The organism is Synechococcus sp. HK05, from assembly GCF_019104765.1.
In the GTDB taxonomy this organism is placed as follows: Bacteria; Cyanobacteriota; Cyanobacteriia; order PCC-6307; family Cyanobiaceae; genus Vulcanococcus.
The window spans coordinates 165,655-222,258 of the sequence record NZ_JAHRXJ010000011.1 but is presented as its reverse complement, the minus strand read 5'-3'; the positions used below and the strand labels follow the sequence as shown (position 1 = coordinate 222,258).

Genomic DNA, 56,604 nt, shown 5'->3' with positions numbered 1-56,604 from the left:
CAGATCTTGGTGAAGGATGGGGAGCAAGTGAAAGCCGGGCAACCATTGCTGGAGCTGGATACAGAGGCGAATAAGGCGAAGCAGATCAGCTTGATTTCGAGTATTCAACTTAAGCAAGCTCAATTGGAGTCGAAGCTTGATGAAACAAAACGCTCTGAGCAGCTCAATGCTAAAACTGCCACCATTTTAAGAGAACGACTACGCCTTGATCAAGAAGTGCTATCTCGCTATGAAAAGCTTGAGAAAGAGGGTGCAGCAGCTGAATTGCAGTACCTCCAGCAGAAAAATAAAGTCACTGAAACTCGCGGACAGCTCGAGCAAACCATTCTCGATGGAGAGAGGCAGCGTGCGATCCAACTACAAGGTTTGAAACAGCTTTCAGCTGAACTCGAGTCTCTCAAGTCTCAACTGGCTGAAGCCAATCAGTCTTTGCGCTACCAAGTGATCAAGGCGCCGGTGGATGGCGTTGTTTTCGATCTCAAACCTAAATCCACAGGCTTTGCGGCTCAAAGTACCGAGATCGTGATGCGTATTGTTCCCTACGATAAATTAGAGGCTCGCGTAGAAATCCCAACAGAAGACATCGGTTTTGTCCGTGTTGGTATGCCAGCGGATGTGAGTATTGATTCTTTCCCGGCTACCGATTTTGGCGTTCTCGAAGGCACTGTGATCAAGATCGGCTCGGATGCACTTCCTCCGGATCCATCAAAACAGCGTGAGATCTATCGCTATCCGGCAAGCATCCGACTAGCCAATCAACAACTCAAGCTGAAAAGTGGCCGTACTCTCCCCTTGCAGGTTGGCATGTCGTTGGTTGCGAGCATCAAGCTCCGCGATGTGACTTATCTCCAGTTGTTGTTGGGTGGCTTCCGCGATAAGGCGGATGCACTGCGCCGCATCTAGAGCATGTGGTCCGCCATTTGTCAGCAAGCTGGCACAATCGGCACAAGCAGGATGCTTGATGTGCCGATCCCTTAATTGGTTCTCGCTCTTAAATCCAGGTCTGGCAACGCTTCTCAGGGACGATCACAAGTCTGTGCCACGCAACATGCCGTCCCCTGTAGGCCCATGCTATGTTGACTATGCTACGCATCTTCGCGTAGATTCAACCTGCGTTCCAGCAACCCCAACCAACACTGTGGCTTTTACCACTCAAGAAGGCACCGGCGGTGCACCCTGGACCTTTCAAGGCACCCCGGAAGCCGACAGCATTGCCGTAATTACCGGTAATACTCAAAACACCGTCGCTTTCGACTTCATTGCTGAAGGATTTGAAGGCGATGACACCATCAATTTCAACGGCACCCGCTCCGTCACAATTAAGGGTGGCCAAGGTGCTGACGTCATCACCAACAACGTTGCGGTGTCGGCTGGTCTGACCAACATCGCCACCACCTCTTTCATCAACGGCAACGATGGCGATGACCGTATTGGTAACACCGATATCGGCCTTGCTGCCACTCTGAGCACCATTTCGGGTGGTCAAGGTTCTGACGATCTTTACATTGGAAGCCTTCAGAGCTCCAAGATCAACGGCAACCTGGGCGCTGATTTCATCCTTGCCGGTAACCTGCAGGATGAACGCGCTGACGCGAACCCCACAATTGTAAGCAACTTCAACGCTGCTTCCATCTTTGGTGGTCAGGGCGATGACGCTATCCGCTTCCAATTGCGTCCTCAGAACCAAGCGTTCTCTAATTCGATCGTTAACGGTCAACTTGGAAACGACTTCATCCAAATCCAGGCTGGTCAGTTCAACGTCCTGACAGCTGCCGCCCAATCGGCCGACCGTTTTAATCCTTCAGTCGGTATTGTCTCGGATCCCACAACTACCGGATCCAGCTTCAACGGTGGAGACGGCAACGACATCATCGATGCAAGCGGTGCTCTCCTCGACATCAGTCGCGGTGGCAGCATCAGCATCAACAACGACAACATCACTAACGGCTCTGGCTCCGACCTCGAAATCTTTGGTGGCGACGGCCAAGACTCGATCTTCGGTGGTGGCGGCGAAGACTTCATCGATGGTGGCGAAGGCAACAACTGGCTTGCTGGTTATGCTGGCCGCGATGAAATTGTTGCTGGTGCTGGCGATGATCTGTTGATCGGTGCTTATTTCGATGCCGATCTGTCCGTCGGTTTCGTTGGTGACGCCGTTGGTGACGTTCTCACCGGTGGCACCGGCAGCAACCGTTTCTTCATCCCTGGTTCTGATGCCGTTGTAGCCCGCCAGGGCTTCTTAGGTGGTGGCAACACACTGGGTTCTACCGGCGTAATCACCCTGACTCTCGCCCCCACTACAGGTCCCACCGCTGCTGCCACCGCTGCTAATGCCGTAATCACTAATGGTGATTTCATTACGGTTTCCTTCGGTGCAGACGTCATTACCGACTGGAATGCCGGCTCTGGTAACAACGTTCTCGACACTGGTTTCGGTAACGATCTTCAGGCTCCAACCATTGGAGCCGTGAACATGAGCCTTGGTGAAAACTACAATCAGACTGGCAACTTTGCCGTCCGTGGTTTCTACTCCGAGGTCAACGCTACTGAGCTTGGTCAGTTCGTCGTCAACCAGAACGGTACTGACATCGCAGTGTGGACTAACTACGATGGTGGCCAGTTCATCTCTGGTGCTGCTACTGCTGCCAGCATCAATAGCAGTGTGAACAACTTCACGATTCTCCGTGGCGTTAGTAACTCCGTTACTCTCACGGCTAACGAATTCGTGGCTGTCTGATTTAGCGGTTCTTACCAATGTAAGCCCCTCCAATCCGGAGGGGCTTTTTTTATGTCCTATTAACATGTCGCTTGTTCTTTGCTTTCTAGGAATTCCTAAGAAAAGCTAACCCGATCCGCTCGTACCGCTCCAAATATGTTCTGTAGTCAAATACATGAAAACCAATGCTCTTCTGCTCAGTATCTGTTTACGATGTTATTCATTTCATAGCGCTGGCAGCCTGAAATCTCTCGGTTGCCACCCTAGTTTTGATGCTTATAACAATTGATGAGCCTAAAAGCCTTAGTCTATCTTTACAGTGAAGGTCATTATCCTAACTGGGTTGTACTAAGTAAGCTTAGCCAGCTCATCTAATTACATCTCACTTGTTGGAATGATTGTTTTGTTTGACTGGTTCCTAGCTCAGTCGCCTCAATAGTATCCTAAGAGATGTACTGGACAAGGAATCTCAGTTCTTGGCTGATCAGCGGCCATGAGACATGTCGTTGGTTGAAGAGTCTTCCACTGCAAATCACGGCTTCGGCCGGATAGGCCTGATTTGCAAGAAGCCCGCGATCCCACGATTGTACTTAATGTAACGATCATGACCTTTACCGACCCTCATGCGTCGGCAGCTTGATCATCGACATGCCCGATCAGTCACGACCACTCTTATTAAGGGCCGATCATTAATGCACTCTGTCATGAAGATAATACACCTAAGCAACTATCTAAATGGCTTGAAATAGACTCGTATAATGTTGTAACCGGTCATCCTGTCTATAGGGCTTGAAAGTGCTAGCAATAGCGCAATCAGCAAGACTTGTTTTTGTCCCCTTTCCTCATAGCTGTCTTGCCTATTTCTGACAGTCCATCAGCAACAGCTTCAATTGCTTCTGACCAATCTCCAGTACGGTTTTGCCGGTAGAGCTTTATTGACGGATACCAAATGGTACAATTGCCTTCTAATCCCCAGCAGAAATTGGGACTGCGAGGCACTAGTAGATGTGTTTCTTTGCCTAGTGCACCTGCTAAATGAGCGGTCATATTCGAGATAGAGACTACTGCATCACAAGCGTTGATCAGTGCAGCAGTTCCGTCAATATCATTGTATAAATCTAAACCCTCAACGGTTTCAATGTTGATACCATGTGCATTCCGCAATGAACTAATCTCTTCGTGATGGTTGCCGTATTGGAGGCAGATAAGCTTGGCGTCGATCTGATGAAGCGCAGTTGCTAGCTTCTGTAGAGCAATCGACTTGCTTTTATTCTTATATCCTCTGCCTTCAGAATTCCAGCTCAAGCCGATAAGCTTGTGGTTGCATCCGCCTCGAAGATCTTCTGCTAATTCGACTGAACGAGTACTATCTGCCTGGAGATATCCATGACTATTATCAGGAAAGTCGGAAACCTCATGCCTAAATAGTCTCGCTAAATCAGCAATAGCGATGTGAGAATCGCAAGATGTCTCTTGTTCTAGAGTCTTGAGGCAGTCAATTGTGATGTTTCCTGAAAACGACCGCCGGAAGAGTGGCACCAGTCGCTGATCTACTCTCACTTCAAGTTTCTCGCACATTGACTGAGCTTCTTGAATTAATGAAGCGTAGAGAATCTGATCCCCGACGCCTTGCTCGCCGATCACCAACACTTTCTCCCGTCTGCTGCCATCCCAAACTGGTAAATCACGACATTGTGGTTTGTGAGTTCTGTATGCATATCCATTCCAGCCTAGTGAGAACTCGCCTTTTGCCAGCAAGATACAAGCGAGACCTGTGTGGGCTTCTTGATCGAATGGAGCGAGAGCTAATGCTTGACGATGATGCTTGATTGCTAGTTCATGATCGCCACGAGCCTCGTAAATTACCGCAAGATTGGCTAGAAAACCTGGATTATTGGGCTGCAAGGCAACAGCCTTGATATTGGTAGCTAAGGCTTCATCAAGCCTGCCTAGATTAAACAGAGCCAGGCTAAAATTTGCATATGATTCTGCATGGTTCGGATTGAGGAGCGTTGATCGCTGGCAGCATTGTGCAGCTTCTTCGTGGCGCTCTGCTGCGTTTAACATGCAACCTAGATTTGAGAGAATCAAAACATCATCTGGCTTCAGTTCTAGCGCCCTTCTTAGTAGCCTGATCGCTTCTTCTGGTTTATTTAGTGTATGCAAAATGTCTGCAGCGTTGATTAACGCTTTTGGATTTTCTGGGTTTTGCTCAGATTCTCTTTGGTAGGCTTGCAATGCATCGTTCAACTCGCCCTTGCTTCTGTGGGCGTCACCTTTTACTTGATAAGCCCCCTTTTGAGAGGGATTAACTGCTACAGCCTTTGATGCAAGCGTGATAGCGGTATCCCACTGGCCCATGGACAGCGCACACTTCGCTGCTTCCAGCCAAGACTGGCGTAGATAGGGGTCGAGTTCAACGGCCTTCAGAAAAAGTTCGAGCCCTCTTTTGTGATCTCCACTGAGCTGTGCGACGCCTGCTAGATTATAGATGGCAGGTGCGTAATCAGGCTGAAGTCTCAAGGCTCTCTGGTATGCACCAGCGGCTTGCTCGTAATTACCTTTGTTGAGTAAGCAGTTGCCAATATCTTTTAAGATCTCAGGATCACTCTGGTTGAGCTGATGCGCCCTTGTCAGGCACTGTTGCGCTTGTTCAATCTGGCCGACGGCCAATAGTGACTTGCCCGCCCACTTGAAGGCTAGATCGTCGTTGGGGTTGCTGTTGAGGATCTCTTCGCAGCATGCGATGCATCCCTGATAGTTGCCAGCGGCATATAGGCTGCTGAGGTGCTGAATATTCTGCACTCCACCGTCGCTCAGGTCTAAAGTATTATAGGTTGCTGCCGTCCTCGCTATAGGGCGCTCTCACTGTTCCTTGTTATGTAGTTCCAAAGCTTTCCTCTAGATGCGTACCATAGGCTTGGTCAACCCACTGATTTGAATCTCTGAACTGTTTGGCTAGCGCTCTAAATGTGGCTGGCTTCACCTCTTTTTCGGGCTTGCCGCTGATCCAGTGAAGTCTGCTCATCTGCACCAGCGCTCTTCTTGCGGGCTCAACGACAGGTCTGGGTAGCATTTTTGGAAGCCAGTGATTGGCCTGTCTCAACAGCAAGATGCTTCGCTGCCCAAGCCTTTCGTTTCTTCTGACTGTCCTGCTCGCTTTGAGGTATTCTCCTGCGAACGGTAATGCGTGTAGCTCGAAGTCGCTCACAACATCGCCTTGGTGTAGAAAAGGGCGTGCGTAGGTACGAACGATCATTGATTTGTGTCCCCAAACGCCTTCCCATCGCTCGAGCAGCTCTTGATGGTTAAACGCTGATGGTGTTTCTAGAGGATCCTGGACGGTGTGACCCGCGATCACTTGCATCGATTCCCAGCTCATCGATAGGCCAACCTGTTCGCGCAAATACACCACAACCCGTACCGTTTCAAACCCGATGCGCTCCAAGGCTTGTCGCAGGCGCAGGACGGCATTGTGAGTCAGTAGGCGCTGGGAGAGTTGCTCGGAGCTGAACACCACCCAGCTTGATGCTGGAACCATCGCTAGTTCAGCGGCCAGTGATCGCTCCACCCATTGCTTCGCTTCGTTGAGCGAGCCACAGGCCTGAAGCCCGGCAGTGCGGTGCCGCATGACGTCCCATTCCCGTTGGCCGGCTTCTGTATCGCCGTCAACCCCTAGCAAGGTGAGATGCCGGTGGTTGTGGGTTGGTCCAAGGGTTCTGGGTACCACTATCCCAGCATCGGCTAAGGCCTCTCTGTTGGCCGCCAGGCTGTATTGGATCGAGGTGGTACCGGTTTTGCAGATGCCGATGTGCAGGATGCACCGCCGTGCGGTCATAAGGCTTACTGGACCAGGTTTGAATTATCCCGTGTTGTGGCCAAATCGGTTCGCCACCTTGAACTAACCTAGTGGCCAGGCCACCTGTGATGAGCCTTGATCGTTGGTGACACGTTCCTATGGCTCCACCTGCCGAAAACAGGTGGCACCTCGATGCTCGGTTTATTTCGCAAGTTGGCGTTGCCCGGCGTCGCGGTTGATCCTTATGAACCGCTCATGCATGATTCTGTTGAGCAGCGTGAACGCAGAAGCCAGTGGAGGGCAGGGCATCGCCGCCGTTTCATCACTGCCCGCCGGCTCGACCAGTGGTTGATTAGCGACTGGGAGCACAAACGTCGCCGCATGGATTGCCCGCAGTTGGACTTTGAACCGGTTCGCTCTGGCCTTTTTTACTCCTTCCGGCTCGGCGGCACCTGGGTGGCAGCCGATTGGTGGCTGCACTACTTCCAGGTTGACGAGCAGGTCACGGCCTTGCGCCTTGAGTTTCTGCAGCAGGATCTCAACCAGCACTTACTGCCGGTTCTACCCTCAGGTACGCCGGCCTTTGGTGATCTACCGGAGGCCAATCGCAAGTCTCCGGTTGCTTCTGCCGAATCCGTTTTGACCGAGCTCGATTTGGAGCGGATCGCTGCGGTGAACCCCCGTTGGACTGCTTGGCAGCATCAGCTCTACGGCGTATGACATCGGCCCCGTTGCTGTTGATTGTGGGCATGCATCGCAGTGGGACATCCCTGCTTGGGTCCCTGCTTTCAGCCTGTGGCATCGCCATGCCCGGACCACTCCTTGTTGGCGATGCGCACAACCCAGAGGGTTATTTCGAACGCGCGGATGTAACGGCGCTTCAGGAGCAACTGTTGATCGATTTCGATCGATGGTGGCCCTCGCCCCGCGGCATGCGGCCTCTTCCCGACGCTTGGTTGGATTCTCCGCGAGGACGCCAAGCGCTGCGCCAGTTGACGGGTTTGCTGGAGGCAGAGTGTCACAACACGCCATGGGTCATCAAAGATCCCCGGAGCAGTGTGCTGTTGCCGCTTTGGCGAGCTGCTTGTGAGCAGTTGGCCATGCCACTGCAGGTGGTGTTGGCTGTGCGGGATCCACGAGAGGTGATCGTGTCGCTGGTGCAACGCGACCACCAAGCCACAGGGATGGATGGATGGCGAGGCCAACGGCTGTGGTGGCACCACAACCGCAGCGTTGTTCTCGACAGTGCCGGCCTACCCCTGCAGGTGGTGCATTACAGCCACTGGTTTGATCCAAAGAGGGGTTTTCAGCAACTGCATGCTCTGGTGCCCCACTGTGAGGAGACCGAGCTCCGCAGCATCCTTTCCTCTGTTGTGAAGTCCGAGCATCGCCGTAGCCATCGGCAGGCACGGTCGACCCCGGTGTCTGCTCAGGTGCGGCGCTTGGAGCGTCGGTTACGGGCTCTGGCGATGCATCCCCATCAGCGTGATGGTGTGCAGCAGTGGCTAATGCGTCAGCCTGATCCACCAGCGCTGGCTCCACACAGCCGCCGCCGCGGGCAGATCAAGCGTGCCGTAAACCGTTGGCTGGGTCAGCCCATACCCAATCGAGCGGCCACGCATCCCTGGGGCGATCTGGCTGAGATGGTGTGCGGGAGCCAGGGGCCGGCGGCTGATCACCAGTTGTTGTTGTGGATCCAGTACGGTTTCTCTGAGGCGGATTGGCGGCGTATTGCGGCTTTGCCGGGCTCACAACCTCTTGCTGAGGCATGGCAAGCCACAGCGGCGACCGTTGTGATCCACGTGCGAGGTGGAAATCTCCACCACTGGGCTGCCCATGCTTGGGCACAGCATTGTCCGATAGAGGGGGGGTGTTTTCTGGAGCTGGAGCCCTTCGGCGCGGCACTGCACGGCTCTTTGGCCCTCAACTTCGCTGATGTGCACCCTGGAGCTTGCGGTGCGCGCGAGTTGTTGCAGTTGGCTGCGTTGGAGCGGGTGTGGGATCCCGATCCAGCCCGCGTCCAATTGCTACGTCAATTCGGGGTGCGGGCCTCGTGTTTGCAGTTAGAGCAGGCCACCAACGGCTATTTGCAACCCCATGAAGGCACTTGGGCTGATTGTGCAACTCAGCTCGGGCTGGCTGCTCCCGCTCAGCTTGCCAGCCTCGGCAGCACGCTTTGTTTGGGATCTGCTGGGCCAGCTTTGGATTGTCAGCTGCAATCCCCCCTGCTTGGTGTGCCTGGATTTGCTGGCCTGCGTGTTGAATCTCCCGATCAGGGCCGACTCCTGGCCGTTTGGTTACAGGGTTGTTTGGATGCAGGCTTGGAGTTGGTGCGCTTTTGTTCCAGCGCGGAGGTTCACGAGCGGAATGATTGGCGAGCTTTTGTGCAATCGAACAGGCCCGGGTGTGCACCAATCCTGTGTTTTTCCTTTCCAGTGGGGGATGCTGAGCTCCGGGCGGAATTGGAGTGGTACCGCCAGGGATGCCCTTCCCCCGCTAGCCCGGTCACGCCGACGCCAGATGTGCGGGCTGTACTTCAACATGACACATCAGTGCCTTGTCAATGGGCTGTGTGTATCAGTCTCCATAATTATGGTTCACGCATCTGTAATGCGCTCGAAAGTGTTTTAGCTCAACAAGCATGTGCCTCGATCGAGCTCATCGTTGTGGATGACGCATCTACTGATGATGGGGTTGATGTGGCGCTCGATTGGATGCAACGTCACCAGCATTCATTTGCGCGCTGCCTGTTGCTGCAGCATCTCGACCATGGAGGCCTTGCGGCAGCGCGGAACACCTCGTTTTCAGCTGCCACGAGCTCCTGGTGTTTTGTGTTGGATGCTGACAACACACTCGAGCCGCTCGCGCTGGCCCACTGCGGCGCCTTGGCGACCAATGCCCATGAGCAGTGTGGTGTTGTTCACTCCTTGATTCGTGTTGTGGCTGAGCAGGGATCGGATGACCAACGCTCACTGGTGAGCTATCTGCCTTGGCAAAAAGAGCTGTTTCGCCGTGGCAATTACATTGATGCCATGGCCCTAGTGCGTCGTGATGCTTGGCGCGCTGTTGGTGGCTATGTGCATAGCGTGGAAGGTTGGGAAGATTTCGATTTCTGGTGCTTGCTCGTTGAGGCTGGGTGGCACGGTGTTCTTTGCCCTGAGGTCCTCGCTACCTACACCAGCCACATTCGCTCGATGACGCAACGCATCACGGTTAAGGGGCTCTATCGAGCTAGCCGCTTTCTCCAGTCGCGTCACCCCTGGCTCAACTTGCCTAGGGCCCATGATCAGGCCATCTGGCCCACATCGATGCAGCGATGAAACCGCAGAATGCCACTCAGTTCATGCCTGCACGATCTGGAGAACCTCGCGTTGGGTTCCTGATTGCCGGAGTTCAGAAGGGTGGCACCACAGCCCTGGCGGATTATCTGCGCCAGCATCCCGGCTTGTTCATCCCAGCGGCCAAGGAGCTCCACTTCTTCGATAACGAAACGCTTAATTGGCAGCAGCCTCAGCAGCTCCTGCCCCTCTATCACGCGCATTTCCGTGAGGCACCAGCCGGCAGCCTCTGCGGAGAGGCCACGCCGATTTATAGCTATTGGTGGCCGGCGATGGCGCGCATCTGGACCTACAACCCTGCGATGCGGTTGATCCTTTGCCTGCGCAACCCCGTGGAGCGGGCCTATTCCCACTGGGCGATGGAAACAGCCCGGCATTGGGACAGCTTGTCGTTTGCCGAGGCCTTGGCATCTGAGCCCGAGCGTTGCCGCGCTGCCCTGCCCGAGCAGCACCGGGTGTTCTCCTACGCCAGCCGTGGTTTTTACAGCGAACAGCTGCGGCGGCTCTGGAGCTTTTTTCCCAAGCAGCAAACCCTGATCGTCTGCCAGGAGCAGCTTTTGGCCGATCCGGCCACCATCCTCGGCGCGGTGCATCGCTTTTTAGGCGTTGAGCCTCTTCCCCCGGCCCAGCCCCTACGCGCCAACAGCGGCCGCTACGGCAAGGCTATGGAGGCGCGGCTACGCGATCAGCTTCAGCAGCTGTTCCATGCCGAGATCACCCAGCTGGAGCAGATGTTGGGGTGGGATCTGAGCCATTGGCGATCTCCGTCTGCACCGGTTGAGACAATGACCCCTCAAACGTGAGCGTTGTTCCCTTTGCCCACCTCCCGACTGGCGTTGTTCCATCCTCCTGGCCACCTGCGCCAGCCGGATAACCCCTTTGGCAAGGATGTGGCCAATGCCGGTTTGTTCAGGGCTCTGGCGAGCTTTGGCGGATATGAGCGGCTTTCGATCCTCAACCAGGTTGGATTAACGCCTGATGCCTTGTCGCAGGCCTGGTTCCCAGATGTCGACAACCATCCAGCTCTGGACTCCGCACCTCTGCACGACACGCAATGGCCAGCCCAGGCAGGTGTGTTGCTGCGCGGTCAGCCCTATCTCGCCGAGCTGGCCTGGTTGCGGTGTCAGGCCGCGCTGCAGCGTGACTACAGCCTTGTGGGGCTGATCCACACGCTCGCTCCACCAGCTGTGCGTGAGTTGATCGGTTCGGCCGCTCTGGCGCCGATTGAGCCATGGGATGCCTTGATTTGCACATCACCCGCAGTGCAGCGGGCGATGCACCAGCTCTTCGACCAATACGAGCACTATCTGGCGGATCGCTTGGGTGCTTCTCGGTTTTGCCGGCCTCAGCTACCCCTGATCCCTCTGGCCGTGGATGTGGACGGCATCCACGCGAGCGCTTCGAATCGGGCCTTGGGGCAGGCGTTCCGCGCCAGCCATGGCATTTCTGAGGATGCCCTGGTGGTGCTGTGGGTGGGGCGTCTGTCGTTTTACGAGAAGGCCTTTCCGCAGCCGATGTTTCTGGCTTTGAACCAGGCTGCCCAGGCGGTGGAACAACTGGTTCATTTTGTGATGGCCGGTTGGTTCCCTGGTGGAGAACAGGATCAGCGCCTGTATGAACAGGCCGCTGCGGCCTACGCCCCTGCGGTGCAGCTCCATCTGCTCAACGGAAACGACCCGGCCGTGGTGCAGGCGTGTTGGTCAGCGGCGGATGTGTTTTTCTCCTTGGTCGACAACATTCAGGAAACCTTCGGCCTCACCCCGGTGGAAGCGATGGCCGCTGGTTTGCCCATCGTGGCTAGTGAGTGGGATGGCTATGCCTACACCATTCGCCATGAAAAGGATGGCTTCCTGGTGCCCACCCTGGGTGGTGCTGCTCCAGGCCTGGATGCCTTGTTGGCCAACCTGCATGCGTTGGGTATGGAGACGTACCAAACTTATGTTGGTGCCACGGCTCAACACACCGCAGTTGATGTACCCCAGGCAGCAGCTGCCCTCACCAGGCTTTTGGCGTCCGCCGATTTGCGCCGTTCCATGGGCGCTTCAGCCCGAGAACGAGCTCGGAGTGCGTTTTCTTGGCCTGTGGTTGTCGAGCACTACAACCAGTTGTTTGACCACTTGGCTGCCGTGCGGCGTGATGCCAGCACGCCCGGCTCGTGCTTGAGCCCTCAATCTCATCCCGTTCGCGGCCTTCCGTTTCGCGATTTCGAGGGTTTTGCCACGCAAGTGCTCTCGCCCCAGCATCATGTGGTGGTGGCTGATGGTATTGATCTTCAGCAGGCAGCTGAGCGCCTCTCCACGGTTGTGTTGGATCGCCAATTCCCGGGGTTGCGTGCGCAGCCACGAGAGGTGGAGCGGCTGGTTAGCGAGCTGGTTCGTCAACCTCGTCAGTCTGTCGCTGAGTTGCAGGCTCACTTCCCGTCTGAGCGATCCGAACACATTGCGCTCACCTTGGTGTGGCTTGCCAAGCTCGGAATCGTGGCTTGCGGCCCGCCACCTCCCGCCAGCCACTGATCGGTGTCTCCTCTCCTGCAGGCGTCAGAGCTACGTCGGTTGCTGCTGGCCTGGTGGCAAGAGAAAGGTCGCCACGCCATCCCTTGGAAACTAAAGCCAGACGGGTCGTTGCCCGCCCCGGGTGAGCCGCTGGATCCCTACGCGATCTGGGTCGCCGAGGTGATGCTCCAGCAAACCCAGCTGCAGGTGGTGCTCCCCTATTGGCACCGCTGGATGGCGGCGTTTCCCTCTGTGGAAGCGTTGGCCGCTGCTGAAGAGCACGACGTGCTGTTGCTCTGGCAGGGTCTGGGGTACTACTCCCGCGCTCGTCGGCTCCTCGCTGGTGCCCGTCAGATGCAGGAGCAGGCTTCCCCTTGGCCCAAGGATCTCGAAAGTTGGACGGCTCTGCCCGGTATCGGCCGCAGCACCGCCGGGAGCATCCTGTCGTCGGCCTTCAATCGGCCCTACGCCATCCTCGACGGAAATGTGAAGCGGGTGTTGGCGCGGCTGATGGCCTGCGAGCGGCCTCCCTCCCGCGACCTGAATCGGTTTTGGGCCCTCAGTGAAGCGCTGCTCGATCCGTCGCGGCCTCGAGATTTCAATCAGGCGCTGATGGATTTGGGGGCCACGGTGTGCACCCCCCGCAACCCCCGCTGCGACCAGTGCCCTTGGCAGGTTCAGTGCGCTGCCTACGCTGCCGGCGACCCTGCCGCCTTCCCTGTGACCGACGCCCCTCGCGAGCTGCCCTTCCAGGTGATCGGCGTGGGGGTAGTGCGCAATGCGGCTGGCCAGGTGCTGATTGATCAGCGCCTGAACGAAGGCCTGCTTGGCGGCTTGTGGGAATTCCCGGGGGGCAAACAGGAGCCTGGCGAGCCGATCGAGAGCACCATCGTCCGCGAACTCCAGGAGGAGCTGGCGATCGAAGCGGAGGTGGGTGCCGAGCTGATCACCTTGGAGCATGCCTACAGCCATAAGCGCCTGCGCTTTGTGGTGCATCTGTGCCGCTGGATCAGCGGTGAACCCCAGCCCCTCGCCAGCCAGCAGGTGCGTTGGGTGGAGCCCACCGAGCTCGGCGATTACCCCTTTCCTGCAGCGAATGCGCGGATCATTGCCGCCTTGCTCGAGCGTTTGCAAGGTGAAGACAGTGCCGCTGCGGCTTAGGGCCGCCTGAGCCATGGCTGCTGGGTCTGCGCCGCAGGTGATCTGTCTGGGGGAGGCCCTCGTGGATCGCCTCGGTCCCCTCGGGGGTGATCCCGCCACCGCGGCGCCCGAGCAGTGCGACGACCGCCTGGGCGGCGCCCCCGCCAACGTGGCCTGCGCCTTGGCGCGGCTCGGCACCGCCGCCGCTTTTGTGGGGCGACTCGGCTCAGACGCGATCGGTGCGGCCTTCCAGCAGTTGATGGCCGAGCGGGGTGTGAACCTCAGCGGCCTGCAGCGCGATTCCAGCCACCCCAGTCGGATTGTGTTGGTGCCCCGTGATGCCAGCGGCGACCGCAGCTTCGGTGGCTTCGCGGGCGATCAGGGCGATGGTTTTGCTGATCAGGCTCTTGAGGCCAGTGGGGTGAACGCGGCGTTGCCCCCCTTGCTGGTGGGTGCTCGCTGGCTGCAGATCGGCACCATTCCCCTGGCATCAGACTCGTCTGCGGCGGCCTTGATGGTGGCGGCGCAGTTGGCCGCTGCTGCCGATGTGGCGATCGCTCTGGATGTGAACTGGCGGCCCACCTTCTGGGACGCCAGTGCTCCGGTGGATGCTGGGCCCACGCCCGCGGCTGTGGCGGCCATCCAACCGCTGCTGGAGCAGGCCGGTTTGATCAAGCTGGCTGCTGAAGAGGCCCAGTGGCTCTTTGGCAGCCGTGATCCAGCCGTGATCCGCGCTGGCCTGCCCCAACACCCAGCGGTGGTGGTCACCGATGGCGGTGCCCAGGTGGCCTGGTGCTTTGGCTCCAGCAGTGGCGTGATGCCTGCCTATCCGGTGGCGGTGGTGGACAGCACCGGTGCAGGCGATGCCTTCCTGGCCGGCTTGCTCCACCAGCTCTGCCTCCAGCCCCAACTGCTCGAAGGCGGCAGCGCCGAGGCGGTGCGCTTTGCCAGCGCCTGCGGCGCCCTGGTGTGCGGGGGTGCTGGGGCGATTGATCCGCAGCCCACCCAGCAGCAGGTGGAGGCGTTCCTGGCCGGGCAGCTCTGAGCGCTCGGTCCCTCCCGTCTCCGGGTTTGCCGACTCTTCAGCGCAGCCGCGCCCGCCGGCCGGCTTCGGGATCATTCGGATCCACAAGCTCCAAGCCAATCCGCCAGGCACCCTCCGGCACGAAGCTGAGCCGCTCGGCCCACTCCACGGCCATCAGAGCGTTCAGGGCTAGAGCCTCCTCTTCTTCCTGGGCGAACAGTTCATCAGCGGCGGCCGGCTGCTCGAGGCGGTAGAGGTCGAGGTGCACGAGCGCTCCGGTGCGCCCTGCGTAGTGCTGGGCGAGGGCGAAGGTGGGGCTGGTGATCGGTTCCTCGATGCCCAGACCGGCGGCCAGGCCTTGGGTGAGGCAGGTTTTGCCGGCGCCGAGATCACCCTGCAGCAGAAGGATCGGCCGCTCGCCCGTGGGTAGGGCGAGCCACTGCTGGGCCAGTTGGCGACCGAGATCTTGGGTGGCGGCGGCATCCGCCAACAACACGCTGCGCGATTCCATCCCGGTAGATTGCCCCTCAGCGAGCCCGAAGCCTCGGCGTCTCTGCAGATATTTCTAGTTTCCAAACCTTCAAATTCATGGTGGCTACCCCCACGGCGCCTGCGCTGCAGAGCACCAGCACCTATGTGATCGCCGACCTTGGCCTGGCTGATTTCGGCCGTAAGGAAATCGAGATTGCCGAAACTGAGATGCCGGGTCTGGTGGCCCTGCGCAGCAAGTACGGCGCTGAGCAGCCTCTCAAGGGCGCCCGCATTGCGGGTTCCCTGCACATGACGATTCAGACCGCCGTTCTGATCGAAACCCTGGTGGCCCTCGGCGCCGAGGTGCGCTGGGCCAGCTGCAACATCTTCTCCACCCAGGATCACGCTGCCGCCGCAATCGCCGCCGCTGGCATCCCTGTGTTCGCCTACAAGGGCGAAACCCTCGATGAGTACTGGGCCTTCACCCACCGCATCCTCGAGTGGGGCGATGGCGGTACCCCCAACATGATCCTCGACGACGGCGGCGATGCCACCGGTCTGGTGATGCTGGGCACCAAGGCTGAGAGCGACCTCTCGGTGCTCGACAACCCCTCCAACGAAGAGGAGACCGCCCTCTTCAACAGCATCCGCCAGAAGCTGGCTGCCCAGCCCGGCTTCTACTCCAGCATCAAGGCCCAGATCCAGGGCGTGACGGAAGAAACCACCACGGGTGTGGCGCGTCTGTATCAGCTGCAAAAGAGCGGTGAGCTGCCCTTCCCGGCAATCAACGTCAACGACTCGGTGACGAAGAGCAAGTTCGACAACCTCTACGGCTGCCGCGAATCGCTGGTGGACAGCATCAAGCGCGCCACTGACGTGATGGTGGCCGGCAAGGTGGCCTTGGTGCTCGGCTACGGCGATGTGGGCAAGGGTTCCGCCCAGTCGCTGCGTGGTCTAGGCGCCACCGTGATGATTGCCGAGATCGATCCGATCTGCGCCCTGCAGGCGGCCATGGAGGGCTACCGCGTGGTGCGCCTTGACGACGTGGTGCGTGATGTGGACATCTTCGTAACCGCCACCGGCAACTTCCAGGTGATTCGCCACGAGCACCTGATCCAGATGAAGGATCAGGCGATCGTGTGCAACATCGGCCACTTCGACAACGAGATCGATGTGGCGTCGCTGAAGCAGTACGCCTGGGAGAACATCAAGCCCCAGGTGGATCACATCACCCTGCCCAGCGGCAACAAGATCCTCCTGCTGGCCGAGGGCCGTCTGGTGAACCTGGGCTGCGCCACCGGCCACCCCAGCTTCGTGATGAGCAACTCCTTCACCAACCAGGTGCTGGCTCAGATCGAACTGTTCACCAAGGGCGACCAGTACGCCAAAGAGGTGTACGTGCTGCCTAAGCACCTCGATGAGATGGTGGCCCGCCTTCACCTCGAAAAGATCGGCGCCAAGCTCACCGAGCTCACCGCCGAGCAGGCCGCCTATATCAACGTGCCGGTGGAAGGCCCCTACAAGCTCGATCACTACCGCTACTGAGCCAGCAGGGTTCTCGTGCACGCCTTCGGGCGTGCGCGCAGGCTCGACGGTTGATCGCGCTCCACCGCTGGATATCCATGGATATCCAGCGGTGGAGCTTTTTTGTAGGCGGATGCCGCACAATCAGCCCACACGTGCGCAGGCCGGATGGGACTCACAGAGTTGGTGCAGCAGTTGCCTCAGCTGATCGGTGCAGCGGTGGAAGCCAACCCATGGATGGGTTACGGCGCCATCTTCGCGGCGATGTTCCTGGAAAACCTGTTTCCGCCGATCCCCTCGGAGCTGATCATGCCTCTGGGGGGCTTCTATGTGCACCAAGGCCAGTTGGCCCTGATCCCCGTAGTGCTGGCCGGCCTGATTGGCACGGTGCTCGGCGCCCTGCCCTGGTACGGCATCGGTCGCCTGATCAACGAAGAGCGCCTGGAGCAGTGGCTTGAGCGCCATGGCCGCTGGATCGGCATCAGCCCCCAGGATCTGCACCGCACCCGCACCTGGTTCAACCGCTACGGCACAGCGTTGGTGTTCTGGGGCCGCCTAGTGCCTGGCATCCGCACTTTGATCTCCGTGCCCGCCGGCATCGAACTGATGCCGCTCACCCCGTTCCTGATCTGGACCACCGCCGGCAGCCTGATCTGGACCCTGCTGCTCACCCTGGCTGGCATGGCCCTCGGCGAGGGCTACGCCAACGTGGAGCTCTGGATCGACCCCGTTGCCAAAGCGATCAAGGTGCTCCTGGTGATTGCCGTGATCGCCGCCGCGGCTTGGCTGGGGCTGCGCACCTGGAAGAAGCGCAACTCCAGCCACTAATCGCCGCCCGAAGCTCAGAAGGGAACTTCTTCCTCGGTGGGTTCGCCGCCAAAACCGCCGCCACCGCCGTAGCCGCCGCCAGCTTCGGCGTCACGCTTGGAGCCCAGCAGCTCGAGTCGATCGACGCGGATCACCGGCTTGCTGCGCTCTTCGCCAGTGCTGCGGTCGGTCCAGCGGTCGAGCTTGAAGCTGCCGATGATGCCGAGCAGTGAGCCTTTGCGCACATAGTCGGCGGCCACCTGGGCCTGCTTGCCCCAGATCTCGAGATTGAACCAGTCGGGTTCGTCGTTGTTGGAGCGGCGATTCACCGCCATGGTGAGGTTGGCCACCATGCTTCCCGACTCGAAGTAGCGAACCTCGGGGTCGCGGCCGGCCCGGCCGACGAGGGTGATTGAGTTGACGCCCATGGCGTTCTCCTGTTGCTGCGTTGGGTCAATGATGCAGTCCGTTGAGGGGCTGCCTCATAGGGAGAGTTCCACCCTTTGGCCCGGATGTTCCATCGCGGCATCCCACCTATGATTCGCGCCGCTAGGCGGCCCCTCAGTGTTCTTCAAACGTTTCCAGCTCTCCCGCGATATCGGCATCGATCTGGGAACGGCCAACACCCTGATGTACATGTCGGGCAAGGGCATCGTGCTGCAGGAGCCCTCGGTGGTGGCCATCGACCTGGAACGCGGCAGTTGTTTGGCCGTGGGCGACGAGGCGAAATTGATGCTCGGCCGCACCCCCGGCAACATCCGCGCGGTGCGTCCCCTGCGTGACGGCGTGATCGCCGACTTCGACGCTGCCGAGCAGATGATCAAAACCTTCATCCAGAAGGGCAATGAAGGCCGCGGCATCGTGGCGCCCCGCCTGGTGATCGGCATCCCCAGCGGCGTGACCGGCGTGGAGCGCCGCGCCGTGCGTGAAGCTGGTCTCGCTGGTGCCCGCACCGTTCACCTCATTGATGAGCCCGTGGCGGCCGCCATTGGCGCTGGCCTGCCTGTGACTGAGCCCGTCGGCACGATGATCGTCGACATCGGCGGCGGCACCACTGAAGTGGCTGTGCTGTCGCTGGGCGGCACTGTGTTGAGCGAATCCGTGCGCGTGGCTGGCGATGAGCTGAGCGATGCCATCAGCGTGTACCTGAAGAAGGTGCACAACCTGGTGGTGGGTGAGCGCACCGCCGAGGAAATCAAGATCCGCATCGGCTCGGCCTTCCCCGACGAGGTCCACGACGAAACCTCGATGGATGTGCGCGGTCTGCACCTGCTCTCCGGCCTGCCCCGCACCATCAACGTGCGCGCCGGCGACGTGCGCGAGGCGATGGCCGAGCCCCTCAACGTGATCGTGGAGGCGGTGAAGCGCACCCTCGAGCGCACCCCTCCCGAGTTGGCGGCCGACATCGTGGACCGCGGCATCATGCTCGCCGGTGGCGGTGCCTTGGTGCGTGGCATCAGCGATCTGATCAGCCACGAGACCGGCATCCTCGTGCACGTGGCCGAAGACCCGCTGCTGTGTGTGGTGAACGGCTGCGGCATGGTGCTGGAGGACTACAAGCGTCTCGAGCGCGTGCTCGATACGCCTGACTTCAGCCGCGTCGCCGCCTGATCCCGATGCTCGGACGCACCCTGCGCGTCCCGCTGCTGCGCAAGGTCGCGGAAGCCTGGCCCTGGTGGTTGCTGCTGCTGGCCCTGGTGGGGGTGCGGCTGAGCAAGGGGGCGGGCTTCATGGATGCCTATGCCCTGCTCAGCCGTCCCTTCTGGCCGGGTTCAGCCCAGTCGGAGTGGTTGCGCTCGGCGCAGCAGCTGCAGGATCAAGCCAGCCTGTTGCAGTTGCAGCGCGACAACCAACGCCTGCGCGGCATGCTCGCCCTCGATCGCAGTGGCGCTGGTCGCGTGTCGGCTCCGGTGATCTCGCGCGAGCCCGGCGGCTGGTGGCAGCAGCTGGAGCTCGGCAAGGGCAGCGTGGAGGGCATCCGCGCCGGGGATCCGGTGCTGGCCCCCGGTGGCTTGATCGGCCGGGTGAGCAGCGTGACCCCCAGTACCGCCCGCGTGCAGCTGCTCACCGACAGCGGCAGCCGCCTCGGGGTGTGGGTGGCGCGGGTGCAGCGCCATGGGCTGCTGGTGGGCCAGGGCACGGCGCGGCCGCGGTTGCAGTTCCTGGAAAAAGACACCGGCGTGCGCCCCGGTGATGTGATCACCACCTCCCCCGCCAGCACCCTGGTGCCTCCCAACCTCCTGGTGGGTGTGGTGCAGAGCGTGAATGAGGAGTTGGCGCCGGCCCCGGATGCGGCCGTGCAGCTCAGTGCACCGGTGGATGCGGTGGATTGGGTGCAGGTGGTGACCCGTTAGCCATGGGGGTGTTGCACCGTCAGCGTTGGTGTGGGGCCACGGGGCTGATGGTGCCCCTGCTCACCCTGGCCTCGCCTGGCTTTTTGAAGATCGCCGGCGTCGCCCCCAGTTGGGCGGTGCTTTGGCTGTTGCCCTGGGCGTTAGTGGATGGGCCCGCCTCAGGCGCGATTGCTGGGCTTTGCCTCGGGTTGGTGCTGGATGGCTTGCACCTCGGCCTGGCCAGCGAGGTGCCGGTGTTGATGCTTCTGGGTTGGTGGTGGGGGAGGATCGGCCGGCGTGGTGTGCCGATCGAGCGCAGCTACAACCTGGGTCTGCTGGCGCTGCTTGGCGCCTTGCTCCTGGGGGCCAGTGTGTTGCTGCAGCTCTATTGGAGCGGCCAATTACCGCTGGTGGAAGCCGGCTTGCACACCCTGGTGGCGCAGAGCTTGATCACCGGCCTGCTCGCACCGGTGCTCTGCTCGCTGATGCTGTTGCGCTGGCGCCGTATCGCTGATTTGAGGGGCTGATGGGCATGAGGGGCAACGCCGCCACTGGAGCTTTGCGCGGATTCCGTCGCCGTGCGCTGCTGCGCCGCGTTGTGGTTGGTGCGGCCGGTGCTGCCTTGGCGGTTGGCCTTAGTGCGTGCCGCGGAGCGGCGCCACCGGCGGGTTCTGAGCGCACAATCCAGTTCTGGACCCTCGACCTGGCGCCGAAATTCAACACCTACATCCAGGGTGTGATCGGCGCCTGGGAAGCCCAGAACCCCGGCTACCGCGTGGTGTGGACCGATATTCCCTGGGGCTCGGTGGAGCGCAAGCTGCTGGCGGCGGTGTTTGCCCGCACGGCGCCTGATGTGGTGAACCTCAATCCCCTGTTTGCAGCCAACCTGGCCAGCAAAGGCGGCTTGCTGCCGCTTGATGCGGTGCTGCCACCGGGAGCGCCCCAGGCCTACCTGCCCTTGATCTGGCAGGCGGGCCGCAGCGCTGGGCCAGATGGTCAGCCCCAACAGTTCGCGATCCCCTGGTATCTCACCGCCCGGATCACCCTGGCCAACACCAGCCTGCTGCTGCAGGCCGGTTACAGCGCGCCGCCCCGCACTTGGGAGGAGGTGCCCGCCTATGCCGAAGCGGTGCGCCGCCGCACCGGCCGCTATGCCCTGTTCGTCACGGTGGTGCCCGACGACTCGGCCGAGCTCCTGGAGAGCCTGGTGCAGATGGGGGTGACGCTGCTCGGCCACGATCAACGCGCTGCCTTCAACAGCCCCGCCGGCCGTAAGGCCTTCGCCTTCTGGACGGATCTCTATCGCCGCGGCCTGCTGCCGCGGGAGGTGGTGAGCCAGGGTTACCGCCGCGCGATCGAGCTGTATCAGAGCGGTGAGCTCGCCCAGGTGGGCAGCGGCGCTGAGTTTCTGCGCAGCATCCAAACCAATGCCCCCCAGATCGCGGCGGCCACCCGCCCCTACCCGCCCATCACCGGAGCCAACGGCGAAGCCAACGTGGCGGTGATGACCCTCGCCATTCCTCGCCAGAGCCAGGTGGCGGGCAAGGCAGCGGAGTTTGCCCTCTTCCTCACCGATGCGACCAATCAGCAGCGTTTCGCGGAGCAGGCCCGGGTGCTGCCGTCGTCGCCCGGGGCGCTGCAAGCGCTGCGCCGCAACCTTGAGGCAGAACGCCCAGCCAGCCAGCCCGAGGTCCTGGTGCAGCAGGCCCGCCTGCTCTCCGCCGACACCCTCGCCCAGGCGCGGGTGCTGGTGCCGGCCAGCCCTGGGGTGAAGCGGTTGCAGGCGATTGTGTACACCCAGCTCCAGCGGGCGATGCTCGGCCAGATCAGCAGCGATGCGGCCCTGCTGGAGGCGGAGCGGCAGTGGAACGCCTATGCCGTGGGGCGCTTCTCAGGCCAGGACAAGCGTTAAACCCTGCCCGGAAGAAAACCTTAAGACTTCTCTTAGCAGACCTGTTTTCAGGGGTTTTGGGCCTCGGTCTGTTCATCCTGAGATGTATCGTTGCGCTTCTTCATCACCTGTTGTGCGTATGGCCCTCGGCGACCAGCACCAACTCGGTGAGGCGTCGGGAGCCGCGTCTGGGCCTGAGGGGCACCGCGCCACCTTGCTCGTGGTGGACGACGAGCCGGCGGTACGCCGCGTGTTGGTGATGCGTCTGCAGCTGGCCGGTTACCGGGTGGTGTGCGCCGAAGACGGCGAAGAAGCGCTCACCCTGTTCCACCAGGAGCAGCCTGATCTCGTCGTGCTCGACGTGATGCTGCCCAAGCTTGATGGCTTCGCCGTGTGCCGGCGACTGCGGGCTGAATCCTGCGTGCCGATCATTTTCCTCTCGGCTCTTGATGCCATCGCCGAGCGCGTGGCGGGCCTCGATCTCGGCGCCGACGACTATCTGCCCAAGCCCTTCAGCCCCAAGGAACTCGAGGCGCGCATCGCCACGATCCTGCGCCGGGTGGGCCGCGGCTCCGCTGCTGCTGAGCCGCGAGAGGCCACGCCCGGCCAGGGTGTGCTGCGGGTGGGCGATCTGGTGGTGGATACCAATCGCCGTCAGGTGACCCGCGATGGCGAGCGCATCGGTCTCACCTACACGGAATTCAGCCTGCTGGAGCTGCTCTTCCGCGAGCCCGGCCGTGTGGTGCCCAGGGCCGAGATCCTCGAGCAGCTATGGGGCTATCCGCCGCGCCGTGCCGCCGATCTGCGGGTGGTGGATGTGTATGTGGCCCGCCTGCGGGGCAAGCTCGAGCCAGATCCCCGCAATCCCGAGTTGATCCTCACGGTGCGGGGTACTGGCTATGCCTCCCAGCGGGTGGGTGAGCTTCCGGGAATGGCGGCTGCCGGCTGAGGCTGGTTGCGGCGTCGCCGCACCGCGTTCCTGCAGGATGGCGGCACGCTGAGTTGCACCGGTCCTTTGTCTGAGCTGCGCGAGACCCGCCTCGAGAAAGGCAAGGCCCTGGCTGAGCTGGGCCAGGGACCCTATGCGCTGCGCTTTGAGCCCAGCCACCGCACCGCCGAGCTGCAGCAGGCCCACGCTGATCTCGCCAACGGCGAAGAGCGCGATGTGACCGTCGCCGTGGCCGGCCGGGTGATGACCCGCCGCGTGATGGGCAAGCTCGCCTTTTTCACCCTGGCCGATGAAACGGGTCTGATCCAGCTGTTCATCGAGAAGGCCACGCTCGCGGCCTCGATGCCGGACGACCCCGAGGCCTTTGCCCACATCACATCCCTGGTGGATGCCGGCGATCTGATCGGCGTGCAGGGCACGCTGCGCCGCACCGACCGCGGTGAACTTTCGGTGAAGGTGAAGGGCTGGCAGATGCTCAGCAAGAGCCTGCAGCCTTTGCCCGATAAGTGGCATGGCCTCTCCGATGTGGAGAAGCGCTACCGCCAGCGCTATCTCGATCTGATCGTGTCGCCCCACACGCGCGAAACCTTCCGGCGCCGGGCATTGGCGGTGAGTGCAATCCGCCGCTGGCTGGACGAGCGCGGCTTCCTGGAGATCGAAACGCCGGTGCTGCAGAGCGTTCCCGGTGGCGCCGACGCACGGCCGTTTGAAACCCACCACAACGCTCTCGATCTGCCGCTCACCCTGCGCATCGCCACGGAACTGCACCTCAAGCGGCTGGTGGTGGGCGGCTTTGAGCGGGTGTATGAACTCGGCCGGATCTTCCGCAACGAGGGCATCAGCACCCGGCACAACCCGGAGTTCACCTCAATCGAGGTGTACCAGGCCTATGCCGACTACAACGACATGATGGATCTCACGGAGCAGCTGATTGCTCACGTGTGCCAGCAGGTGTGCGGCAGCACCGTGATCAGTTATCAGGGCACCGAGATCGATCTGACGCCCCCCTGGCGCCGGGTGACCATGCACGAGCTGGTGCAGGAGGCCACCGGCCTGGATTTCGCGGCCTTCACGTCTCGCGACGAGGCTGTTGCGGCGATGGAAGCCAAGGGCCTTGCGGCGCCGGCCCTGGCCGATTCGGTGGGCCGCTTGCTGGTTGAGGCCTTCGAGCAAACGGTCGAAACCGACCTGATCCAGCCCACCTTTGTGATCGATTACCCAGTGGAGAACTCGCCCCTGGCCCGGGCCCACCGCAGCAAGCCGGGCCTGGTGGAGCGCTTCGAGCTGTTCATCGTGGGCCGCGAAACCGCTAACGCCTTCAGCGAGTTGATCGATCCGGTGGATCAGCGCCAGCGCCTAGAAGCGCAGATGGCCCGCAAGGCCGCCGGCGACGACGAAGCCCAGCAAGTGGATGAAGACTTCATCCAGGCCCTCGAGGTGGGCATGCCCCCCACGGGTGGCCTGGGCATCGGCATCGATCGCTTGGTGATGCTGCTCACCGACAGCGCCTCGATCCGCGATGTGATCGCCTTCCCGCTGCTGCGCCCGGAAATCCGCACCGCTGGCGCCGACTGAGACGCGATACCCGCAATGGGATAATCAACCCTAGTAGGCCAGGGTCCCCATGAGTGGTGAGCGCGTCGGTTTCCGCTTCAAGCACGCTGATGCGGTGGTGAAGCGCAACCCCCAGGGCCGCTCCCGCCGGGGTTGGGTGATGGAGCCGGTGGAGCAAACCACCAGCCGCGGCACCAAGATGCCCGCCTATCGCATCCGCTGGCGCGATAGCGAACGCCCTGAGATCGTGCTGCAGCACATGCTGATCGCCGATCCCGATCCCACCCCGCCGCCCGAGGGTGTGAGCCTGGTGCCTCCCGCGCCTAAGGCTTGAGCTGGAGCGTCACGACCAACCTTTGAGCCGGTAGACCATCAGACCGAGGTGCTCCTTGAGCGCCACGCTGCTCAGGTGCAGCGCCTCGGCATCCGGCAGTAGCCCTTTCACAACTGAACCAGCCGTAGGCCGGCCGTAGGCAGCTCGGCTGGGTAGTTGGTAGTCGCAGGCCACGGGAGTCACCGTGAGCCCACTGCGTTGGCGGAAGGTGGCCAGCGAGCGCGGCATGTGAAAGGCGCTGGTCACCAGCAGGATCCGCGTCCAGCCCCGCTGGCGTGCCAGGGCGCCGATGTCGCGCGCTTCCTCAGCAGTGGTTCGGGAGCCTGGATTGATCAGGATCTGGCTGGCCGGTAGGCCCAGTTCCACCGCCAGCGCCCGGGCACTGATCGCCTCCGGTGGCGCTGGATCCGCCGCTGTGAAGCTGATGCTGCCGCCGCTGGTGATCAGCAGTGGAGCCCGCTTCTCGCGCATCAGGCGCAGGCCGGTGAGCAGCCTGTCGCCCCCTTCCGACACCTCCACACCCCGCCGTGGTGCCAGGGCCGGTTTGAGGCCGCCGCCCAGCACCAGCACTGCATCGGCGCTGGGGATCGCTGCCGGCGTGAGCGCTGCCGCGCGCTCCTCCAAGCCCCAGATCAACTGGCGGCTGGTGAACGGCATCGCAAACAGCCAGATCAGCCCGATACCAGCGCCGCTCAGCCCCAGCCCCCAGCCCCGTTGGCCCCGAGCCGCCGTGCCCAGTCCGGCCAGCTGCAGCAGCAGGCCCAGCCCGAGGGGATACACGAACAGCGGCAGCAGTTTGGAGAGCAGGAAGCCCATGGCTGGGGGGGCGGTTGGGCCCAGTTGAACGGATGGTGTTCAGCGCCCGCGCTGTTGGCGTCGCCGCAGAGCTTCGAGCTCTTGGTCCACTTCAAAGCGGGCCCAGGCTTGATCGAGCGGGTCATGGGCCGGGCTGCCCGGGTTGTTGAGTACCGCTTGCCCCAGCTGCTCCAGGGCCTGCCAGCGCAGGCGGCCGCGCTCCATCAGCTGGGCGACCTGCCGATCGGCCTTGGCGGCCAGGTCGGCGGCGCCGGCGTTGCGGGCTCGCTCGCTGCGATCACGCCACTCGCGCACCTCTGCTGCAATCTGCAGCAGTTCGCTGCGGAGTGCTTCGGCTTGCAGCAGTTGCTGGCGCTGGCGTTGTTGCTGCTCGCGCCGCTCTTGTTCGTTCAGCAGCGCTTCCTGGGCGGGATTGGCCCGCAGGAAGGCCTCCAGCTGCTGCTCCAGCCGCGCTTCCAGCTGCTCAAGCCAGTCCGCCGCCGGGCTCATGGGGCCTCGCTGGCCTCAGGCTCAGGGGCCCTGGTGATCAGCGGCGCTTCGATTTCTTCCTGCAGCGGGGTGATGGCCGCCTCGCGCGAGCGCAGCAGCAGTTGGGTGAGCCGGGCGATGCCGCCCTCGCCAAGGTTCTGGCTGGCGAGCTTCTCGAAGGCGTTGCCGTAGAGCTCCTCCAGTTGCGCGATCAGGCTCTCGCGCAGTTCGCGCACGGCCTGGCGCTGCTCTTCTCTCGACATACTCAACCTCTCCGCAGGCTTCAGTTTGCCTGCACTAGCAGGTGCAGCGATAGGTCGCCGGCAGGGTCGCTCCAGCGCTCGGCCCCCTGCCAGCCGGCGGAGACGGCCAGCTCAAGGAACGCCTGCGGGCTGTATTTGGCGCTGGTTTCGGTGATCAGCGCTTCGCCAGCTTCAAAGCTCCAGATCTGCCCCGCGAGCTGCACCGCTTGAGCCCGCTGGCTCACCACCGCCATCTCGATGTGGTTGTGCTCCGGCTTCCAGCGGGCTTGGTAGGTAAACGCCTGCAGATCGAAGCTTCCCGCCAGATCGCGGTTGAGTCGGCGCAACAGATTGAGGGCGAACGCCGCCGACACCCCGGCCGCATCGTTGTAGGCCGCCTCCAGCCGCTCCACAGCCTTGGGCTGATCGATGCCGATCAGCAGCTTGCCGCCGGGGCCGAGTAGGCGGCGGAACTGCGCCAGCAGCCTGCGGGCTTCCGCCAGCTCAAAGTTGCCCAGGGAGCTGCCCGGGAAGAAGCCGAGGTGGGCCGTGCCGCTGAGCAAGGGATGCTCGGGCAAGGCGTCGAGCTGGCTGTAGTCGCAGCACACGCCCAAAATCGGCACGGCCGGGAATTGCCCCTGCAGCCGCGTGCAGGCCGCCTCGAGATGCTCGGCGCTGATGTCGAGCGCCACATAGGCCGGCTCGGTCAGGGCCTGGAGCAGCGGCGCCACCTTGCGGGCGCTGCCGGCGCCAAATTCCACCAGGGTGCCGGGCCCCAGGGCCGCGGCGATTGCGGGGGCTTCCCGCTCGAGCAGTGCCGTTTCGGTGGCGGTGAGCGTGTATTCCGGTTGCTGGCAGATCAGATCAAACAGGCGTGAGCCTTCGGCGTCGTAGAGGAACCAGGCCGGCAGTTGTTTGGGGCTGCGGCTCAGGCCCTCGATCACCAGCTGGCGCATGTCCGCCGGGGCCGGATGCAGATCCAGCAGCGGCGCTGTGGCTACGCCTGGGGCAGCGCTGCCGCTCATGCCGTCACCTCGCGCACCAGGCGCACACCGCTGGCCATCCAACGGCTGGCCGGTGGATAGAAGTTTCGATAGGTGAGCCGCTCGTGGCCCGCCGGGGTGAGGAAACAGCTGCCCCGCAGCACGAATTGCGAGGTCATGAACTTGCCGTTGTATTCCCCCACAGCGCCCGCCGCCGGGGCGAAGCCCGGGTAGGGGCGGTAGGGGCTGCCGGTCCACTGCCAGAGGCAGCCATAGGCCTGGGGAAGCTCGCTGCCGGCCGCCGCCAGCTCCCATTCCGCCTCGCTTGGTAGGCGCGCTCCGGCCCAGCGGGCATAGGCATCGGCTTCAAACCAGCTCAGATGCCGCACCGGCGCCTCGGGTTGCCGAGGTCGGCGCCCGGCCAGGGTGAATTCCCAGTCGCCCCGCCAGTAGCGGGGTGCCTGCCAGCCGCGTTGCTGCACCACCGCCCAGCCTTCGCTCATCCACAGCTCCGGCCGGCTGTAACCGCCATCGGCGATGAATGCCGCGAACTCGGTGTTGCTCACAAGACGGTTGGCGATCGCGAAGGGCTCCAGCCAGGTGCGGTGGCGGGGCGCCTCGTTATCGAAGTGGAAACCGCCCGGGGATGGGCCGGGGCCGCCGCTCCCCCCGGGGTGACCGATCTCCACCAGCCCTCCCGCAACCTCGATCCAGCTCGGGCTGGCTGGGGCCGCCTCGGCGCTGGCCTCGTAGGCCTGCTCGGGCTCCACGCCACCGGCGCCGGCGGGATAGGCCGCCGGTTCCAGCGGATTACGGCTGAAGCCATCGAGCAGGTCCATCAGCAGCAGCTCTTGGTGCTGCTGCTCGTGTTGCAGGCCCAGCCCCACCAACGCTGGATCGAGGTGCTCCAGCTCATGCTCCAAGGCCGCCGTCACCCGCCGGCGCCAAGCCAGCACCTCGGCGATCGGCGGCCGGGTGAGCAGGCCGCGCTGGGGCCGCGGGTGCCGATCGCCCACGGCCTCGTAATAGCTGTTGAACAGATAGCTCCAGCGGCTCTCAGCCGGCTCGTAGCTGGGCCGCTGCCGCAGCAAAAACTCCTCGAAAAACCAGCTGGTGTGACCCAGGTGCCATTTGGCGGGGCTGGCATCGGCCATGCCCTGCAGGCAAAGGTCTTCCGGTTCGAGCCCCTCGATCAACGCTTCGCTGGCCTGGCGGATCTGGCGCAGCCGGGGGAGCAGGGCGGAGCGCGTGGCGGTGTTCATCATCCGAGGCCCAAAAGCATCCCGATCACATGTTTGGCGTGCTTCTCGTAAAGCCTGGCCTGTTCGCTCGCGTCCAGGTAATACCAGGACCCATGGAAGCCGCTGGAGTCGCTGTAGCTGGATTCGTTGAAGAGCCGATTTAAGACATCTTGCGAGGGCAGCTTGGCCTGGTACGCCGCATGGCCCACAAAACGGGCAAAGAAAATGTCTTCTGCTTCATCGTCCGGCGAGGCCTGGCCATGGTCTTCGCAGATGGTTTGCATCAGCCGTGGATTGCGGATGGAGAGGCCGCCATTGCCATTGTTGGTCTGGTCGGGAACGGTCTGGCACAGAGCTTGATTCACCCAGTTGCTTCCAGTTCTCTGCAGGGATGGGTTGTAGGTGGGGAACTCGCAGGAGGTCACGCGTCCTTTGTTCCAGGGGGCTCCGGCGAAGTCGAAGTGCAGCTCGTCGAGCTCAAGGGGTTGAATCAGCAGTGCATCAGGCTGGAAGATCAGAATCTGTTGAGCGGATAGCTCCTTCCAAAACAGGCTTGACTTTAAGAGGTTGTTGTATTTGCTCCAACCCAGTGAATCGCTGACGCCGTGGCGATCAAGTGTTTCGATCTTTACGAATTGCCCAAAGGGCTCTGTCAAGTTGGCAAAGGCTTCCCGCTTTGATGCAGGCGTGTAGATGGTCACGGCGGCTTTGAGCCGCGTCATCAGCAGGGTGTTGAGGATGCAGGTTTTGGTGTGTTGTGTGGCGCGATCGTCGATCAGGATGCAGGCCCAGTTGGACGTGCTGGGGTCGGGAGATTTCGTGTGGAGATGTGTTTCCCAGTGCCTGAGAAACAGCTGCTCGATGAGTGTGCAATGTGCATGGAAATGCTCAAGCCGGTAGCGATTGAGAAGATGCAGGGGGTTGGGTTTCCCGCTCTGATCCGCCACGCCTGAACCCGAGTTCCAACTCGTTATTGTTGCCCAGACCTGCCAGGGCTGCAGCCAAGCGATGGGTGGAATCACCTCCGGCTTCGTGGGGGCCGTCGGCAACACGCCGCTGATCCGTCTCCACGCCCTGAGCGAGGCCACCGGCTGCGAGATCCTCGGCAAGGCCGAATTCATGAATCCCGGAGGCTCGGTGAAAGACCGCGCTGCCCTCGGGATCCTGCAGGAAGCAGAAGAGCAGGGGCTGCTCCAGCCCGGCGGCACCGTGGTGGAAGGCACCGCCGGCAACACCGGCATCGGCCTCACGCACCTCTGCAATGCCCGGGGCTACAAGGCGCTGATCGTGATCCCGGAAACCCAGTCGGCCGAAAAGATCGGCCTGCTGCGCAGCCTCGGGGCTGAGGTGCGCACGGTGCCGGCGGTGCCCTACCGCGACCCCAACAACTACGTGCGCCTCTCCGGCCGCATTGCCGAGGAAACCCCCGGCGCCGTGTGGGCGAATCAGTTCGACAACCTCGCCAACCGCCGCGCCCACTTCAACAGCACGGGTCCGGAGATCTGGGAGCAAACCGGTGGCCGCGTGGATGCCTGGGTGGCGGCCACCGGCACCGGCGGCACCTATGCCGGTGTGGCGCTCTATCTGAAAGAGCAGAACCCCAACGTGCGCTGCGTGTTGGCCGACCCCCACGGCAGTGCCCTCTACAGCTGGGCCACCAGCGGTGAATTGGCCAGCGAGGGCAGCTCGATCACCGAGGGCATCGGCAACAGCCGCGTGACCGCCAACCTCGAGGGTGCGCCGATCGACGATGCCGTGCGCATCCACGATCAGGACGCCTTGTCCACCATCTACAACCTTCTCTGGCAGGAGGGTTTGTTCCTGGGGGGCTCGGTGGGGATCAACGTGGCCGCAGCGGTGGAAACCGCGCGACGGCTGGGTTCCGGCCACACGATCGTCACGGTGCTGTGCGACAGCGGCGATCGCTACCGGTCACGGCTTTATGACGGCGAGTGGCTGAGCAGCAAGGGGTTGCAGCAACCTGTGCGCGCAGCCTGAGTTGCTCCGGCGTTGGACCTGCCTGCCACAACCGATCAGGTGATTGCCGGCCGCTATCGGTTGGAGCGCCGGCTGTCTGCCACTGAGCGCAGCGAGCTCTGGAGGGCTTGCGACCAGCTGGCCGGCGAGGCGCCGGTGGCCCTGCGCTGCATTCCGCCGGAGCAGATGGCATTGCAGGTTGAAGTGCGCAGCCTCTGGCCGCGGCTTCAGGGGGTGCTGCATCCCCAGGTGCCTCGCTTTGGGGAACTGATCGAGCAAGACGGCGCCCTGTGGTTGCCGCGGGAATGGCAGGAGGGGAGCACCCTTGCCGAGTTGCTGCAGGGCAGGCGCGAACGGCAACTGGTGTTTGGTGCCGGCGAAGTGTTGCTCCTGTTGCGCCAGCTCTTGCCGGCTCTGGCGGTGCTTCACAGCCAGGGGCTCAGCCATGGCGATCTCAGCCCTGCCAACCTGCTGCGCCGCGACCGCGACGGCCTGCCCGTGCTGCTTGATTTCGGCCCGGGCGGGGTCACCCCGGGGTATGCCCCGCCGGAGCGGGGCCGCGGTGAAGATCCTGCGCCCTGGATGGACCTCTACAGCCTGGCGGTGGTGGCGCTGGTGCTGCTCAGCGGCGAGGAACCGGCCCAGCTGCTCGATCCGGTCACGCTGGCCTGGCGGTGGCCCGCCAGCCTCGATGCCTTGCCAGCCATGCAGGCGGTGTTGGACCGGTTGCTCAGCTCAGATGCCGAAGCCCGTTTCCCCTCTGCTGCTGCTGCGTTGCAGGCTCTGCAGCAGGTGCCGATGCCTGACAGCACTGGGCCGGTAGCCCGGGCCGAGCGCACCGTGGTGCTGGTGCCGCCCCCGGCGGTCGACGAACCTGCGCTGCCTGTGGTGCCCGCAGCGCAAGCTGTTCCAGCTGCGGCCGGGATGCCCCGTTCCCGCCAGGAGCTGAAGGAGGAAGCCGCTGAGGGGCGGCTGTGGCCTGTGGTGATCGCATTGGTGGTGTCGGCGGTGGTGGGAACGGGCTTGGGCTGGTTGGTGTTGAGCCGCGGCCGGGTGGCTGGTCCCACAGCGGAGCCGACTGTCCAGCTGCCCAGCAGCCTGCCGCCGGCAGAAGTGAATCAGCGCCAGCAGCTGCTCAATCGTCTGCGGGCCTTGCAGATCGATCGGGGCTGGTTCCTCAAGCTCGTGGATGCCAGCCTGTTGGCCCAATACCCCGAGCGGGGCGGGCGCCTGCCCAGCGACAGCCTCGATGACGCACCGCTGCGCAAGGTGTGGAACGAGCTCGCGGAAGACTGGCTGAGCCGGGTGGAGCAGCTGCCCCTCGAGCTGCGCACCCGTCTCGGACGCTTCACCGCCGGTGATTGGCGCCGCCGCCAGTCGGCGCTGGTAAGCCAGGGCCTGAGCGGCGCGGTGGTGGAGCAGTTGGTGTCGGGCAGCGCCCAGAACCTGTTGCCGGGCCGCGCCGGCAGCGAGATCCCGCCGGAGCCCTTCCGCCAGCTCTGGTATGCCGCTGCGGAGCAGGGCTTGGCCCAGGTGCGCATCGAAGCAATTCAGGTCCGGTTGGGGGAAACATCGGTGATCTCAGCGTCGGTGCCGGCGGGTGGTGCGCGCCTGTTCCCGATTCGTTTGCCGGTGGGGAGTGGTCTCGTGCTGGGGGTGAATGGGTCACCCCTGATGCAGATGAGCGTGTTCGGTGCGGATGGAGCTGTGCTGGAGGCTCGCGGTCCGTTGCGGGTGGTGAACCTTGGCTCGGTGCAGCGCTCGCCGGTGCAAGTGCTGATCACCAACGAGGGCCTGGCCGCGGCACTGATCACCTTGTCGCTGCGGGCCGATCCTGCGGCGCTGCGGCCCGTGCCCTCGCCTGAGCCGCCGCCTGCTCCCGCGAATGCCCCCGTCGTGCCGGTGAGGCCGGAACCTGTCGCGCCGCAGCCTGCAGCGACCAACTAGCTCCGGGTTTTTCGTCAGAAGCGCGCGATCGCGGCTTTGGCGTCTTTGATGTCTTGTTTGCGGCGCTCTTCTTGGCGCTTGTCGTGCAGCTTGCGGCCCTTGCCCAGGCCGATGGTGGCCTTGATCCAGGAGCCCTTCAGGTGCAGGTTGAGCGGAATCAGGGTGAGGCCTTTCTGATCGAGGGCCACGCGCAGTTTGTCGATCTCACGGCGGTGGGCCAGCAGCTGGCGCACGCGCAGGGGTTCGTGGTTGAAGTAGGCGCCGGCGTGGCTGTGGGGGGAGATGTGCACGTTGTGCAGCTGGAGCTGGCCGTTGCGGATCAGGCAGAAGCCATCGCGCAGGTTCACCTGGCCGGCCCGGATCGATTTCACCTCCGTGCCCAGCAGCTCCACGCCGCATTCCAGGGTTTCGAGGATCTCGTATTGATGGCGTGCAAAGCGGTTGTCCGCCAGCAGCTTGTTGGCGGCATCCCGCAGGGCCTTGGCACTCTTCTTGCCCCCGCCCTTCGCCATCACCCTCGCCGTTGCTGCACCGACCCTAGAGATCTCCCGCCCCGCCGCCAGCGCCGGTACCCTCGAGCGATGGCGATCGTGTCCTCCGGATCGGCTTCGGCCGGCGCCGCCGCTCCGCGGGAGCCGCGCCGGCGGCTGGTGGATCCGATCGCGCAGGCTGGCGAAGAGCCCAGCAGGGCTACTGAGCCTGCAGACACCCCCATCCAGCGGGAAGATTCCCTGCGGCCCCGCCGCCTCGCCGATTACATCGGCCAGAGCGAGCTCAAGCAGGTGCTGGGTATCGCTGTAGAAGCCACCCGCGCCCGCGAAGAAGCGCTCGATCACGTGTTGCTCTACGGCCCGCCAGGCCTGGGCAAAACCACCATGGCGCTGGTGCTGGCCGAGGAGCTGGGCGTGGGTTGCCGCATCACCAGCGCGCCAGCCCTGGAGCGCCCCCGCGACATCGTGGGTCTGCTGGTGAACCTCGAGCCGCGTGAGCTGCTGTTCATCGATGAGATCCACCGGCTCAACCGCGTGGCCGAGGAGATCCTTTATCCGGCGATGGAAGACTTCCGCCTCGATCTCACCGTGGGCAAAGGAACCACCGCCCGCACCCGCAGCCTGCCGATCGCTCCCTTCACGCTCGTGGGCGCCACAACCCGGGCGGGTTCGCTCAGTTCACCGTTGCGGGATCGCTTCGGCCTGATCCAGCGGTTGGAGTTTTACGGGCTCGACGACCTGCAGGCGATCGTGCTGCGGGCCGCCGGCCTGCTGCAGATCGAGCTCGACGCCAGTGCCGCTTTGGAGGTGGCCCGCCGCTGCCGCGGTACCCCTCGGATCGCCAATCGTCTGCTGCGGCGTGTGCGCGATGTGGCTGCGGTGGGCGGCCATGGCCGCGTGAGCCCTGAATTGGTGCATGAGGCCCTCAGCCTGCATCGGGTGGATGGCCGCGGCCTCGATGCCAGCGACCGGCGTTTGCTGCATCTCCTCCAGCACGGCTACGGCGGCGGGCCGGTGGGGCTCGACACCTTGGCCGCTGGCCTCGGTGAAGATCCCGCCACGCTTGAAGCCGTCGTGGAGCCGTTTTTGCTGCAGCAGGGCTTGCTGCAACGCACGCCCCGAGGCCGTGTGATCACAGAGGCAGGCCTGGCCCACCTGCAGGCCCATCCGGAGCCCAGCGCCGCCTGACCCGATGACGGCTCTCTTCTCCGTGCTTTTGAGCCTGCAACTGGTGCTGGCCACGGCTCTGCCGCAGTTGTTTGATCAGGCGCTCACGGCCAGCCGTGATGGTGATTTCCGCCGGGCCCTGCCCCTGTGGGATCAGGTGCTGGAGCTGGCGCCGGATGACGCCGCTGCCTGGAGCAACCGCGGCAATGTGCAGCTGGCCCTGGGCGATCCGCAGGCGGCCATCGCCGATCAGACCCGGGCGATGGAGCTCGATCCCGGCAGCGCTGATCCCCATCTCAACCGCGGCACAGCGGAGGAAGCGCTGCAGCGCTGGGATGCGGCGGAAGCGGATTACCGCTGGATCCTGGAGGCCAATGCAGCGGCCGGTGAGCCGCCGGATGCCTCGGCGCTGTACAACCTCGGCAATGTGCAGGGCTCCCGCGGCCAGTGGACAGCCGCCCGCGACAGTTTTGTGGAGGCCGCCGACACGCGCCCCGGTTTTGCCATGGCGCGCTCCAGTGCGGCCCTGGCTGCCTTTCAGCTGGGGGAGCTGGATCAGGCGGAGGCGGAGTTGCGCCGGCTGATCAGGCGCTATCCCTTGTTTGCCGATGCGCGCGCTGGTCTCACGGCCCTGCTTTGGCGGCGGGGAGCCCGGGGAGAGGCGGAAAGCCACTGGGCTTCGGCCTCAGGGCTCGATCCGCGCTACCGGCAGCCAGAATGGTTGCTGGAGATTCGGCGCTGGCCCCCTGAGCCGGTGCAGGCTCTCAGCGATTTCCTCGCCCTCAGCAACGGATGAATGCAGCGCAGCTCCAGGCGGCCGTGGCCGCACAGCTGCCTGAGCTGGTAGCGATCCGCCGCCATCTGCATGCCCATCCCGAGCTGAGCGGCAACGAGCATCAAACCGCTGCGCTGGTGGCTGGTGAGCTACGTGGCCTCGGCTGGCGCGTGCAGGAGGGTGTGGGGCGCACGGGGGTGCTGGCGGAGCTGGGGCCCGAAAGCGCCCCGGTGGTGGCCCTGCGGGTGGATCTCGATGCTTTGCCGGTGGAGGAGCGCAGCGGTGTGCCCTACGCCTCGGTGCATCAGGGCCTGATGCACGCCTGCGGCCACGACATCCACACCACCGTTGGGCTGGGGGTGGCGCGGATCCTGGCCCCCCTGGCCGATCAGCTTTCAGCCCGGGTGCGCCTGCTGTTTCAGCCCGCTGAGGAAACGGCCCAGGGTGCCGCCTGGATGCGTGCTGATGGGGCCATGGAGGGGGTGGAGGCCCTGTTCGGTGTGCATGTGTTTCCCAGCCTGGCGGCGGGCAGCATCGGCGTGCGCAGCGGCAGTCTCACGGCTGCGGCGGGTGAGCTGGAGGTGGAGGTGCTTGGCGAAGGGGGGCATGGGGCGCGCCCCCACCAGAGCACCGATGCGATCTGGATTGCGGCACGGGTGGTGAGCGGGCTCCAGGAGGCGATCAGCCGCCGGCTGGATGCCCTGCACCCGGTGGTGGTGAGTTTTGGGCGCATCGAAGGCGGCAAGGCCTTCAACGTGATCGCCGATCACGTGCGGCTGTTGGGCACAGTGCGCTGCCTGGATCTGGAGCTGCATGCCCAGCTGCCCGGCTGGATTGAAGACACCGTGAAGGCGATCTGCGCCGGCTACGGCGGTGAGGCCCGTGTGCGCTACCGCTGCATCTCGCCACCGGTGCACAACGATCCTGAGCTCACCCAGCTGGTGGCCGATGCCGCCACCGATCTGTTGGGGCGGGAGCAGGTGCAGTGGTTGGAGCAGCCGTCGCTGGGGGCCGAGGATTTCGCTGAACTGCAGCAGGGCACCCGCGCCACGATGTTTCGGCTGGGGGTGGCCGGGCCTGAGGGCTGCACGCCACTGCACAGCAGCACCTTCCGGCCGGATGAGCGTTGTCTCGCCGTTGGTGTGGAGGTGCTCAGCGCCAGCCTGCTGCGCTGGATGGAGGCCCGCCGCTAATGGGCTCTCGCTCACCGATGAGCCGCGATCTGCTCGCTCTGGCCACGCCGCTTTTGATCCTGGTGGGTCTGGTGGGCCTGGCCTTGCGGCAGGGCTCCGATCGGCTGCAGGCCCTGCCGGCCCTGGTGATCGGTGTGGCGTTGTTGGTACAGAGCGCGTTGAGCCGCCGGCGGCGGCGGCGGGCGCTGCTCAATGCCCTGCAGGATCAGCGCGGTGAGTGCTGACCCAAACTGAAGTGCGCCCTGTTCCTCCAGCACGCTCCGATGGATTTCGACGCTCTGCGTGAGGCGATCGCTTCCGATAACCCCGGCCGGGCTCGCCCTGCCCTCGCCAGCCTCGTGGACGCCACCCCCGAACAGGCTGAACCCCTCTTGCTCCTGGGGCTGCAACAGAGCGACATGCTGCTGCGCCAGCTGAGCTGTTCAGGCCTGGGCCACAAGCCCACGCCGGCGGGTTGGGAGCCCTTGGTTCATGCCCTGCAGCACGATCCGGAGGTGGCGGTGCGGGCCGAGGCGGCGAACGCCTTGGTGAGCCATGGCTTTGAGCAGGCTTGGCCCTTGGTGCTGGCAGCCTTTGAGCGGGAACAGGAGTGGCTGCTGCGTTGCAGCGTGCTCTCTGCGGTGGCGGAGCACCCGGAGGTGCAGCCGGAACAGCTGCTGCGGCTGGCCCAGCTGGCAATCGCCGATGCGGATGGCACGGTGAGGGTGGGAGGAGCTGAGATCTTGGGCCGTTTGGTGCGTGAAGCTGATCTTGCTTCTGTCGCCGCAGAGCAAGCCCGCGTTGAACTGCGCCGCCTCCTGCAGGACGCTGACCATCGCGTGGTGGGGGCAGCCCTGAACGGCCTTCAGCATTGAGGCGCACCACCGAGCGCAAGCGACTGTTGAAAGAGCAACGCCATACAGTCGCTTGAGTCACTAGTCCATCCGTTCTGATGTCAGCGCTGACCCGTTGCCTAGAGGAGGAAGCGGCAGCCATCGCAGCGGCGGCGAAGCGTTTGCCGGCTGACCAAGTGGAAGCCGCGTTGGCATTGCTCGATGCCTGTGCCAGTCAGCGCGGCAAGTTGGTGATCACTGGGGTTGGGAAGAGCGGCATCGTGGCGCGCAAGATCGCCGCCACCTTCGCCTCCATTGGACTGATGGCGATCTACCTCAACCCGGTGGATGCCTTGCATGGTGATCTAGGCGTTGTGGCCCCAGAAGATGTGGCTTTGCTGCTCTCGAATAGCGGTGAAACGGATGAGTTGCTGCAGATCCTTCCCCACTTGAGACGCCGCGGCACGGCCCGGATTGCCCTGGTGGGTCGTGTGACCTCAACCCTCGCCCGTGGATGCGATGCGGTGTTGGATGGCTCGGTGGATCGAGAGGTGTGTCCACTGAACCTGGCCCCCACGGCCAGTACGGCTGTCGCGATGGCGATCGGCGATGCGCTGGCGGCTGTGTGGATGGAGCGGCGCGGGGTGTCGCCGGAGGATTTTGCGTTGAACCACCCAGCCGGTTCGCTGGGGAAGCAACTCACACTCACGGCAGCGGATTTGATGGTGCCGGTAAGTCGTCTTGTGCCGCTTCGCGTCGATACCTCGCTCCCGGAAGTGATTGCTCACCTCACCGCCGACGGTGTGGGGGCTTGTTGGGTTGGCCGTGATGGAGAGATCACCCGCATCCATGGCCTGATCACCGATGGTGATCTGCGCCGGGCTTTGCAGACCCATGGCGCCGAACAGTGGAGCCGCCTCACGGCGGCGGATCTGATGACGGAAGATCCCATCACGGTGTTGGAATCCACCCTGGCGATTGAGGCGATTGAACGCATGGAGCGCAATCGTCGCAAGGCGATTGGCGTGCTCCCGGTGGTGGATGAGCAGAACCGGATGCAGGGATTGTTGCGGTTACACGATCTGGTGCAGGCGGGGCTGGCCTGATGCGCAGGCTCACCTGGTGGCGACTGCGCCGGCGGCTCGCGGCGATGCAGGTGGTGGTGCTCGATGTGGACGGGGTGCTCACCGATGGCGGCCTCTGGTACGGGCCGGAGGGTGAGCTGATCAAGCGTTTTGATGTGCGCGATGGCCTTGGCATCCGGCTGCTGCAGCACGCCGGCCTGGAGGTGGCTTTTCTCAGCGGCGGCCGCGGCGGCGCCACTGAGGTGCGCGCGCAGCAGCTGGGCATCCGCCACTGTCTGGTGGGCGCAAAGGACAAACCGGTGGCCCTGGCTGGCTTGCGTCAGCAGCTAGGGGTGACCGCCGAGCAGATTGTGTTTGTGGGCGACGATGTGAACGACCTGGCGCTGCAGGGCGCCGTGGGGCTGCTGGTGGCCACGGCTGATGCGGCGGCACCGTTGCGTCGCCGCGCTGATGCGGTGCTGCGCCGCAACGGCGGCCATGGTGCGGTGCGCGAGCTGGCGGAGCGCCTCCTGCAGGCGCGGGGGCTGTGGGCGCAGCTCAGCCGCGAGGGCTGGCGCGATCGCAACGATTAAAGCGCTACAGCACGTCTGTGATGGCGATAGACCGTGCCTGTTCCAGTTGCTCGGCGGTGTCCACGGAGAGAGATTCGCCCTCCACTGGGAAGGTGCCGATCTGGATGCCGGCCTCGATCAGGCGCAGCTGCTCGAGCTTCTCGGTGTGCTCCAGCGGTGAGTGGGGCAGCTGGTTCCAGCGCATCAGCACATCGGCTCGGTAGCCGTAGAGGCCCACATGCCCCCAGTAGGTGGTGTGGGCGTGCCAGTCGACCGGATCCACGCCGCGTACGTGGGGGATGGCGGAGCGGGAGAAGTAGAGGGCCCGGCCATCAGCGGCCAGCAGAGTTTTCACCACATTGGGGTTGTGCACCTTGTCTGCACCCATCCGATACACAGGCGTGAGCACCTCGGGCGTCGGCGTGCGGTGGGCGAATTCGGCAGCCATCGCATCGATCACGGCAGAATCGATGAAGGGCTGATCGCCCTGCACGTTGATGATCAGGGTGTCTTCGCTGCTGCCGCCACCACGGGCCACCAGCTGATCGGCCACGGAGGCGATCCGTTCGCTGCCGGATTCACAGCTGGGACTGGTGAGTAGGGCTTCAAAGCCCCAGATGGCGGCGCGTTCGATCAGATCTGGGCTGTCGGTACAGAGCACCACTGCGGCCGGTGAGGCGGCTTGGGCGCAGCGCTTCAGCACTCTCTGCAGCATCGGCTGGCCGCCGATATCGGCCAGCACCTTGCCGGGCAGGCGGCTGGATTCCAGCCGGGCGGGAACGGCCACAACGCAGTGCATCACTCAAACAAGCGAAAGGCTTGATCACGGGCCACGAACCATTCGGCGGCCAGCGCACCGCCCATGGTGCGCTGCGCTTGGAACCAGGGGCCGCCCAGAGTCCAATGGAGGAGTGGGGCTTCCTCGGCTTGAGCGGCATCCTGCACAGCCACCAGGTGGTTCCAGCCCTCGGGCACCGCGCCGATCTCGTGATCCCCGGCGAGCCAGTGGAAGCGGTGGAGCTCCAGGCCCGTGGCCGTGTTCACAAACTCGGGCGTGAGCGCGGTGCAGCGGCCGCAGTTGAGCAGCATCAGCGAGCTCCAGTTTTTCTTGGGGTAGGCGCTCTGCACTTCTCCGAGGAACTTCACTGTTTCGCCGGGCACGTGATCGTGCTGCACACACTGCACGGCGAACTGCTCATCGCGTAGGGCCCAGAGATCAGCGATGTTGCCGCGGGCGAGCATGTCGCAGTCCATGAAAATGGCCCAGCCCTGGTAGCCCATCAGATGGGGCACCAGAAAACGGGTGAAGGAGAAGGCGGTGCTCTGTTTCGGGTCGCGGGGTCGCCAGTAGAGACCCTGCGCTTCCAGCTGCGGGGTGAGTAGAGGCGTGATCGCCAGCGGTGTGCTGCTGTGCTGGTACAGGCTGTCGATCAGCACGTTGGTGGCGGCCCGCTCGCGGGGGTCCACACCGATGAAGATCGGGATCGGCTTGGTCATAGACCTAAGCTAGATGTGCTTGCCTGGCACGCTCCACCAGGTTTCGCACGGCATCGGGCGATGCCGCTGGCCGCTGGCCGGCCTGCACGGCCCTACAGAGATCCGCCACCTTCCAAGCTTCGCTTGCGGGCTCGGAGCCAAAGCGTGGGATCAGGTGGAGATGCAGGTGGCGCGCCCCTTCTCCGAAGGCGATCGCATACACGCGATCACAGCCCGTGAGTGCCTCCACCAGTTGGGCCGCTCGCTGCACAGCCAGCCCCCACGCCGCGGCTTCCTGGGCAGAGAACTGGATCGGTCCGCCGATGTGACGCCTTGCATCCAGCAACAACCAGCCAGCAAACGGCGCAGGATCGGGATGATGCCGCAGGATCCATAGCGGCGAGCGACTGATCTCATAGCGCTGCCGGGCCTCTGAAGCGCTGTGCAGATCGCAGACACCACAGCTCTGCATGGGGTTTTCTGGCTTTCATAACGTTGTCTGCAGCTGGTTTTACGCTGTCGGTGTCTTGGGTTGAGGGCCTCCAGGGTTCTGTTCAGTCTGTAAGCAATCCCGGACGGTTTGCCGGTGCTTGGTTGCGCCAGGATCGGCTCACTGCTTTCTGCTCTTTTGCGTCATGAGCTTCACCTTGATCGCCGGCCCTTGCGTGATCGAAAGTCGAGAGCTGGCGCTTGAGGTGGCTGGGCAGGTGAAGGCCCTCACCGATCGCCTAGGGATCCGCTACATCTTCAAGGCCAGCTTTGATAAGGCCAACCGCAGCTCCGGCGGCTCCTTCCGCGGCCCCGGTGTGGAGGGGGGGCTGGCCGTGCTGGCGGACGTGAAGCAGGGCCTGGGGCTCCCAGTCCTCACCGACATTCACGAAAGCCACCAGGCGGCTCCGGTGGCCGAGGTGGTGGATGTGCTGCAGATCCCTGCATTTCTCTGTCGCCAGACCGATCTACTCCTGGCCGCAGCGGATGCCGTGCGAGGCACCGGCAAAACGATCAATGTGAAAAAGGGCCAGTTCCTGGCCCCGTGGGATATGGCTCAGGTGGTGCAGAAACTGCGTGATGCCGATGTGGAGAACCTCTGGCTCACGGAGCGGGGCAGTAGCTTTGGCTACAACACCCTTGTGGTGGATTACCGCGGTTTACCGCAGCTGCAGGCCCTGGGCTGCCCCGTGATCTTTGATGCCACCCATTCGGTGCAACAACCGGGTGGCCGCGGCACAAGCAGCGGCGGGCAGCGTGAATTTGTAGCGCCGCTAGCCCGCGCCGCGATGGCCGTGGGTGTGGATGGCCTGTTTTTGGAGGTGCACCCCGACCCTGACAACGCTCTGAGTGACGGCCCCAATATGGTGCCTTTGCATCGCTTGGAAGCTCTGCTGAAGCAGTTGCTGGCCGTACGTGAGGCTGTGGGCTCTTCTCCTGCTCTTAGCGTGATTTAAGTCGCTAGGTGCCATTGTTTCTGGGAATCTTGACAGAAAGGTTTACTGTTGCAGTGCCTTGGAAAGTTGTTTCAACGCGGGTGTCCAGTCACCATTTTTGGTCTGCCGGTAAATTCTGACAGTTGGGTACCAGACTGTTGTGGGGCCATCGAGGCCCCAGTAGAAGTGGGGTGAAGCTGGGGCAAGCAAATGTGTTGGTTTGCCAAGGGCTGCTGCTAAGTGGGCTGTGACGTTGGAAATGGTCACCACCGCGTCGCATGCAGTGATCAAGGCGGCTAATCCATCGATGTCATTGGTGACATCCAAATCAGGCACCTCCTGAATCGTGAGGTTGTGTCGATCTCTTGCGGAAGTCACGTCATTCGCGCAGTCCCCATATTGGAGCTTTACGGCATCGATGTTGCATGCGGCCAAAGCTGGCGCCAGAATATCCATCGCGATACACTTATTTCTATTGAAATAGCGTGAGCCTGTCGAATGCCAGCTTAAGCCTATAATCTTTTGGTTAGATTGATTTCTGAGGTGGAAAGAAATTTCCTTGACACGCTGCACATCTGCGGTGAAAAACTGAGTAGGCTGCGCCTTGAAAGAGCTCTTGTCTTTCCTGACCAGTGCGCCAAGGTCTCCCATGGAAATAAAATCTTCAACCGGAAGATTGGGAAGGTTAACGTTATTGGGATAGAATTCAATATTGCCAGAAAAAGATCGCCTCACAATCGGGAGAAGTCGTGTATCAACGGTGACATAAGCTTTTTTGCATCTTGGCTGTATGTCGTTGAGGAGTGATGCGAAAAGAATTTGATCGCCAATGCCTTGTTCACCTGCGATCAGAATGTTCTTGGTGGAATCAATCCCAATTTGATCCATTCTTTTGGATTCTGCGCTGCCCACGTGAATGGTGGTTTTCTCCTTGCGGTTGCTATAGTTTTTCCACCCATTCTCGTAGTCATGCCGAAGAAGCTGGCACTGCGAGAGATTTACTTGAGTTGCGACGTAATCCGGATCCATCTCCAATGCCTTCTCGTAGTACCGCTCAGCTTTTTCATGCTCACACAGTTCGGCATAAATGCAGCCTAGATTCATGTAGGCAACTGAATCGTTCGGATTCAGCTTGATCGACGTGCTTGTCGCCGTAAGGGCGGGTTCCATATCGCCTTTGTCCCGGCAAATAGCGCCGAGGCTGCGCCAAGCCATGGCATTGCGCGGGTCTAAGTTGATTGCACTTTCAGTGACTTTAACTGCTTCAGTTAGCTGGTCATTGCTTTGCAGCATAATGCCCAAATTTACATAGGCAACAGCGTTAGAAGGATCAATTTCAATGGCCTGCCTGGTTGCGCGAATGGCCTCCTCGAGCTGGCCTCTTTCTTGGAGGATGCTCCCCATCGCAATGCAAGTGGGGGCGTAGTCGGGTTTCAGGGTTCTGGCTTTATGGATCACCGCCAGGGCTTCGTCTAGATGTCCAAGCTCCTTGTAAATCACTCCCAGGCTCACGTAAGCAGGAATGTAGCTTGAATCCAGCTTGATGGCCTCTTGCGTGGCGGCTGCAGCCTGTTCCAGTTGACCCTGCCCTTTAAGAACTGTGCCTAAATTGGTGCGGGTTGAGGCTAGGTTCGGATTGATTTGAACTGCTTGCACTGCACTGTTGATGGCTTCTTGATGTCTGCCTGTTGCTTGCAGTGCCAGTGCGAGGTTGCTGAAGGCAACTGCGTGTCGAGGATTAAGCTGAATGGCCTGATGCAGGCTTTGCAGTGCTGCATCGTGCTGTCCCTTTTCTTGGAGTAATCCCCCTAGATTTGCGTGGGCGTCAGCGAATTTAGGATTGACAGAAATGGCTCGTTTGTAAATCTCAATTGCTTTGTCGACCTGATTCGTGCGTTTATAAATAACACCAAGATTGGACAGGATGATTTCGTGTTCCAGCCCGCTGTTCAGGGCCTGCAGGTAGAGGGTCTCGGCTTCGTCGATCTGGCCAGCCTTGTGAAGCCGTACTGCTTCCTCCACAAGCGTCTGGAGTTGCTTGGTGCTTGGTTTGGATTCGTTGCGTTGCTTTGACTGACCAAATCCAGCCATTACGAGCCAGCATTTCTACTAAAACTCTACTCGACAGGTCTATTGGTTAGACTTGTTTACCCAACAAAGCCGCTGTGCCAAGGCTCACCAGAGCACTTTGCGGTGTTTCAATGAGCTGCTCACCAGCGTCGCCGGAGCGAAGCGGTATGTCTTCGAACGCCTTGTGAGTGAATCCAAGCTTGGGTGTCTTCAGTCCATGGCTCGTCGCATAAAGGTGTCAAACATCGGCACCGTGAAGGCCGTCATGCCATGGGAGGGGCTCCAGATCATCCCTTTGCGGATGAGCCCACTGCGCAGGGGTCCCGTGCGCTCCACGCGCAGTTGCATTTGTTCGGCGATTGCTCCGGAGCGGTGGGGGCCAGGGCCGAGTTGTGCCATGGCGTGGAGATAGTCCTGTTCTCTCGGGGTGAGGCGGTCAAAGCGAACCCGGAAAAAACTGCGGTCCAGCGCATCACGGGCATGATCGCTGGCTTCGTTGACATCCGCCAAGCTGATTCTTGGGCCCTGTGCTGCGGTCCAGGTGTGTTTGCCCCATTCCTGTAGGAAATAGGGATAGCCCTGTGTAAGGCTCACGATCTCAGCGAGGGCATCGGCGTCAATCTCGGCGTCTTCCTCTTGGATTGGATCTTGGATGGCCTGCGCAGCGGCATCCGGTGAGAGGGCAGCCACGGCCGGGAAATCGAACAGGCGTTCGGCATACCATTTCGCATCGCCAGCGAGGGCGGCCAGTTGGGGCAGGCCGGCCCCGAACAGGATCAACGGCAGGCCGCGTTGCACCACACGATGGAGGGCCACGATCAATCCCTTTAGTTCGTCTTCCGTGAGGTAGTGCACCTCATCGATCAACACGGCCACGGATGTGTCAGCCGCTTTGGCTGCCTGTGCAGTGGCGACCAGCAGCTCGGGAAGATCCACTTCCAGATTGCCGCTGTCTGCACGGGCCGGCTTGCTCAATCCGATCTTCACGTCGCCCAGGCTCACGTTGAAGGCGCTGGCAAAGCCACGCAGGGCTGCCATGGCTTCGCCCGCCCAGACGTGATCCTGTTCCATGCGATCCAACCTCAGCAGGATGGTCTTCAGGGCCGGTGCGAGGTAGCTCGCCAAAGGCCTGCCCTCAGGCGCCTCCAGCTGCACGTGTTCGTAGCCCAAGACCTCTGCCAGCTCGGCGAACCGGTTGAGAAGAACGGTTTTGCCGACACCTCGCAATCCCAGCAGCATCTGGCTTTTTTCGGAGCGCCCGAGCCTGATGCGTTGCAGAGCTAGTTGTGCTTGCGCCAGTAGCGTATCCCGCCCTGCGAGCTCAGGTGGCCTGGTTCCCGCACCAGGCGCGAAGGGGTTGCGCAGAGGGTCCATCCGGCAGGCGTGTAGTAACCCAGTTTGAAAGAGTTGTACCCATCTTATGGTTCTATCGAGAATGAACCGCGCCGGATCAGAGGGTGAGTGTGGTGATCTAGGCAGAGGGCTATAAACGCCTGTGACCGGCTTGATGCGGCCAGTGCCTCTCCCTGCCATGGCGCTGGAGCATGGGTTCCTTCGCCTTGACGCTTGCTAGGTTGAGCAGGTCACTAGGGGTGCCCCTGCCCAGGGGCTGAGATCAAACCCTCCGAACCTGATCCGGGTCATGCCGGCGCAGGGAAGTGAGACGAGAACCTCAGGCTGCGCCCCGTATCCGCCGGTTGATCCGGCCGAATCACCTTTCGCCGTAGCCCGTCATGCGCAGCGCCTGGATCGAACAGCGCAAAGCCCAAGCCAACGTGAGCCAGATGCACTACGCCCGCCAGGGGGTAGTGACTGAGGAGATGGCTCACGTGGCCAAGCGGGAGAACCTGCCCGAATCGCTGGTGATGGAGGAGGTGGCCCGGGGCCGCATGATCATCCCGGCCAACATCAATCACCCGAACTTGGAGCCGATGGCAATCGGCATCGCTAGCAAGTGCAAGGTGAACGCCAACATCGGCGCCTCGCCCAATGCCAGCGATGTGAGCGAAGAGCTGAAGAAGCTCGAGCTGGCCGTTAAATATGGCGCCGACACGGTGATGGATCTCTCCACCGGCGGCGTGAACCTCGATGAGGTGCGCACGGCGATCATCAATGCCTCGCCGGTGCCCATCGGCACGGTGCCCGTATACCAGGCGCTCGAGAGCGTCCACGGCTCGATCGAGAAGCTCTCGGAAGACGACTTCCTGCACATCATCGAGAAGCACTGCCAGCAGGGTGTCGACTACCAGACCATCCATGCTGGCCTTCTGATCGAGCACCTGCCCAAGGTGAAGGGCCGCCTCACCGGCATTGTGAGCCGCGGCGGCGGCATCCTCGCCCAGTGGATGCTCTATCACCACAAGCAGAACCCGCTCTACACCCGCTTCGACGACATCTGCGAGATCTTCAAGCGCTACGACTGCACCTTCTCCCTGGGTGATTCGCTTCGCCCAGGATGTCTGCACGACGCCTCAGACGAAGCCCAGCTGGCTGAACTGAAGACCCTCGGCGAACTCACCCGCCGCGCCTGGAAGCATGATGTGCAGGTGATGGTGGAGGGTCCGGGCCACGTGCCGATGGATCAGATCGAGTTCAACGTGAAAAAGCAGATGGAAGAGTGCGCGGAGGCGCCCTTCTATGTGCTCGGTCCGCTCGTCACCGATATCGCCCCCGGCTACGACCACATCACCAGCGCCATCGGCGCCGCCATGGCCGGCTGGTATGGCACCGCGATGCTCTGCTACGTGACCCCCAAGGAACACCTGGGCCTGCCCAACCCCGAAGACGTGCGCAACGGCCTGATCGCCTACAAGATCGCCGCCCACGCCGCCGACATCGCCCGCCACCGGCCGGGGGCACGCGACCGCGACGACGAACTCAGCCGCGCCCGCTACGCCTTCGATTGGAACAGGCAGTTCGAGCTCTCCCTTGATCCCGAGCGCGCCAAGGAGTATCACGACGAAACCCTGCCCGCCGACATTTACAAGCAGGCGGAGTTCTGCTCGATGTGCGGACCCAAGCATTGCCCGATGCAAACCAAGATCACTGAGGAAGATCTCGCTGCTCTCGAAAACTCACTTGCAAAGCAAAAGGTATAACTGATGAGGCTCGTTACGTATTGCAACCCCCTCCCTGGAAGTGACTACGAGGCGGATCTTAGATATGTCGCTTTTCTCGCCCTTTTTGCCAGGCGAGTTTACCCCGATATTCAAATATTCTGTGCTTCTTCCGGTGATATCCCCGATTTTCTAAGGCCAACAGTTAATCTCATTAAGTTTCCATTCGATTCTATGCCCTTTGCTCTTGCAAGAGCAGTATTCCTTAAGGAATACGTGGCATCAAGTTTTTTTACCGTCCCTACGATCTTTACCGGCAGAGACGTTCTGATTCTTAACAGTCTTGACAACGCACTTGCCGCCTCTCCTGTAGTAACAAACTATAGGTTTAATCTGGCAATGCCGTATTGCTCCGACTTTATCTATGTAAATCCTTCTGATGATGATGACCGACTAAAGATACGGACTCTATTTGATCACTTTCTCAGTACACATCGTTTCATGCCAAATGTGATCATGGATGGGTGGGCTGATCAACTATCTTGGGCTAACGTTCTTGGTATCCCTCCATATCACGTATTCAATGGAGAGCCATTTATTGCGCCGAGAGCCCCATTTGTTACAGCGTTACCAGCCGATCCTTGGTTCTTGACCCCACAAGACTATTTCCCTTCAAAGAAGTCTGACTGGAGTTTTGATAAGTGGGGACAAACCTACGGTGAACCCTTTGAAGAGACGACGTATTCCACGTTCCTCGAAATAAAATATATGCTTCATTTCAAAGGAAATAGAAAAGAGCAATTTTTCGAATTTGCAAAGTGGGCTATGCAGAAAAATGTTATTAATCCAGCTCATTTCTTTCCAAAAGCCCCGTCAGGCTATTTTGACTGACTTCATATTCCTAAAGTGCTTTGCTCATAATCTGTTTACTTGCTTTCCCCCAGCCCAATAGATGCCGACACTTCTAATTATTGTTCGGAATACATATATACACCAGATTTAGATGAAGACCTTTGTGACTGCTTCCCTTTTGCCTGTCCCTATTGGTATGAGTGTTAATTGTACAGCCTACAATCCTATCCGATTGTTAAAAGTGAATGGGTGAAGTCGCATGAACAACAAGTAATCTCACGTTTAGGAAGTAATCAGTTCGTGATAAACTCTCTAGATAATGTAGATGCTTCCCGATCCTCTGAATGTTCACTGTTCATCAAGGCTGTTTACCATTTAATATATATGCACTGTAGGCTCGAGTTGGGATTGTGCCAAAGTCGCAATGGCTCTTTGACATTTCGAGCAACTCGTTAATGAAAAAGGCAGCGTCCAAAGCATATTCATTATAATTCATGCCCTGATTAGCTATCCCAAGATAGTGGAGAGCTTTATTGAAACACGCTCGAGACTCTGAGTTGTTGGGGATTAATCCCATCTCAACTAAGACCTTATCATACAGTTCACTTGCGAAGCTTAAGTAGTCCATAATTATTCTGATATCTTGCTGGGCAAAGCATGCGGTCGTTGCTTCTTTAAGATGGAAGCTCTCTCCACCAGCGGATAGTTGGAGTCCTTTTACGCACCAAGCTAATGATTTTTGCCAAAATGGTGCTTGCTTGTACAATAATATTCCGTCTTCTGATCTAGTGATTCCTACTGCTCGAGAACAGAGCACAAGCCTAGATAGGGGCTCTGGAACTCTTATCAGAGAATCAAGATGCGCCAATTGAAACTCTGCTGATCGCCCAATTCCTCCTTGATACTGTTCAAATCTATAGTTATGTACGTTCTCTTTGTCAGTATCATTATCAGAATAAAAAAACTGACGAGATCTGCGTATTACGACGGGTAGCGCAAAGACCGCGTAGGAGGCAGTGCTGGCGTAGCTAGCGCTGAGTTGTTGGTAAACATGACGATATAGTGCAGAAGTAAACCTGAAACTCAATATTCGCGAAAGATGGTTTCGCGTGAAGATATGGTTCCCGATGAATGCTGCCCAGTCCATAGGTCCATATTGTGCGACGAGTGCGGGGTAACCAGCTGATAGTGGAAATGACTGCCCAGATCCTAACCTCTGCAGGGTCCTTTCTAATAATGAGTTTGACTCCACACTCTTGAGCCCAGGCAGTGTATGTATGCGTATATAACTTCCATCGGGTTTTTCTTCTTGCAACAGGACTCCTATGCCAATGGCTGCAGGTTTCGGATCTGCTTGATCGAAAACCTGGAGTAACGACGGTATATAATCCCACTGTATAATGTCATGATCTCCAATTATGATAATATGATTCCCAAGGATGCCTATAAAATCTAATAGGCGGGCCAGGTTGTCTTCGCATGTCGGGGCAAAATTGGTAGAATACGCCTTGACAAGTTGATGCTTTCCTTCGATTTCGAGTTCTATTCTCTTTCCGGCTCTGTCACCTCTTTGCAGATTTATCAGTCCCACTATCTGTATTCGAAGAGAGCTGTCTTTAAGTGCCCCACCTTTTAAATCCTGCCAGAAGCCTATGTGTCCATCGGCCTTCGTGGTCGGAACCACAATAGATAAGTCAAACATTCTTTTGCTACCATTGCTGTTAAGGTCATGCTAGCATACTGGCACAAGTGTTATATGCATTGCCGGGACGCTTGCATGGAAGGCGGCAATCCTTGGCGGCTACTTAGTGGCTATAGCTTGAGGGTCCCTCCAGTATTGGATTAGTTCTGCTTTTGCATATTGGTCTACATTGCTACTCGATCCAATAACTAAGGTGGACTGGTTTTTCTGGACAGGCCCGATCGTTAACCTCTGAGGCGGGGTGCCGCCCCTGATCGGGGCTCCCACCGATGAGCAAGCGCCGCACCCACAGCCCCGAGTTCAAGGCCCGTGTCGCCATGGAGGCGATCAGTGGCCCCAAAACGATCCAAGAGATCGCCGCCGACCACGCCATCCACCCAATTCAGGTGAGTCAGTGGAAGCGTCAGCTGCTGGACGGTGCCAGCGAACTGTTCACCAGGGGCAAGAAGAGTAAGGACAAGGAGGAAGGGCAGGCCAAGCAGGCAGAGCTGTTCCAGCAGATCGGCAAGCTGCAGATGGAGCTGGAGTGGCTCAAAACAAATCTCAGCTGCTCTGATGCCCGTGAACTGCGCAAGCTGGTCGATCACGAGCACCCCACGATCAGCGTCAGCCGCCAATGTGCGCTTCTGGGCCTACCCAGATCCACGCTGTATTACAGGCCCATGCCGTTGCGGGCATCGACACTACGGATCATGGCCAGTATCGACGCTATATACCTGGAGGATCCCTGCAGGGGTAGTCGCCGGATAGTGGACTACCTGGCCAGAGAAGGAATCCCGATCACTCGTGACCGGGTGCGAAACCTAATGCGCCGCTTGGGTTTACGGGCGATCTACCAGAAGCCCCGAAACACAGTCCCAGGAAATCCATCCGAGCGGTTTCCCTGCCTTGTGGATGTCAGCACGTTCATGGCTGTGGATCAGGTCTGTGCTACCGATATCACCTATATCCCGCTGCAGAAGGGATTCCTCTACCTGCTGGCGATCGTGGATCTGTTCTCCAGAAACGTGCTCATCTGGAAGCTTTCCACCAGCCTTGACACGGAGTTCTGTCTCGATGCCCCGGAGATGGCGTTGGCATGGGATCGCAAACCAGAGATCTTCCATTCCGACCAGGGCTGCCAATTCACCTCTGGCGACTTCGTGGCAAGGCTGCAGGCCGAGGAGATCAAGTTCAGCCGGTCAGGAAGGATACGCTGCTACGAAAACATTCTGGTGGAACGGCTATGGCGCACAGTCAAGTACGAGGAGGTGTACTTGCACGCCTATAGCGATGGTTGGCACGCTGAGATCAGCCTGGCCCGCTTCCTCTGGAGGTACTGCCATGTAAGGCCACACAGCGCTCTGGGAGGCAGAACTCCCCACGAGGTCTACACTGAGGCTCAATCCTGTTCCTCCTGCCCAGGGTTAACGTTTTCAGGGGCCGGAACTGTCCAATAAGAGGCACCCACCTCAGAACGACCTGCTCCCGACCGACCGCTGGCGGCAGTTGTGGCGCCAGCTCCTGGTGACCTTGTCGCGGGATGAGGCGGCCAAGGTGATGGTCGATTCCCTCCACGTCGCCGCCAGAACCGGCGATCCTGACTGACCGACACAACTGCGAGACCCCTTGCAAAAGAACGGGTCTCAGCTCAATGGGTGAGCATGTAGCCATGGGAACGTGGGGCTGCGAAACCAAACCAAGTCCTCGTGGCATCCCGTGCCCAGCTGCATGGTCTGCTGAAAGCCATCATTAATTCTAGCCCCATTTCCTGTCGCCAAGTCTGTATTACAAAGTCAAAACCCTCTTGAGAACGTCATATACGGTATGATTTGGCACTGTGACTCAATTCGATCTGTATAACGATTGTAAGAAGATGCTTGGCCTCCAGAGCCAACCACATTTCGTGACCCTCAACACCTTATTTATTGATTGAGCTTGCCACCTCCATCAAGTGATTCTCTTCGGAGTTCGGGAGCGTTCCATATGGCGTCGAGGATGATCTCCTCATCAGGTACTGTAAGCACGAAGGAATTATCATCAAAATCAGGCTTCTGTATGCAGTATCCCCATTCCACCCATCCAAAACGTATGTTATTTGCGCGGGCCGAATGCCAGTCTTCCTTGCGGTCTCCGACGTAGACACAATCTGGCGGGTTAATCCCATTATCGTGCATAATCTTCCGGAGCAATCCAGATTTTCTGTGCGAAGGGGTGGGCTGAAAAGAGTCTGGACAGTACACGTATGAAAAGCAGTCGTTCCATCCTAGCTGATCTAAAATTAGCTCTGTTGGATGAGCACGTTTGTTGGTGACAATAGCCAGTATTATTCCCGCATCTAAGAGCCGATTTAGCATTTGATTTATCCCGTCGTACGGTGTCGTTTGTAAGTAACCGATGGAGTCGTAATGAGCTTTGAACGACTCAATAATCATGTCTATTCCTGACGGTAATATCTCTGGACATAAGGACTCGACGATCTCATGCAGCGGCGGACCAACCATGAGATCTGTGAGTGCAGCTATTGGTGACGTCCCATTCGCTCGGAACGCATAATCAAGACTAGCCAGAATTCCTGCTGATGAATTCACTAACGTACCATCCAGATCAAAGAGCACTGCAGTTTGCCTGTTTTTCAATGGGGTGGCGGATATTGGCATTCTCAGCATTCGTGTTGGATGTGAGCAGCAGCAGTGTTGAGGATCGCCTGGGAAAGAGGAACACCCACATTAAGGAAAAGCTCCTTACGTGCCTTGCTGATGTCTGGCACGTAACGATTCCGGGTGCTGGAGAGACGAATATCCCCTTCGATGATAACTGGTTTTTCTGGAGCCACAAGGTCACGCACGAGATTGGCCAATTCGCGAATGCTTACTGCTTCATCGGATCCAACATTGTAGGCTTCACCGTTGCGACCATCCGTGAGTATGGTTGTAAGCCAATGAGCTAGATCATCCTGATCAAGGTAGCTTCGGACTGCCGAACCATCGCCAAATACTCTGATCGCTTTTTCAAAGAGAGCATCGCGAATGAAATTACCGATCGCGAAATGCACGTCAAGCGGGAGGTCTCGCCCCACGAAGGCGAAGCAACGGGCGATTACCACTTCCAGTTCATACATCGAACGGTAAATATGGCAGAGATGCTCCGCAGCTAGTTTGCCTACGCCATACGCATTGGCGGGATTAGAGATGACGGGACTTCCGATCCAATCCTCAGGAAAACCCTGCAAGCCCTCTGGCTGAGGACCATAGATTGCCCCAGAACTTACATAAAGGAATCGTTGGGCTCGATTGCTGACCGAAAAGTCAAGCAAATTACGAGTTCCGATGACGATCTGATCAAAACGCTCTCGCGGCGTAAGTGATGGGCCAAATGTAGAATCGGTCGCGGCGTGAATAATATGGGAGAAAGAATCAGATTGAGGTAAAGAATCAATATGTAGAATGTCGCCTTCGTGGATCCGTAGACTTTGGTGTTTATAGAATTGAGGATTTCGCCTCAGAAAAGACTCGGGATTCCTGCTTAAAATTGTGATCGTTGATCCTGTAGCGGAGAACATGGACAAAAGCCAGGGGACCAGCGCCTTCCCAAAAAAACCAGTCCCACCCGTCAGCAAAATATTCATCTAGATATTAGAACCGGTAATCACAAGAGTGATAAACTAGACTTGAATGCCTCGGTCGAGGATAAACTGGCGCAACACGGGGTTTTCGTTGTAGGGGCCGTCAATATGGTCCACTAGAAGCATGTCATCCGTGAAAATTGCCTTAACTAACTTCTCCCCATTAATCACTTCTCGGCAGGAAAGTTGTCCTTTGTGCAATGGGATCGCTAGGTAGAAGTCTTCATCGAAAGTCTCCGAGTTGAATACATACCCCGCAGGTAAGTCGCGGCGGGCATAAATCCCACGAACTAGTTCATCAAGGTAGCGGCGCTCTTTCTCCGTGATGTTCCGCCTTCCATTACTTGGGCCGCCACACATTTCAACGGCCTTGTGATAAGCTCTGAACCAACTATCAATTTGATGTGGCAGAGAACAGTAAGGACTTACGGGGACACCATCATGATCAATATCAATATGGCGCTCCCAGGTACGTGCGCCTTTGGCATAGCTGATCAGCATTGAGCTTTGCCAGTCCGTCATTTCATGGGTAGAAAAGCCGATTACATGAGTAGGGAAGCGCTCACGAAGGTAATCGATCTGATTGAGCTCCAGCTCACAGTCCTGCGATGGGTAAAGAGAGACACAGTGATTAATCGCTAAAGGTATACTGCGATTCTCGAAGAAGCGAACGCATTCATCAATAGTTTTATCAAAAGCACCCCCTGTAGAGATGATTACAGGCTTACGAAGCTTCGCCACACGCTCAAGCAAGGGCCATGTAGCGATGTCTGAGCTGGCAATCTTGATAATGGGAAGATTAAACGTATCGCATAGATCAACAGAAGCTTCGTCAAAAGGAGTTGCCATGGGAACGCAGCCACATTTCACAACTTCATCGATTAGGGCCTTGAACTCATCGATGGACAACTTAGTTGCCTCTGTCTTCTTAATATATCGAGACTCGGAATATCCCTTGAAAGTCGGGTGTACAAAACTGTCCACGTCACGGAACTGTAGTTTGATTGCCGTGCGAACCGAATTCACACGAGCAACCGTTGCAAAGTCACGAATAATCTTTAGACCTCGGTCTAGGTTTCCCCAGTGGTTGTTTGCAAGCTCTAATACGAAGAGATTTTCAAAGATGAAACGGTCAGAGGGGGAGATCACAGTAGGAAGTCCGGGCGACTGAAAGGTTTGGAAGCTACCTGAGTAGATAAGCGCGTATTGAGTCTAGCTTTTCGATAGGCAGATGTGGAAACATATCATCGAGTTCGGGGGTATGGATAACACCGTCAACAATTTTAGACTTTAAGCGTGGTTCGAATTCTTGTTCTTCATAGAGCTTGACCACGCACACACGGGGACCACTCGTCTCGTGTAATATATTCGTCAGGGTATTTTCAATCTCACCGTAATCGTTTAGCAAGGTAACTGGCAGACCGAAAGCTTCGGCCACACGGGCAAAGTCGGGAAATGTAACACCAGAGGCAGGCGAGGCCCCATGCTCACGCCCAAAGAAGTTGGACTGGGTCTGCTTAATCGAAAGATAACCATTGTTATCCAGAATAAAAAGCAGCAGATCAAGGTTGGAAGCAGCCAGAGTCTGCAGTTCCTGGATATTCATCATCAACGAGCCATCACCTGCCAACACAACTGTAGATCCTCTCTCACCAGTATCCTGAGCCGCCAAGGCAGCTCCGATCCCAGCAGGAAGGTCGTAGCCCATAGAAGCGCACCCACTATTGCTGAACATGCGCTGCTTGTCACGTAGCGGAAGGATCTGAAAAGGAACAATGCAGGCCGTCGCGTCCCCACAGATGATGCGTTCATGACCCTTCAGATGACGTGCCAGCGCAAAAATGAAATGGTATGGGTTGATGCCGCTCCCCAACGGAGGCTGCCGATAGTCCGCTGCGGTTGCAGCATGATCAAGAGCAACTGTGCGCAACCTTGAAACCCATTGGCGGCGCTGCCCTAAGGATTGTTCAGAAGCGATGTTGGGTGATGAAGTCGCCAGATATGCTTGTGCTGCTGTGATGAAATGCCTTATATCAGCTTGGATAGACAATGTGATATCTAGGTAAGGCTTTTTAAGTTCGGCTTCATCGATATCAACCATAACAACAGATGCGTGACTGGCAAATGCTGCCCAGTTATAGCTTACTTGACGGATATTTAGGCGAGAGCCAAGAACAATCAACAGATCGCAAGTCTGAACTGCAAAGTTGCCGGGTCGCGTCCCGATGGTGCCAGGGCGGCCAATGAATAGTTCGTGGTTATTATCAATGATGTCATGGGTCCAAGCAGTGACGATGGGAAGCTGAAGAGATTCGGCGAACTGCAGTACTTCTTTTTGTGCTCCCGAAAGGCGTACACCGGTCCCCAGAAGTAGTAAGGGACGCTTTGACTGCCTCAGCAAGTGGGTGAAGTCAGCCAGATCTTTTTCGGAAACTGTGGAGACATGGTCTTGCGGGGCTGTATGGAGCAAGGGCTGCTGAAGGTTGTCCTTTAGCAACGCAGAGCGGCTTCCCTGAATGTCCACGGGGATCTCAATCCAACATGGACCAGGTCGTCCGCTTGAGGTCAATCGGATTGCACGATCAATTGCCGCAATGCATTCCTCGGCAGTGCGGAGAGATTGAAATGATTTTACAAAAGCTGGGATGTAAGCTTCGGATCGGGCCTCCTGGTCTCCGAGTTGACGCAGCGGAAGAGTGCCAACTCTTTCGAGTAGAGTTTCGGTTTTTACTTGGCCTGAAACTATAATCATCGGAATCGAGTCTGTGAAAGCGCCAAAAACACCATTGAGTGCGTTAATTGCTCCGGGCCCCGAGGTGACATTCACAACGGCCGGTTTTCCTGTAATACGTGCATAACCCTCTGCTGCAATAGCGCAGGCTTGCTCATGGTGTAGATAGGTGCAGGCAATCCCGTTGGCTTCGCCAAAACTGTCATTGAGATGCATCGCACCTCCACCCGTCACTGAAAAACACCTTCTAATGCCAAGCAATGACAGCCGCTGAGCAACGTAGTCAGATACTTTCATCGCTTCACTCTTCCTGGAATCGCATAAAATACAGTATCGAAGGAGTTATGCATGTGCTGGCGTATAAAATATTCATAGGGAATGCCATCTAGAAGATCGATCACAGCCAGCGGTAAATGCACGACATCTAAGGGGCGGTGGTAAAGAGAGATAGCGAGGACAGCATGAGATCTGTGCAAGAGTTCTCGCATGCCTCGCAAGGCTTGTAGATCGTGTCCTTCAACATCGACCTTGATAAAATCAAAACACTCAGCAGGCATGATGCTGTCGATCGGTGTGATTGTGGCGAAGCGGGTTGTTCTGCTGTCGGTGTCACCATTGATGCTGACCGTTGTGGCCTCTCCCTCTCCAGACAGGCTCAGCGAGCAATGTTCAGCGCCCGCCCCAACCGGTAATACATAAGGGTTTAAGCCTTGATGAAGACGAGTCAGGCGATCCAGATTTAGGCTGAGTAGATTCAAGTTGTCTGGGTCAGGTTCAATCAGTACTGCTTTGGTAACTTCAGCATATTGGATCAGCGACTCGAGTGTATCGCCATTATAAGCGCCCACATCGAGAAAAGAGACTGGCTTTCCTGGATTCAGAGCGCCTAGCGTAAGGGGATTGAAGTATTGAGTCTCGTGGCTTGTGTATGAGGCGAATTCAAGATCGCTACCCGAACGGAAGGCCAGGATGCGGTCGAGTGTTTTCCTGCTCTCAGAATCTGCCAGGTTGGATACAATTTCTTGGTAATCTGAATCTTGTCGCCAGGCAGAAGGCGGCCTGGGATTTGGATCGAGCCAGTAACACCAGCCCAGATCGTGGTGTAGGTAAGGATAGTAATCCCAAGGCCAGAGAATGCGGCTAAAGCCGTTGGCCCGGATTGTCTTAGCAAGTTGGTCATAGGCATCAGACCGATTAAAGATGCCGCAGGCAATCGGGCACTGACCTCGTAGGTAATGTGGCACAGTTTCCCAGGTGAACACGGGAAGCCCTTCTAATTCTTTGAGGGCGGATTGGTGAGTAGTAACGAAACCAAGCACATTATCCCCTCTGCGACGGAGGGAGTCAGCCAGCTTGCGTGCATGTGAGCCGGCCCCAAAGATCAGCAGCTTCTCGTCGATCATGAATTAAAAGACAGGTTTACCAGTCGTGCAAAAGCTGTGGGCGAAGGTCTGTATCGTTTCCACTTCCTTGGTCAGCATTGCCTGCGTCAACCCCGGATAAGTTCCAAGAAAAAGCGTATTTTTCATAATTTCGTCAGAGCCCTCCATCTCCCCTACCACTCGTAAG

Annotated in this window: 53 protein-coding genes and 1 riboswitch (2 of these 54 cut by a window edge); of the genes, 30 read left to right on the top strand and 23 right to left on the bottom strand. The window is 59.9% G+C overall.

Features of this window, described 5'->3' with window-relative positions:
* Both KUL97_RS10550 and KUL97_RS10545 read left to right on the top strand, forming a co-directional pair.
* Positions 1–903 carry the 3' portion of an HlyD family secretion protein gene (locus tag KUL97_RS10550; RefSeq protein WP_217796941.1) on the top strand. 273 nt of this gene lie to the left of the window's left edge, so 903 of the gene's 1,176 nt are visible here — the last part of the coding sequence; its start codon lies beyond the left edge, outside the window; it ends in the stop codon at positions 901–903.
* 235 nt (positions 904–1,138) lie between these two features.
* A complete protein-coding gene (locus tag KUL97_RS10545) occupies positions 1,139–2,737 on the top strand; it encodes a calcium-binding protein (RefSeq protein WP_217796940.1) in 1,599 nt (532 codons plus the stop codon).
* A 792-nt stretch (positions 2,738–3,529) separates the two neighbouring features.
* On the opposite strand, the gene KUL97_RS10540 is transcribed toward KUL97_RS10545, so the two are convergent.
* Positions 3,530–5,521, bottom strand: a complete 1,992-nt coding sequence (locus KUL97_RS10540) for a tetratricopeptide repeat protein (protein WP_217796939.1) — start codon at positions 5,519–5,521, stop codon at positions 3,530–3,532.
* A gap of 73 nt (positions 5,522–5,594) precedes the next feature.
* Positions 5,595–6,554, bottom strand: a complete 960-nt coding sequence (locus KUL97_RS10535) for a hypothetical protein (RefSeq protein WP_217796938.1) — start codon at positions 6,552–6,554, stop codon at positions 5,595–5,597.
* 96 nt (positions 6,555–6,650) lie between these two features.
* Between KUL97_RS10535 and KUL97_RS10530 the strand changes: the two genes are divergently transcribed.
* Genes KUL97_RS10530 through KUL97_RS10505 form a run of 6 tightly spaced genes read left to right on the top strand, consistent with a single transcriptional unit; the run spans position 6,651 to position 14,530 of the window.
* The gene (locus KUL97_RS10530; protein ID WP_217796937.1) at positions 6,651–7,235 is read left to right on the top strand and encodes a hypothetical protein; all 585 of its coding nucleotides are present in this window, start codon (positions 6,651–6,653) and stop codon (positions 7,233–7,235) included.
* Positions 7,232–9,835: a glycosyltransferase gene (locus tag KUL97_RS10525; RefSeq protein WP_217796936.1), complete on the top strand. Its 2,604-nt coding sequence runs from the start codon at positions 7,232–7,234 to the stop codon at positions 9,833–9,835. The genes KUL97_RS10530 and KUL97_RS10525 overlap by 4 nt, the downstream gene beginning before the upstream one ends.
* Positions 9,836–9,858: 23 nt before the next feature.
* A complete protein-coding gene (locus tag KUL97_RS10520; protein ID WP_217796935.1) occupies positions 9,859–10,656 on the top strand; it encodes a sulfotransferase domain-containing protein in 798 nt (265 codons plus the stop codon).
* Positions 10,657–10,668: 12 nt separating this feature from the next.
* Positions 10,669–12,366 carry a glycosyltransferase family 4 protein gene (locus KUL97_RS10515; protein ID WP_217796934.1) on the top strand — a complete coding sequence of 566 codons (1,698 nt, stop codon included), beginning with the start codon at positions 10,669–10,671 and terminating at the stop codon, positions 12,364–12,366.
* A 3-nt stretch (positions 12,367–12,369) separates the two neighbouring features.
* Positions 12,370–13,506 carry an A/G-specific adenine glycosylase gene (gene mutY, locus KUL97_RS10510; protein ID WP_368656140.1) on the top strand — a complete coding sequence of 379 codons (1,137 nt, stop codon included), beginning with the start codon at positions 12,370–12,372 and terminating at the stop codon, positions 13,504–13,506.
* 13 nt (positions 13,507–13,519) lie between these two features.
* The gene (locus tag KUL97_RS10505) at positions 13,520–14,530 is read left to right on the top strand and encodes a carbohydrate kinase (protein ID WP_217796933.1); all 1,011 of its coding nucleotides are present in this window, start codon (positions 13,520–13,522) and stop codon (positions 14,528–14,530) included.
* Between the two features lie 37 nt (positions 14,531–14,567).
* On the opposite strand, the gene tsaE is transcribed toward KUL97_RS10505, so the two are convergent.
* Complete coding sequence (tsaE, locus tag KUL97_RS10500) at positions 14,568–15,020, bottom strand: tRNA (adenosine(37)-N6)-threonylcarbamoyltransferase complex ATPase subunit type 1 TsaE (RefSeq protein ID WP_217796932.1); 453 nt, start codon at positions 15,018–15,020, stop codon at positions 14,568–14,570.
* A 77-nt stretch (positions 15,021–15,097) separates the two neighbouring features.
* On the opposite strand from tsaE, the gene ahcY reads away from it, so the two are divergent.
* Positions 15,098–16,525, top strand: a complete 1,428-nt coding sequence (gene ahcY / locus KUL97_RS10495) for an adenosylhomocysteinase (RefSeq protein WP_217796931.1) — start codon at positions 15,098–15,100, stop codon at positions 16,523–16,525.
* A gap of 147 nt (positions 16,526–16,672) precedes the next feature.
* Positions 16,673–17,332: a DedA family protein gene (locus KUL97_RS10490; RefSeq protein ID WP_217796930.1), complete on the top strand. Its 660-nt coding sequence runs from the start codon at positions 16,673–16,675 to the stop codon at positions 17,330–17,332.
* Between the two features lie 14 nt (positions 17,333–17,346).
* Here KUL97_RS10490 and KUL97_RS10485 read toward each other — a convergent pair whose 3' ends face one another.
* Positions 17,347–17,739: a single-stranded DNA-binding protein gene (locus tag KUL97_RS10485; RefSeq protein WP_217796929.1), complete on the bottom strand. Its 393-nt coding sequence runs from the start codon at positions 17,737–17,739 to the stop codon at positions 17,347–17,349.
* A 136-nt stretch (positions 17,740–17,875) separates the two neighbouring features.
* Here KUL97_RS10485 and KUL97_RS10480 point away from each other — a divergent pair, with 136 nt between their 5' ends.
* The 7 genes from KUL97_RS10480 to KUL97_RS10450 all read left to right on the top strand — a co-directional run bounded on the left by KUL97_RS10480 (position 17,876) and on the right by KUL97_RS10450 (position 24,372).
* Entirely contained in the window at positions 17,876–18,922 is a 1,047-nt protein-coding gene (locus KUL97_RS10480) for a rod shape-determining protein (protein WP_010312398.1), read from the top strand.
* Between the two features lie 5 nt (positions 18,923–18,927).
* Entirely contained in the window at positions 18,928–19,665 is a 738-nt protein-coding gene (mreC, locus tag KUL97_RS10475; RefSeq protein WP_217796928.1) for a rod shape-determining protein MreC, read from the top strand.
* 2 nt (positions 19,666–19,667) lie between these two features.
* Entirely contained in the window at positions 19,668–20,171 is a 504-nt protein-coding gene (locus KUL97_RS10470) for a rod shape-determining protein MreD (protein WP_217796927.1), read from the top strand.
* A 5-nt stretch (positions 20,172–20,176) separates the two neighbouring features.
* On the top strand, positions 20,177–21,556 hold the full coding sequence (locus KUL97_RS10465) for an ABC transporter substrate-binding protein (RefSeq protein WP_217796926.1): 1,380 nt from the start codon (positions 20,177–20,179) through the stop codon (positions 21,554–21,556).
* A gap of 118 nt (positions 21,557–21,674) precedes the next feature.
* Positions 21,675–22,484 carry a response regulator transcription factor RpaB gene (rpaB, locus tag KUL97_RS10460; RefSeq protein WP_303246128.1) on the top strand — a complete coding sequence of 270 codons (810 nt, stop codon included), beginning with the start codon at positions 21,675–21,677 and terminating at the stop codon, positions 22,482–22,484.
* A gap of 66 nt (positions 22,485–22,550) precedes the next feature.
* Positions 22,551–24,059, top strand: coding sequence for a lysine--tRNA ligase (lysS, locus tag KUL97_RS10455; RefSeq protein ID WP_217796925.1), 1,509 nt, complete (start codon positions 22,551–22,553; stop codon positions 24,057–24,059).
* Between the two features lie 49 nt (positions 24,060–24,108).
* Positions 24,109–24,372 (top strand): hypothetical protein, encoded by a 264-nt coding sequence (locus tag KUL97_RS10450; RefSeq protein WP_190388593.1) that lies wholly within the window; start codon positions 24,109–24,111, stop codon positions 24,370–24,372.
* A gap of 9 nt (positions 24,373–24,381) precedes the next feature.
* Here KUL97_RS10450 and KUL97_RS10445 read toward each other — a convergent pair whose 3' ends face one another.
* From KUL97_RS10445 to KUL97_RS10420, 6 genes are read right to left on the bottom strand one after another with little or no spacing between them, the layout of a single operon-like run.
* On the bottom strand, positions 24,382–25,188 hold the full coding sequence (locus KUL97_RS10445) for a YdcF family protein (protein ID WP_217796924.1): 807 nt from the start codon (positions 25,186–25,188) through the stop codon (positions 24,382–24,384).
* A 39-nt stretch (positions 25,189–25,227) separates the two neighbouring features.
* Positions 25,228–25,677 carry a hercynine metabolism protein gene (locus tag KUL97_RS10440; RefSeq protein WP_217796923.1) on the bottom strand — a complete coding sequence of 150 codons (450 nt, stop codon included), beginning with the start codon at positions 25,675–25,677 and terminating at the stop codon, positions 25,228–25,230.
* Complete coding sequence (locus KUL97_RS10435) at positions 25,674–25,919, bottom strand: hercynine metabolism small protein (RefSeq protein WP_217796922.1); 246 nt, start codon at positions 25,917–25,919, stop codon at positions 25,674–25,676. Before KUL97_RS10435 ends, KUL97_RS10440 begins: the two co-directional genes overlap by 4 nt.
* 20 nt (positions 25,920–25,939) lie before the next feature.
* The gene (gene egtD / locus KUL97_RS10430) at positions 25,940–26,923 is read right to left on the bottom strand and encodes an L-histidine N(alpha)-methyltransferase (RefSeq protein WP_254896419.1); all 984 of its coding nucleotides are present in this window, start codon (positions 26,921–26,923) and stop codon (positions 25,940–25,942) included.
* Positions 26,920–28,143: an ergothioneine biosynthesis protein EgtB gene (gene egtB / locus KUL97_RS10425; RefSeq protein WP_217796921.1), complete on the bottom strand. Its 1,224-nt coding sequence runs from the start codon at positions 28,141–28,143 to the stop codon at positions 26,920–26,922. Before egtB ends, egtD begins: the two co-directional genes overlap by 4 nt.
* Positions 28,143–29,144, bottom strand: coding sequence for a DUF5672 family protein (locus KUL97_RS10420; protein WP_217796920.1), 1,002 nt, complete (start codon positions 29,142–29,144; stop codon positions 28,143–28,145). The genes egtB and KUL97_RS10420 overlap by 1 nt, the downstream gene beginning before the upstream one ends.
* Between KUL97_RS10420 and KUL97_RS10415 the strand changes: the two genes are divergently transcribed.
* Together KUL97_RS10415 and KUL97_RS10410 are read left to right on the top strand one after the other, a co-directional pair.
* The gene (locus KUL97_RS10415) at positions 29,131–30,120 is read left to right on the top strand and encodes a cysteine synthase A (protein WP_217796919.1); all 990 of its coding nucleotides are present in this window, start codon (positions 29,131–29,133) and stop codon (positions 30,118–30,120) included. The genes KUL97_RS10420 and KUL97_RS10415 overlap by 14 nt on opposite strands.
* A gap of 12 nt (positions 30,121–30,132) precedes the next feature.
* On the top strand, positions 30,133–32,046 hold the full coding sequence (locus tag KUL97_RS10410; protein WP_217796918.1) for a phosphotransferase: 1,914 nt from the start codon (positions 30,133–30,135) through the stop codon (positions 32,044–32,046).
* A gap of 14 nt (positions 32,047–32,060) precedes the next feature.
* Here KUL97_RS10410 and smpB read toward each other — a convergent pair whose 3' ends face one another.
* Positions 32,061–32,558, bottom strand: coding sequence for an SsrA-binding protein SmpB (smpB, locus tag KUL97_RS10405; protein ID WP_217796917.1), 498 nt, complete (start codon positions 32,556–32,558; stop codon positions 32,061–32,063).
* A gap of 69 nt (positions 32,559–32,627) precedes the next feature.
* Between smpB and ruvB the strand changes: the two genes are divergently transcribed.
* From ruvB to KUL97_RS10370, 7 genes are all read left to right on the top strand, one after another.
* Positions 32,628–33,725, top strand: coding sequence for a Holliday junction branch migration DNA helicase RuvB (ruvB, locus tag KUL97_RS10400; protein WP_217796916.1), 1,098 nt, complete (start codon positions 32,628–32,630; stop codon positions 33,723–33,725).
* A 4-nt stretch (positions 33,726–33,729) separates the two neighbouring features.
* Positions 33,730–34,500, top strand: coding sequence for a tetratricopeptide repeat protein (locus tag KUL97_RS10395; protein WP_217796915.1), 771 nt, complete (start codon positions 33,730–33,732; stop codon positions 34,498–34,500).
* A complete protein-coding gene (locus tag KUL97_RS10390; protein WP_217796914.1) occupies positions 34,497–35,672 on the top strand; it encodes an amidohydrolase in 1,176 nt (391 codons plus the stop codon). The genes KUL97_RS10395 and KUL97_RS10390 overlap by 4 nt, the downstream gene beginning before the upstream one ends.
* 17 nt (positions 35,673–35,689) lie before the next feature.
* Positions 35,690–35,896: a DUF3188 domain-containing protein gene (locus KUL97_RS10385; RefSeq protein WP_254896418.1), complete on the top strand. Its 207-nt coding sequence runs from the start codon at positions 35,690–35,692 to the stop codon at positions 35,894–35,896.
* Between the two features lie 39 nt (positions 35,897–35,935).
* Entirely contained in the window at positions 35,936–36,526 is a 591-nt protein-coding gene (locus tag KUL97_RS10380; RefSeq protein WP_217796912.1) for a HEAT repeat domain-containing protein, read from the top strand.
* Positions 36,527–36,603: 77 nt separating this feature from the next.
* The gene (locus KUL97_RS10375; RefSeq protein WP_217796911.1) at positions 36,604–37,590 is read left to right on the top strand and encodes an SIS domain-containing protein; all 987 of its coding nucleotides are present in this window, start codon (positions 36,604–36,606) and stop codon (positions 37,588–37,590) included.
* Positions 37,590–38,141, top strand: coding sequence for an HAD family hydrolase (locus KUL97_RS10370; protein ID WP_217796910.1), 552 nt, complete (start codon positions 37,590–37,592; stop codon positions 38,139–38,141). The genes KUL97_RS10375 and KUL97_RS10370 overlap by 1 nt, the downstream gene beginning before the upstream one ends.
* Before the next feature lie 4 nt (positions 38,142–38,145).
* On the opposite strand, the gene kdsB is transcribed toward KUL97_RS10370, so the two are convergent.
* Genes kdsB through KUL97_RS10355 form a run of 3 tightly spaced genes read right to left on the bottom strand, consistent with a single transcriptional unit; the run spans position 38,146 to position 40,068 of the window.
* Positions 38,146–38,919, bottom strand: coding sequence for a 3-deoxy-manno-octulosonate cytidylyltransferase (gene kdsB / locus KUL97_RS10365; protein WP_217796909.1), 774 nt, complete (start codon positions 38,917–38,919; stop codon positions 38,146–38,148).
* On the bottom strand, positions 38,919–39,617 hold the full coding sequence (locus tag KUL97_RS10360) for a hypothetical protein (RefSeq protein WP_217796908.1): 699 nt from the start codon (positions 39,615–39,617) through the stop codon (positions 38,919–38,921). Before KUL97_RS10360 ends, kdsB begins: the two co-directional genes overlap by 1 nt.
* 4 nt (positions 39,618–39,621) lie before the next feature.
* Complete coding sequence (locus KUL97_RS10355) at positions 39,622–40,068, bottom strand: HIT family protein (RefSeq protein WP_217796907.1); 447 nt, start codon at positions 40,066–40,068, stop codon at positions 39,622–39,624.
* Positions 40,069–40,231: 163 nt separating this feature from the next.
* Between KUL97_RS10355 and kdsA the strand changes: the two genes are divergently transcribed.
* On the top strand, positions 40,232–41,041 hold the full coding sequence (gene kdsA / locus KUL97_RS10350) for a 3-deoxy-8-phosphooctulonate synthase (RefSeq protein WP_217796906.1): 810 nt from the start codon (positions 40,232–40,234) through the stop codon (positions 41,039–41,041).
* A gap of 42 nt (positions 41,042–41,083) precedes the next feature.
* Here the strand turns inward: kdsA and KUL97_RS10345 are convergent, their stop codons facing one another.
* Together KUL97_RS10345 and KUL97_RS10340 are read right to left on the bottom strand one after the other, a co-directional pair.
* Entirely contained in the window at positions 41,084–43,111 is a 2,028-nt protein-coding gene (locus KUL97_RS10345; protein ID WP_217796905.1) for a tetratricopeptide repeat protein, read from the bottom strand.
* 189 nt (positions 43,112–43,300) lie between these two features.
* Positions 43,301–44,464 carry an ATP-binding protein gene (locus tag KUL97_RS10340; protein WP_217797298.1) on the bottom strand — a complete coding sequence of 388 codons (1,164 nt, stop codon included), beginning with the start codon at positions 44,462–44,464 and terminating at the stop codon, positions 43,301–43,303.
* 204 nt (positions 44,465–44,668) lie between these two features.
* Positions 44,669–44,764: riboswitch (TPP riboswitch) on the top strand.
* A gap of 59 nt (positions 44,765–44,823) precedes the next feature.
* Here KUL97_RS10340 and thiC point away from each other — a divergent pair.
* Positions 44,824–46,188, top strand: a complete 1,365-nt coding sequence (thiC, locus tag KUL97_RS10335; RefSeq protein ID WP_217796904.1) for a phosphomethylpyrimidine synthase ThiC — start codon at positions 44,824–44,826, stop codon at positions 46,186–46,188.
* A 3-nt stretch (positions 46,189–46,191) separates the two neighbouring features.
* Entirely contained in the window at positions 46,192–47,037 is an 846-nt protein-coding gene (locus KUL97_RS10330; RefSeq protein ID WP_217796903.1) for a hypothetical protein, read from the top strand.
* Between the two features lie 319 nt (positions 47,038–47,356).
* On the opposite strand, the gene KUL97_RS10325 is transcribed toward KUL97_RS10330, so the two are convergent.
* The gene (locus tag KUL97_RS10325) at positions 47,357–48,700 is read right to left on the bottom strand and encodes a hypothetical protein (protein ID WP_217796902.1); all 1,344 of its coding nucleotides are present in this window, start codon (positions 48,698–48,700) and stop codon (positions 47,357–47,359) included.
* A gap of 269 nt (positions 48,701–48,969) precedes the next feature.
* Between KUL97_RS10325 and KUL97_RS10320 the strand changes: the two genes are divergently transcribed.
* On the top strand, positions 48,970–50,139 hold the full coding sequence (locus KUL97_RS10320) for an IS3 family transposase (RefSeq protein WP_217796901.1): 1,170 nt from the start codon (positions 48,970–48,972) through the stop codon (positions 50,137–50,139).
* Positions 50,140–50,604: 465 nt separating this feature from the next.
* Here the strand turns inward: KUL97_RS10320 and KUL97_RS10315 are convergent, their stop codons facing one another.
* The 6 genes in view from KUL97_RS10315 to rfbH are tightly spaced (at most 36 nt apart) and all read right to left on the bottom strand, a layout consistent with a single transcriptional unit that may run on beyond the window.
* On the bottom strand, positions 50,605–51,339 hold the full coding sequence (locus tag KUL97_RS10315; protein ID WP_217796900.1) for an HAD family hydrolase: 735 nt from the start codon (positions 51,337–51,339) through the stop codon (positions 50,605–50,607).
* A 2-nt stretch (positions 51,340–51,341) separates the two neighbouring features.
* Positions 51,342–52,307, bottom strand: a complete 966-nt coding sequence (locus KUL97_RS10310; protein ID WP_217796899.1) for an NAD(P)-dependent oxidoreductase — start codon at positions 52,305–52,307, stop codon at positions 51,342–51,344.
* Positions 52,308–52,343: 36 nt separating this feature from the next.
* Positions 52,344–53,453, bottom strand: a complete 1,110-nt coding sequence (locus KUL97_RS10305; protein ID WP_217796898.1) for an N-acetylneuraminate synthase family protein — start codon at positions 53,451–53,453, stop codon at positions 52,344–52,346.
* A 34-nt stretch (positions 53,454–53,487) separates the two neighbouring features.
* Entirely contained in the window at positions 53,488–55,332 is a 1,845-nt protein-coding gene (locus KUL97_RS10300; RefSeq protein WP_217796897.1) for a thiamine pyrophosphate-binding protein, read from the bottom strand.
* The gene (locus tag KUL97_RS10295; protein WP_217796896.1) at positions 55,329–56,438 is read right to left on the bottom strand and encodes an FkbM family methyltransferase; all 1,110 of its coding nucleotides are present in this window, start codon (positions 56,436–56,438) and stop codon (positions 55,329–55,331) included. Before KUL97_RS10295 ends, KUL97_RS10300 begins: the two co-directional genes overlap by 4 nt.
* A 3-nt stretch (positions 56,439–56,441) precedes the next feature.
* A protein-coding gene (gene rfbH, locus KUL97_RS10290; protein ID WP_368656139.1) for a lipopolysaccharide biosynthesis protein RfbH crosses the window boundary here: on the bottom strand, positions 56,442–56,604 show its final stretch. The gene runs 1,352 nt beyond the window's last position; only the last 163 of its 1,515 coding nucleotides appear in the window; the start codon falls outside the window, past its right edge; the stop codon is at positions 56,442–56,444.

Excerpts from the sequence above, each read along its gene's own strand:
- KUL97_RS10535 (WP_217796938.1), bottom strand. The coding sequence starts at position 6,554 with ATGACCGCACGGCGGTGCATCCTGCACATCGGCATCTGCAAAACCGGT.
- KUL97_RS10525 (WP_217796936.1), top strand. The coding sequence starts at position 7,232 with ATGACATCGGCCCCGTTGCTGTTGATTGTGGGCATGCATCGCAGTGGG.
- KUL97_RS10520 (WP_217796935.1), top strand. The coding sequence starts at position 9,859 with ATGCCTGCACGATCTGGAGAACCTCGCGTTGGGTTCCTGATTGCCGGA.
- KUL97_RS10505 (WP_217796933.1), top strand. The coding sequence starts at position 13,520 with ATGGCTGCTGGGTCTGCGCCGCAGGTGATCTGTCTGGGGGAGGCCCTC.
- tsaE (WP_217796932.1), bottom strand. The coding sequence starts at position 15,020 with ATGGAATCGCGCAGCGTGTTGTTGGCGGATGCCGCCGCCACCCAAGAT.
- ahcY (WP_217796931.1), top strand. The coding sequence starts at position 15,098 with ATGGTGGCTACCCCCACGGCGCCTGCGCTGCAGAGCACCAGCACCTAT.
- KUL97_RS10490 (WP_217796930.1), top strand. The coding sequence starts at position 16,673 with ATGGGACTCACAGAGTTGGTGCAGCAGTTGCCTCAGCTGATCGGTGCA.
- KUL97_RS10485 (WP_217796929.1), bottom strand. The coding sequence starts at position 17,739 with ATGGGCGTCAACTCAATCACCCTCGTCGGCCGGGCCGGCCGCGACCCC.
- mreC (WP_217796928.1), top strand. The coding sequence starts at position 18,928 with ATGCTCGGACGCACCCTGCGCGTCCCGCTGCTGCGCAAGGTCGCGGAA.
- KUL97_RS10470 (WP_217796927.1), top strand. The coding sequence starts at position 19,668 with ATGGGGGTGTTGCACCGTCAGCGTTGGTGTGGGGCCACGGGGCTGATG.
- KUL97_RS10465 (WP_217796926.1), top strand. The coding sequence starts at position 20,177 with ATGAGGGGCAACGCCGCCACTGGAGCTTTGCGCGGATTCCGTCGCCGT.
- rpaB (WP_303246128.1), top strand. The coding sequence starts at position 21,675 with ATGGCCCTCGGCGACCAGCACCAACTCGGTGAGGCGTCGGGAGCCGCG.
- KUL97_RS10450 (WP_190388593.1), top strand. The coding sequence starts at position 24,109 with ATGAGTGGTGAGCGCGTCGGTTTCCGCTTCAAGCACGCTGATGCGGTG.
- KUL97_RS10445 (WP_217796924.1), bottom strand. The coding sequence starts at position 25,188 with ATGGGCTTCCTGCTCTCCAAACTGCTGCCGCTGTTCGTGTATCCCCTC.
- KUL97_RS10440 (WP_217796923.1), bottom strand. The coding sequence starts at position 25,677 with ATGAGCCCGGCGGCGGACTGGCTTGAGCAGCTGGAAGCGCGGCTGGAG.
- KUL97_RS10435 (WP_217796922.1), bottom strand. The coding sequence starts at position 25,919 with ATGTCGAGAGAAGAGCAGCGCCAGGCCGTGCGCGAACTGCGCGAGAGC.
- egtD (WP_254896419.1), bottom strand. The coding sequence starts at position 26,923 with ATGAGCGGCAGCGCTGCCCCAGGCGTAGCCACAGCGCCGCTGCTGGAT.
- egtB (WP_217796921.1), bottom strand. The coding sequence starts at position 28,143 with ATGAACACCGCCACGCGCTCCGCCCTGCTCCCCCGGCTGCGCCAGATC.
- KUL97_RS10415 (WP_217796919.1), top strand. The coding sequence starts at position 29,131 with ATGGGTGGAATCACCTCCGGCTTCGTGGGGGCCGTCGGCAACACGCCG.
- smpB (WP_217796917.1), bottom strand. The coding sequence starts at position 32,558 with ATGGCGAAGGGCGGGGGCAAGAAGAGTGCCAAGGCCCTGCGGGATGCC.
- ruvB (WP_217796916.1), top strand. The coding sequence starts at position 32,628 with ATGGCGATCGTGTCCTCCGGATCGGCTTCGGCCGGCGCCGCCGCTCCG.
- KUL97_RS10395 (WP_217796915.1), top strand. The coding sequence starts at position 33,730 with ATGACGGCTCTCTTCTCCGTGCTTTTGAGCCTGCAACTGGTGCTGGCC.
- KUL97_RS10390 (WP_217796914.1), top strand. The coding sequence starts at position 34,497 with ATGAATGCAGCGCAGCTCCAGGCGGCCGTGGCCGCACAGCTGCCTGAG.
- KUL97_RS10385 (WP_254896418.1), top strand. The coding sequence starts at position 35,690 with ATGAGCCGCGATCTGCTCGCTCTGGCCACGCCGCTTTTGATCCTGGTG.
- KUL97_RS10380 (WP_217796912.1), top strand. The coding sequence starts at position 35,936 with ATGGATTTCGACGCTCTGCGTGAGGCGATCGCTTCCGATAACCCCGGC.
- KUL97_RS10375 (WP_217796911.1), top strand. The coding sequence starts at position 36,604 with ATGTCAGCGCTGACCCGTTGCCTAGAGGAGGAAGCGGCAGCCATCGCA.
- KUL97_RS10370 (WP_217796910.1), top strand. The coding sequence starts at position 37,590 with ATGCGCAGGCTCACCTGGTGGCGACTGCGCCGGCGGCTCGCGGCGATG.
- kdsB (WP_217796909.1), bottom strand. The coding sequence starts at position 38,919 with ATGCACTGCGTTGTGGCCGTTCCCGCCCGGCTGGAATCCAGCCGCCTG.
- KUL97_RS10360 (WP_217796908.1), bottom strand. The coding sequence starts at position 39,617 with ATGACCAAGCCGATCCCGATCTTCATCGGTGTGGACCCCCGCGAGCGG.
- KUL97_RS10355 (WP_217796907.1), bottom strand. The coding sequence starts at position 40,068 with ATGCAGAGCTGTGGTGTCTGCGATCTGCACAGCGCTTCAGAGGCCCGG.
- kdsA (WP_217796906.1), top strand. The coding sequence starts at position 40,232 with ATGAGCTTCACCTTGATCGCCGGCCCTTGCGTGATCGAAAGTCGAGAG.
- KUL97_RS10345 (WP_217796905.1), bottom strand. The coding sequence starts at position 43,111 with ATGGCTGGATTTGGTCAGTCAAAGCAACGCAACGAATCCAAACCAAGC.
- KUL97_RS10340 (WP_217797298.1), bottom strand. The coding sequence starts at position 44,464 with ATGGACCCTCTGCGCAACCCCTTCGCGCCTGGTGCGGGAACCAGGCCA.
- thiC (WP_217796904.1), top strand. The coding sequence starts at position 44,824 with ATGCGCAGCGCCTGGATCGAACAGCGCAAAGCCCAAGCCAACGTGAGC.
- KUL97_RS10330 (WP_217796903.1), top strand. The coding sequence starts at position 46,192 with ATGAGGCTCGTTACGTATTGCAACCCCCTCCCTGGAAGTGACTACGAG.
- KUL97_RS10325 (WP_217796902.1), bottom strand. The coding sequence starts at position 48,700 with ATGTTTGACTTATCTATTGTGGTTCCGACCACGAAGGCCGATGGACAC.
- KUL97_RS10320 (WP_217796901.1), top strand. The coding sequence starts at position 48,970 with ATGAGCAAGCGCCGCACCCACAGCCCCGAGTTCAAGGCCCGTGTCGCC.
- KUL97_RS10315 (WP_217796900.1), bottom strand. The coding sequence starts at position 51,339 with ATGCCAATATCCGCCACCCCATTGAAAAACAGGCAAACTGCAGTGCTC.
- KUL97_RS10310 (WP_217796899.1), bottom strand. The coding sequence starts at position 52,307 with ATGAATATTTTGCTGACGGGTGGGACTGGTTTTTTTGGGAAGGCGCTG.
- KUL97_RS10300 (WP_217796897.1), bottom strand. The coding sequence starts at position 55,332 with ATGAAAGTATCTGACTACGTTGCTCAGCGGCTGTCATTGCTTGGCATT.
- KUL97_RS10295 (WP_217796896.1), bottom strand. The coding sequence starts at position 56,438 with ATGATCGACGAGAAGCTGCTGATCTTTGGGGCCGGCTCACATGCACGC.